The organism is Halalkalicoccus subterraneus (genome assembly GCF_003697815.1).
GTDB lineage: Archaea > Halobacteriota > Halobacteria > Halobacteriales > Halalkalicoccaceae > Halalkalicoccus > Halalkalicoccus subterraneus.
On sequence record NZ_RDQG01000078.1, the window covers coordinates 145,002 to 202,672 of the forward strand.

The 57,671-nt window shown below is 53.6% G+C and carries 47 protein-coding genes and 3 pseudogenes (1 of these 50 only partly in view); 21 read left to right on the forward strand and 29 right to left on the reverse strand.

Features of this window, described 5'->3' with window-relative positions; translation table 11 throughout:
- Both EAO80_RS16600 and EAO80_RS16605 read right to left on the reverse strand, forming a co-directional pair.
- A protein-coding gene (locus tag EAO80_RS16600) for a pyrroloquinoline quinone-dependent dehydrogenase (RefSeq protein WP_122090939.1) crosses the window boundary here: on the reverse strand, positions 1-1,136 show its 5' portion. Its footprint begins 583 nt before the window's first position; 1,136 of the gene's 1,719 nt are visible here — the first part of the coding sequence; it begins with the start codon at positions 1,134-1,136; its stop codon lies beyond the left edge, outside the window.
- Entirely contained in the window at positions 1,127-2,071 is a 945-nt protein-coding gene (locus EAO80_RS16605; RefSeq protein ID WP_122091004.1) for a hypothetical protein, read from the reverse strand. The genes EAO80_RS16600 and EAO80_RS16605 overlap by 10 nt, the downstream gene beginning before the upstream one ends.
- A gap of 102 nt (positions 2,072-2,173) precedes the next feature.
- Between EAO80_RS16605 and EAO80_RS16610 the strand changes: the two genes are divergently transcribed.
- Positions 2,174-2,371 carry a hypothetical protein gene (locus EAO80_RS16610; RefSeq protein WP_122090940.1) on the forward strand — a complete coding sequence of 66 codons (198 nt, stop codon included), beginning with the start codon at positions 2,174-2,176 and terminating at the stop codon, positions 2,369-2,371.
- A 149-nt stretch (positions 2,372-2,520) separates the two neighbouring features.
- On the opposite strand, the gene EAO80_RS16615 is transcribed toward EAO80_RS16610, so the two are convergent.
- Entirely contained in the window at positions 2,521-3,411 is an 891-nt protein-coding gene (locus tag EAO80_RS16615) for an endonuclease/exonuclease/phosphatase family protein (RefSeq protein ID WP_122090941.1), read from the reverse strand.
- 341 nt (positions 3,412-3,752) lie between these two features.
- Here EAO80_RS16615 and EAO80_RS16620 point away from each other — a divergent pair, with 341 nt between their 5' ends.
- Both EAO80_RS16620 and EAO80_RS20465 read left to right on the forward strand, forming a co-directional pair.
- Positions 3,753-6,383: an alkaline phosphatase PhoX gene (locus tag EAO80_RS16620; protein WP_122090942.1), complete on the forward strand. Its 2,631-nt coding sequence runs from the start codon at positions 3,753-3,755 to the stop codon at positions 6,381-6,383.
- A 56-nt stretch (positions 6,384-6,439) separates the two neighbouring features.
- On the forward strand, positions 6,440-6,886 hold the full coding sequence (locus EAO80_RS20465) for a hypothetical protein (protein ID WP_394343438.1): 447 nt from the start codon (positions 6,440-6,442) through the stop codon (positions 6,884-6,886).
- 395 nt (positions 6,887-7,281) lie between these two features.
- Here the strand turns inward: EAO80_RS20465 and EAO80_RS16630 are convergent, their stop codons facing one another.
- The 5 genes from EAO80_RS16630 to EAO80_RS20875 all read right to left on the reverse strand — a co-directional run bounded on the left by EAO80_RS16630 (position 7,282) and on the right by EAO80_RS20875 (position 11,977).
- The gene (locus EAO80_RS16630) at positions 7,282-8,868 is read right to left on the reverse strand and encodes an ArnT family glycosyltransferase (protein WP_162994053.1); all 1,587 of its coding nucleotides are present in this window, start codon (positions 8,866-8,868) and stop codon (positions 7,282-7,284) included.
- Between the two features lie 152 nt (positions 8,869-9,020).
- Positions 9,021-9,482, reverse strand: coding sequence for a GtrA family protein (locus tag EAO80_RS16635; protein ID WP_122090944.1), 462 nt, complete (start codon positions 9,480-9,482; stop codon positions 9,021-9,023).
- A complete protein-coding gene (locus tag EAO80_RS16640) occupies positions 9,472-10,257 on the reverse strand; it encodes a glycosyltransferase (RefSeq protein ID WP_122090945.1) in 786 nt (261 codons plus the stop codon). The genes EAO80_RS16635 and EAO80_RS16640 overlap by 11 nt, the downstream gene beginning before the upstream one ends.
- Before the next feature lie 758 nt (positions 10,258-11,015).
- Entirely contained in the window at positions 11,016-11,729 is a 714-nt protein-coding gene (locus EAO80_RS16650) for a ferredoxin--NADP reductase (RefSeq protein ID WP_122090947.1), read from the reverse strand.
- On the reverse strand, positions 11,690-11,977 hold the full coding sequence (locus tag EAO80_RS20875) for an iron chaperone (protein ID WP_122090948.1): 288 nt from the start codon (positions 11,975-11,977) through the stop codon (positions 11,690-11,692). The genes EAO80_RS16650 and EAO80_RS20875 overlap by 40 nt, the downstream gene beginning before the upstream one ends.
- Before the next feature lie 930 nt (positions 11,978-12,907).
- Between EAO80_RS20875 and EAO80_RS16665 the strand changes: the two genes are divergently transcribed.
- The 4 genes and pseudogenes from EAO80_RS16665 (at position 12,908) to EAO80_RS16680 (ending at position 14,936) form a co-directional block, all read left to right on the forward strand.
- Positions 12,908-14,098 (forward strand): mechanosensitive ion channel family protein, encoded by a 1,191-nt coding sequence (locus EAO80_RS16665; protein WP_245998682.1) that lies wholly within the window; start codon positions 12,908-12,910, stop codon positions 14,096-14,098.
- A gap of 97 nt (positions 14,099-14,195) precedes the next feature.
- Positions 14,196-14,363: pseudogene (locus tag EAO80_RS16670) on the forward strand (FAD-dependent oxidoreductase); the annotation flags it as partial.
- Between the two features lie 98 nt (positions 14,364-14,461).
- Positions 14,462-14,635 (forward strand): annotated as a pseudogene (locus EAO80_RS16675) (DsrE/DsrF/DrsH-like family protein); the annotation flags it as partial.
- Between the two features lie 10 nt (positions 14,636-14,645).
- The gene (locus EAO80_RS16680) at positions 14,646-14,936 is read left to right on the forward strand and encodes a hypothetical protein (RefSeq protein WP_122090951.1); all 291 of its coding nucleotides are present in this window, start codon (positions 14,646-14,648) and stop codon (positions 14,934-14,936) included.
- Between the two features lie 390 nt (positions 14,937-15,326).
- Here the strand turns inward: EAO80_RS16680 and EAO80_RS16685 are convergent, their stop codons facing one another.
- The 3 genes from EAO80_RS16685 to EAO80_RS16695 all read right to left on the reverse strand — a co-directional run bounded on the left by EAO80_RS16685 (position 15,327) and on the right by EAO80_RS16695 (position 17,701).
- Positions 15,327-15,641, reverse strand: coding sequence for a 2Fe-2S iron-sulfur cluster-binding protein (locus EAO80_RS16685; RefSeq protein WP_122090952.1), 315 nt, complete (start codon positions 15,639-15,641; stop codon positions 15,327-15,329).
- Positions 15,642-15,647: 6 nt separating this feature from the next.
- Positions 15,648-17,051 (reverse strand): selenium-binding protein SBP56-related protein, encoded by a 1,404-nt coding sequence (locus tag EAO80_RS16690; protein ID WP_122091006.1) that lies wholly within the window; start codon positions 17,049-17,051, stop codon positions 15,648-15,650.
- Positions 17,052-17,377: 326 nt separating this feature from the next.
- Positions 17,378-17,701 (reverse strand): DMT family transporter, encoded by a 324-nt coding sequence (locus tag EAO80_RS16695; protein ID WP_122090953.1) that lies wholly within the window; start codon positions 17,699-17,701, stop codon positions 17,378-17,380.
- A 735-nt stretch (positions 17,702-18,436) separates the two neighbouring features.
- Between EAO80_RS16695 and EAO80_RS16700 the strand changes: the two genes are divergently transcribed.
- The gene (locus tag EAO80_RS16700; RefSeq protein WP_162994054.1) at positions 18,437-19,528 is read left to right on the forward strand and encodes a carboxypeptidase regulatory-like domain-containing protein; all 1,092 of its coding nucleotides are present in this window, start codon (positions 18,437-18,439) and stop codon (positions 19,526-19,528) included.
- A gap of 198 nt (positions 19,529-19,726) precedes the next feature.
- Here the strand turns inward: EAO80_RS16700 and EAO80_RS16705 are convergent, their stop codons facing one another.
- Positions 19,727-20,440 (reverse strand): haloacid dehalogenase type II, encoded by a 714-nt coding sequence (locus EAO80_RS16705; RefSeq protein WP_122090955.1) that lies wholly within the window; start codon positions 20,438-20,440, stop codon positions 19,727-19,729.
- A 433-nt stretch (positions 20,441-20,873) separates the two neighbouring features.
- On the opposite strand from EAO80_RS16705, the gene EAO80_RS16710 reads away from it, so the two are divergent.
- Entirely contained in the window at positions 20,874-21,575 is a 702-nt protein-coding gene (locus EAO80_RS16710; protein ID WP_122091007.1) for a DUF4013 domain-containing protein, read from the forward strand.
- A 230-nt stretch (positions 21,576-21,805) separates the two neighbouring features.
- Here the strand turns inward: EAO80_RS16710 and EAO80_RS16715 are convergent, their stop codons facing one another.
- The 3 genes from EAO80_RS16715 to EAO80_RS16725 all read right to left on the reverse strand — a co-directional run bounded on the left by EAO80_RS16715 (position 21,806) and on the right by EAO80_RS16725 (position 25,689).
- Positions 21,806-22,822 (reverse strand): MBL fold metallo-hydrolase RNA specificity domain-containing protein, encoded by a 1,017-nt coding sequence (locus tag EAO80_RS16715; protein WP_122090956.1) that lies wholly within the window; start codon positions 22,820-22,822, stop codon positions 21,806-21,808.
- 64 nt (positions 22,823-22,886) lie between these two features.
- Positions 22,887-24,563: an ATP-dependent DNA ligase gene (locus EAO80_RS16720; RefSeq protein WP_122090957.1), complete on the reverse strand. Its 1,677-nt coding sequence runs from the start codon at positions 24,561-24,563 to the stop codon at positions 22,887-22,889.
- A gap of 337 nt (positions 24,564-24,900) precedes the next feature.
- Positions 24,901-25,689 carry a YihY/virulence factor BrkB family protein gene (locus tag EAO80_RS16725; protein ID WP_245998683.1) on the reverse strand — a complete coding sequence of 263 codons (789 nt, stop codon included), beginning with the start codon at positions 25,687-25,689 and terminating at the stop codon, positions 24,901-24,903.
- 95 nt (positions 25,690-25,784) lie between these two features.
- Between EAO80_RS16725 and EAO80_RS20880 the strand changes: the two are divergent.
- Positions 25,785-25,907 (forward strand): annotated as a pseudogene (locus EAO80_RS20880) (tryptophan--tRNA ligase); the annotation flags it as partial.
- Positions 25,908-26,074: 167 nt separating this feature from the next.
- Here the strand turns inward: EAO80_RS20880 and EAO80_RS16735 are convergent.
- Complete coding sequence (locus EAO80_RS16735) at positions 26,075-27,304, reverse strand: RNA-guided endonuclease InsQ/TnpB family protein (RefSeq protein ID WP_122090959.1); 1,230 nt, start codon at positions 27,302-27,304, stop codon at positions 26,075-26,077.
- Positions 27,305-27,307: 3 nt separating this feature from the next.
- On the reverse strand, positions 27,308-27,454 hold the full coding sequence (locus EAO80_RS16740) for a DUF2080 family transposase-associated protein (RefSeq protein WP_122090960.1): 147 nt from the start codon (positions 27,452-27,454) through the stop codon (positions 27,308-27,310).
- A gap of 337 nt (positions 27,455-27,791) precedes the next feature.
- Between EAO80_RS16740 and EAO80_RS16745 the strand changes: the two genes are divergently transcribed.
- Entirely contained in the window at positions 27,792-29,297 is a 1,506-nt protein-coding gene (locus EAO80_RS16745; protein WP_122090961.1) for an FGGY-family carbohydrate kinase, read from the forward strand.
- 41 nt (positions 29,298-29,338) lie between these two features.
- Here the strand turns inward: EAO80_RS16745 and EAO80_RS16750 are convergent, their stop codons facing one another.
- Positions 29,339-30,334, reverse strand: coding sequence for an LLM class flavin-dependent oxidoreductase (locus EAO80_RS16750; RefSeq protein WP_245998686.1), 996 nt, complete (start codon positions 30,332-30,334; stop codon positions 29,339-29,341).
- Positions 30,335-30,610: 276 nt separating this feature from the next.
- Between EAO80_RS16750 and EAO80_RS16755 the strand changes: the two genes are divergently transcribed.
- Together EAO80_RS16755 and EAO80_RS20885 are read left to right on the forward strand one after the other, a co-directional pair.
- Positions 30,611-31,870 carry an RNA-guided endonuclease InsQ/TnpB family protein gene (locus EAO80_RS16755; RefSeq protein WP_122090963.1) on the forward strand — a complete coding sequence of 420 codons (1,260 nt, stop codon included), beginning with the start codon at positions 30,611-30,613 and terminating at the stop codon, positions 31,868-31,870.
- A gap of 76 nt (positions 31,871-31,946) precedes the next feature.
- Complete coding sequence (locus tag EAO80_RS20885) at positions 31,947-32,438, forward strand: MOSC domain-containing protein (RefSeq protein WP_122090964.1); 492 nt, start codon at positions 31,947-31,949, stop codon at positions 32,436-32,438.
- A gap of 106 nt (positions 32,439-32,544) precedes the next feature.
- Here the strand turns inward: EAO80_RS20885 and EAO80_RS20095 are convergent, their stop codons facing one another.
- Positions 32,545-33,204, reverse strand: a complete 660-nt coding sequence (locus tag EAO80_RS20095) for an ICP22 family protein (protein WP_211330737.1) — start codon at positions 33,202-33,204, stop codon at positions 32,545-32,547.
- A 790-nt stretch (positions 33,205-33,994) separates the two neighbouring features.
- Between EAO80_RS20095 and EAO80_RS16770 the strand changes: the two genes are divergently transcribed.
- Positions 33,995-38,092, forward strand: a complete 4,098-nt coding sequence (locus EAO80_RS16770) for a beta-galactosidase small subunit-related protein (RefSeq protein WP_245998687.1) — start codon at positions 33,995-33,997, stop codon at positions 38,090-38,092.
- Between the two features lie 216 nt (positions 38,093-38,308).
- Here the strand turns inward: EAO80_RS16770 and EAO80_RS16775 are convergent, their stop codons facing one another.
- The 3 genes from EAO80_RS16775 to EAO80_RS16785 all read right to left on the reverse strand — a co-directional run bounded on the left by EAO80_RS16775 (position 38,309) and on the right by EAO80_RS16785 (position 40,534).
- Complete coding sequence (locus EAO80_RS16775) at positions 38,309-38,755, reverse strand: hypothetical protein (RefSeq protein ID WP_122090966.1); 447 nt, start codon at positions 38,753-38,755, stop codon at positions 38,309-38,311.
- Complete coding sequence (locus EAO80_RS16780) at positions 38,752-39,327, reverse strand: DUF7342 family protein (protein WP_122090967.1); 576 nt, start codon at positions 39,325-39,327, stop codon at positions 38,752-38,754. Before EAO80_RS16780 ends, EAO80_RS16775 begins: the two co-directional genes overlap by 4 nt.
- Before the next feature lie 346 nt (positions 39,328-39,673).
- On the reverse strand, positions 39,674-40,534 hold the full coding sequence (locus tag EAO80_RS16785; RefSeq protein WP_122090968.1) for a ZIP family metal transporter: 861 nt from the start codon (positions 40,532-40,534) through the stop codon (positions 39,674-39,676).
- Positions 40,535-40,887: 353 nt separating this feature from the next.
- Between EAO80_RS16785 and EAO80_RS16790 the strand changes: the two genes are divergently transcribed.
- The 3 genes from EAO80_RS16790 to EAO80_RS16800 all read left to right on the forward strand — a co-directional run bounded on the left by EAO80_RS16790 (position 40,888) and on the right by EAO80_RS16800 (position 43,059).
- Positions 40,888-41,655, forward strand: a complete 768-nt coding sequence (locus EAO80_RS16790) for a helix-turn-helix domain-containing protein (protein WP_122090969.1) — start codon at positions 40,888-40,890, stop codon at positions 41,653-41,655.
- A gap of 76 nt (positions 41,656-41,731) precedes the next feature.
- Positions 41,732-42,466: an MBL fold metallo-hydrolase gene (locus EAO80_RS16795; protein WP_122090970.1), complete on the forward strand. Its 735-nt coding sequence runs from the start codon at positions 41,732-41,734 to the stop codon at positions 42,464-42,466.
- 167 nt (positions 42,467-42,633) lie between these two features.
- On the forward strand, positions 42,634-43,059 hold the full coding sequence (locus tag EAO80_RS16800; RefSeq protein ID WP_122091008.1) for an EamA family transporter: 426 nt from the start codon (positions 42,634-42,636) through the stop codon (positions 43,057-43,059).
- Between the two features lie 289 nt (positions 43,060-43,348).
- Here the strand turns inward: EAO80_RS16800 and EAO80_RS16805 are convergent, their stop codons facing one another.
- Together EAO80_RS16805 and EAO80_RS16810 are read right to left on the reverse strand one after the other, a co-directional pair.
- Positions 43,349-43,654, reverse strand: coding sequence for a hypothetical protein (locus tag EAO80_RS16805; RefSeq protein ID WP_122090971.1), 306 nt, complete (start codon positions 43,652-43,654; stop codon positions 43,349-43,351).
- 197 nt (positions 43,655-43,851) lie between these two features.
- A complete protein-coding gene (locus EAO80_RS16810) occupies positions 43,852-45,084 on the reverse strand; it encodes an iron-containing alcohol dehydrogenase (RefSeq protein ID WP_122090972.1) in 1,233 nt (410 codons plus the stop codon).
- Positions 45,085-45,288: 204 nt separating this feature from the next.
- Between EAO80_RS16810 and EAO80_RS16815 the strand changes: the two genes are divergently transcribed.
- A complete protein-coding gene (locus tag EAO80_RS16815) occupies positions 45,289-46,764 on the forward strand; it encodes a CoA-acylating methylmalonate-semialdehyde dehydrogenase (RefSeq protein WP_122090973.1) in 1,476 nt (491 codons plus the stop codon).
- 466 nt (positions 46,765-47,230) lie between these two features.
- Here EAO80_RS16815 and EAO80_RS16820 read toward each other — a convergent pair whose 3' ends face one another.
- A complete protein-coding gene (locus EAO80_RS16820) occupies positions 47,231-49,096 on the reverse strand; it encodes an aldehyde ferredoxin oxidoreductase family protein (protein WP_122090974.1) in 1,866 nt (621 codons plus the stop codon).
- A 243-nt stretch (positions 49,097-49,339) separates the two neighbouring features.
- Here EAO80_RS16820 and EAO80_RS16825 point away from each other — a divergent pair, with 243 nt between their 5' ends.
- Complete coding sequence (locus tag EAO80_RS16825) at positions 49,340-50,677, forward strand: aminotransferase family protein (protein WP_122090975.1); 1,338 nt, start codon at positions 49,340-49,342, stop codon at positions 50,675-50,677.
- A 125-nt stretch (positions 50,678-50,802) separates the two neighbouring features.
- Here the strand turns inward: EAO80_RS16825 and EAO80_RS16830 are convergent, their stop codons facing one another.
- The gene (locus EAO80_RS16830; protein ID WP_122090976.1) at positions 50,803-51,321 is read right to left on the reverse strand and encodes an Lrp/AsnC family transcriptional regulator; all 519 of its coding nucleotides are present in this window, start codon (positions 51,319-51,321) and stop codon (positions 50,803-50,805) included.
- A 705-nt stretch (positions 51,322-52,026) separates the two neighbouring features.
- Between EAO80_RS16830 and EAO80_RS16835 the strand changes: the two genes are divergently transcribed.
- Together EAO80_RS16835 and EAO80_RS16840 are read left to right on the forward strand one after the other, a co-directional pair.
- Positions 52,027-53,595 carry a sodium/proline symporter gene (locus tag EAO80_RS16835; protein ID WP_122090977.1) on the forward strand — a complete coding sequence of 523 codons (1,569 nt, stop codon included), beginning with the start codon at positions 52,027-52,029 and terminating at the stop codon, positions 53,593-53,595.
- Positions 53,596-53,613: 18 nt separating this feature from the next.
- Entirely contained in the window at positions 53,614-54,138 is a 525-nt protein-coding gene (locus tag EAO80_RS16840) for a hypothetical protein (protein ID WP_162994055.1), read from the forward strand.
- A 438-nt stretch (positions 54,139-54,576) separates the two neighbouring features.
- Here EAO80_RS16840 and EAO80_RS16845 read toward each other — a convergent pair whose 3' ends face one another.
- From EAO80_RS16845 to EAO80_RS16855, 3 genes are all read right to left on the reverse strand, one after another.
- Positions 54,577-56,016, reverse strand: a complete 1,440-nt coding sequence (locus EAO80_RS16845; protein ID WP_122090979.1) for a sodium:solute symporter family protein — start codon at positions 56,014-56,016, stop codon at positions 54,577-54,579.
- Positions 56,016-56,267 carry a hypothetical protein gene (locus tag EAO80_RS20100; protein ID WP_211330738.1) on the reverse strand — a complete coding sequence of 84 codons (252 nt, stop codon included), beginning with the start codon at positions 56,265-56,267 and terminating at the stop codon, positions 56,016-56,018. Before EAO80_RS20100 ends, EAO80_RS16845 begins: the two co-directional genes overlap by 1 nt.
- Before the next feature lie 97 nt (positions 56,268-56,364).
- The gene (locus EAO80_RS16855; protein WP_122091009.1) at positions 56,365-57,537 is read right to left on the reverse strand and encodes a M20 family metallopeptidase; all 1,173 of its coding nucleotides are present in this window, start codon (positions 57,535-57,537) and stop codon (positions 56,365-56,367) included.
- Positions 57,538-57,671 lie beyond the last annotated feature (134 nt).

Genomic DNA, 57,671 nt, shown 5'->3' on the forward strand with positions numbered 1-57,671 from the left:
ATGTTGATTTGCTGGGTCATCGGTTGGCCCCGAACGAGTAGTTTCCCGGTTTCAGGGTGCATCGTGTAGGTCCACGACGTTTTACCGCCGTTATAGACGACGTCGCCACTGTAATCGAGATGGTCGATATCGAGGTCGCGGATGATCATCCGTTGGTGGGCCGAGTCGTAGTCCCAGATGTCGTGGGCTGACTCCTGGTGTGCCCATTGGATCTCGCCACTATGAGGATCGACACACAACGTTGAACACGTGTTCTTGTTCGGACCCGGACGAACGGTACCGTTGAAGTCCGGACTCGGGTTGCCGACGTTGTAGTACAGTAGTTCACGTTCGGGATCGAACGTCGCGGTCATCCAGTTGGTGCCGCCAGACTGCTCGATACTATCACCGACGTATTCCTCCTCGGGGCAGTTCTTGAGCCGCCAAAGCTCCTCACCAGTCTCGGCATTGTACGCACAGTGGAATCCACGGACACCAAACTCGCCGCCGGCGCTCCCAGTAAAGAGCATCCCCTTCCAAATGATCGGGGCCCACGTCGCCGAGTAGCCCTCCTTGTGGTCGGCGGTGCTCGCGTACCATTCCTCCTCGCCGGTGTAGCGGTTCAGTGCTTGGACCCCTGAATCGAGGGTCGTCAGGTAGATCTTGTCCTTCCAGACAGCGACCCCACGATTGTTATCGTCACAGCAGAGAACAGCATCGTCGGGCGCAGCGAACGTATAGCTCCAGAGGACCTCACCTTCACGTGGGTCGATTGCTTTCACGTGGCTCGGGCCGTTGGTCTGGTACATCACGGGCGGATCGCCCGGGACGATTACGGGCGACCCTTCCATGCTGGAGTTCGCGCCGACCTCCATGGTGTACTCGAGTTCGAGCTCGCCGACGTTCTCTTTCGTGATAGTATCACAGGGGGTATAGCGATGAGCCTCGTAATTCTTCGAGAACATTAGCCAGCTCTCGGGATCCTCGCCCGATTTGTCGAGCATCTCCTGTGTAACGTCGTACTGGGGGATACGCTCAATGTCCGTTTGATGTAATACGGACTCGTCAGGTGCATTGAACACCTGATAGCCTAGTTCCGTTTCTTCGACGACCGTGTCGCTCGCTGCTCGAATTGCCTTATCGTCTTCTATTGCCATGGTAGTTCCTCCTCTCGGCCGCTTGCTTTGCTCGGTTTGCGTTTCTCCTCGGTGATCCAGAAGGCATCCTGCATGAGCTCTTCTTGGTTAACGATCATTACTGCCGTACTTGCAGTTAGGGTCGCCGTCAACTGGGCGTCGGTGAGCGACTTCCCCGTTTCTGTTGCGATATCGTGGGCAGCGATCGCCATTAGATAGAGCCCACCTAACATGGCTTTCGTATCCCAGCGGACATCGTCGAGAATCGTCTCGGTGATCAGAATCTCTTTTCGCCACAGGTGGTCGTCAAGCGCTTGAATCCACAGGAGTGCCCCGCCCATTGCTCGCTGGTGAAGCGGTGGAACGTAATCAACATTGAATTCGACACCCTGTGGAATTTTCCGTGTTGGGGTCCACCGCGATAGACGGGTGTCATTGTTCGCGACGTTCATCATGAGGACCATCTGCTCGCGATCATCAAATCCACAGTCTGCCAATGCACCGATCAAGGGTTCGGCACTAATTAGTTCACGAGCCGTTGTTTCGATATGGCCGGGCGTAAACCCTGGCAGATTGGCCTCCACGCTCTCGAAAAACCCGATGGCTTCGAGGTGATGATACACCTGCCAGGCTGGTTCGACAAGCTCTCGATACACGTTTTCTGGACCCGATGACCCGTCTGGAATTCCAGTTTCGCGCACTTCAGAGAGCCGAGAAAGCTGTCTCACTATCTTTGGGAGGCTCTCTTCTAATAGCGTTGTATCGAGTTGACTTGAGAGATCGCTCCTGATCGCGTCGCCCATCGAAACGAACTCCTCATCGGTGGAACCATTGATCTGCTGTTGCAGTCGACCAATTGTTAACTCTTGATCGTTTGCTGGCCGACTCACTCCGAGAGTGGTCGCCAACTCCTGTTGTTGATCAATGGGTATCTGTGTAACGTCACCATTTACCATTGCTTCTGTCTCATAGGATTGGTTCCTGATAAGTATACCGAATAGTGCATATTTTATCATTCAGTATTGGTTCGAACAAGTACTAAATATAACTGGACAATCATGAGCAACAGAACGAGCGAGATGAACGCGGTGATCTCCTTTCCGCTTCCGACTCCCGCCGTCGAACCAATTCTCACGCAGCTCAGAGACGTTAAGACCGACGTGGACTCCTACACCGTCGTCACGCAGGCTGAAACCGTCCTTTCCCGGCAATTCTCTTGCCGAGTACGTGTGGCTTGCGACGACGAGCTCTGTTAGAACATTGTGCAACACCAGCAATTGGAATCGGGTTAGTGTTGCACAAGGACTTAGCCATCTTATGCTTCGAGCAATTTGCGAGCGTGACTCAGATTATATCAGATGGTAGTTATACCTGAATAGGGACATCTCGACTGGCGTATATTGAATCACGGATCAAGCACTGTCACGATTGGAAGGTGATCCGACCGGAACTCGCCGACCCGTATCGGAAGCGTTCGGAAGCTCCGGACGTCGGCGTCTCGTGAGACCAAAATGTAATCGATTCGTCTCCTAAGTTCGTCACTGAATTCATGGTAGGTTTCTCGCGGACCGTCGACCGAGTCGGCATAGTGGATCGTGTCGACCAGCGGACTCGATATACCGTTGAGGACGTTCTTGAGTAATAGACAGTACGGTTCCGAGTACGGATTGGCGTTCAGGTCACCCGTGACGACCACGGTTGCGCCAGCATTCTCCTCGGCGGCAGCGCGCTCACGGAGCATCCCTGCAGACTCAAGGCGCGCTCGCTCACCGATGTGGTCAAAGTGAACGTTAATGTGCCAGAACAGACGGTCGGTCTCGCGGTCGCGCAGTCTCGCCCAGACCGCCACTCGAGGTAAATCGGCATCCCACCCGACGCTGCCAGGTTCGTTGGGCGTCTCGGAGAACCAGAACTCCCCAGTTTCGAGCATTTCGAAACGGTCTGGACGCCAGGCGAGTGGCGCGAACTCGCCTTCTCGCTCACCGTCGTCACGACCAACGCCGTGCCACTCAAACTCGTCAAGTTCCTCTCGAAGATCATCCCACTGATTGGGCTGGGCTTCCTGTAGACCCAATAGATCCGGATTAAGGTCCCGAATCGTTCCGGTAACGCGGTCTATTCGTTCCTCCCAAGGGTATTCATCCTCCGGATTTGAATAGCGGATGTTAAACGTAACTGTCCGCACAGATCTATCGCGTGAGGAGGCAGCACCAAGTCCTGGTGTAACGAGACTACCAAGAGCTGCTGTACTGCCGAGTATGAAGCGACGTCGCGAGATCGATGGAACTGGATTCATAGAAATACCGTATATCCCTAATTATAAAGCAATTTGTATACCGAGAACATATTTAGAATGGTTCATATATAGTACGTCTGCCTATCCAAATATAGTACGAAGCCATGCAGCCTGGTGAGCTGGCCGTCAATAGTCTTTGTCTACACTACTCTTCTCTTCAAGAAGTTCTGGCTTACTCAGCTGCTTTTCTATAATAGTAACCGTCTCTCGACACCTTCTTATATATAATTTTACAAAATATTATTTACATATAGAATATTACTATAATATACTTCAATTAAATTTATATTAAACAATGTAGATGTCTATATTACATTATGGAATTTACTAGGCGAAATTTGATGAAAACATCGATCGCAGCCACACTCGGTGCCAGCGTAACCGGTGTAGCAAGCGCAAAACATTTGGAGGAAGTTGAGGAGTCAGACACTACCGGCGCGCCGAGTGTCAAGGGGAACCTCAAGCGATTCTCGACAACGGCGTATGGAGCTGAGGTGACCGGCCCATTCGTCTTCGAAGACGGAGGACTACTCTACAGTCTCCAGCATCCAAGCGAGGAGAATCCTGAGCCGTTCAACCGTGCCGGCGTAGGCTACTTCAGTGGTTTTCAGTTTGACCTAAGCGGTGACAATAACGACTTCACCGAAGTATCGACACCGCAGACGAGGGACGAACAGGGTATCGTTCGCTCGGGCAATGGCGAATACATACTGCTCGCGCAGGCAAGAGAGTCGATAAACGGTGGGACAGAGCGCCTCGGTGTCACCCAGACACCTGACGGGACCGCCATCACGATGGACGAGTTTTCGGGTACCCAATATGGTGCCGCCGCGACCAATCCCGACTGTAATCAGTTTGTCGCAACGAACGATGAGGGCACCGAAGGATACCTCTTTACGAACTGGGAGAACAGTCCCGGCAATGTTTCGCGGGTCCCGATCAGTCAATCCGATGACGGCGAGTGGGAAGCCGACTTAGAAAACGCGATCAACCTCGCGAACACCGAGCCGCTTCGCGACCTCGGCGGCACGCGAATCAACTGCTACGGCAACCTCACGCCGTGGAACACGATGGTTTCCTCGGAAGAGAATTATGCGCATCCACGCGTTTCGCTGACACACACGGTGAGCGACATCATCGACACCGGTTCCGGCAAGGGGATTATTGGTGCCGGTCAATTCTGGAATCGGCCGAATCCGAGCGAGATCGTCGACGCGATCGAAGAATACTATGATGAGTCGTTTATCCCCCAGGGAGACTGGGCACTGACGGGTGTCGAGTTCCTCGCGTACTACCTCGGCGCCGAGCCAGTCGATCAAGCAGACAACGAGACGAATGACACGACTCCGATTGGCGATGTCTATCCGAACCCGTATCGCTATGGCTACCACGTCGACTACCGCAAGCCGACAGCGGCTGTGCCTGAACCGATCAAGTACTACGTGATGGGCCGCGCATCCTGGGAAGCACCGGATTTCTTGGGCGATGAGCGGACCGTCTATGGCTGTTCGGACGGCGACAGCAAGGGCATCTACAAATTCGTCGCCGACGAGCCGATCCCGAGCTATGAGGACCCAATGGATCTCGAGGGAACCCTCTATGCCCCCAAGATTACTAATGACAAGGCGTCTGTCGCCGACTCGGATGAGCGAAACTCCCCTGCGGATGTGAACCTCGAGATCAAGTGGATGGAACTCGGTCACGCGAGAAACGCCGAGATCGAGCAATGGATCGCTACCTACGACGACGTCACTCAGCTACACTACCTCGAAACCCACGCCGAGACCGACTGGCGAGATGATCTCGACACGGCGCTCGAAGAGGCCGACTGCGAGGTTATCGAAAACGGCAACCAGAACTATATTACCAACGAGGAGATCGTCGAGTGGGCCGATCAGTGGAACGAAAATGGGCCACGGGGTGTCGACGAGGGCCTCCGCAAAGTGCCGTTCCTTGAGACCCGTGCAGCCGCGAAAGAGATCGGCGCGTCGATTGAGTTCAACAAGGCCGAGGGCGTCGACAGTATCGACGGTTCCGGCCCGGGCGACTTCGTCTATTTCGGTATCTCTGAGTTCAATGACGACATGGCCGATGACACGGGTGACCTCCAGATGGATCGTGTCGATGGGGGTGTCGTCTACCGCGGAGAAATCGAACTCGACTACAATGTCTCGACGCTCGAACCGGTTATCGTCGGCCCTGATTTCACTGATCCACCCGCTGATGCCGACGATGCGCTTCGCAACGTCGACAACGTCTACGTGATGGATGACGGCCGCGTCCTCTGCTGTGAGGACGGCTTTGGCGGTCCTGCCCGATCTTACCCCAACGATGGGCTGTACGTCTACCAGCCGAACGTCTTGGTCGACGTAGAGTCAATAAACGTGAATCTCGACGACACCGCGAGAGCGGATCTGACAGCATCGTTCCTACCGGCTGGCGTTTCTGGCGGTCGAGTTACCGTTTCCGTCTCTGACCCGGCAGTAGTGTCGATCGCAGATGTTTCGTTCCCAGATGAACTAACGGATACGGCGAGTTCGATCTCCAAGGATATGTCGACGGTAACGGTCCGGTTTGCCGATGTAGGACAGAACTTCCAACCTGGCGCAATGAACGTCGTTCTCGCGTCGCTTGACCTAGAGGCCGAGAGTACGGGAACGACCGAACTTACAGTTGAGGTCAACCGACTAGACGACGATGACGGCGACGTAATCGACGCTGAGGCCCGGTCGGGAACGATTCTGACTGGTCCGTTGGCGGTCGAGGGAGATGACGCGCCTACCGATCCTGACGACGACGGTCGCTACGAGGATGTCAACGGTGACGGTGAAGTGGACGATGAAGACGTCGACACGCTGTTTGATAACTTCTGTACAGAGAGCGTCCGCGAGAATGAGGAAGCGTACGACTTCAACGAGAACGGGCGCCTTGACTACGACGATGTCGTGAGTCTCTCGGAGGAGCTCGACTGAGGCGAGCGTCTAGCCTGTATCGCCGTAATCACCATTCCCCGATCTACACTCAAGACATGTCACAATCTAACGATCCACCCATACACCACGACGACTCAACCAGATCCCGGCGAGATGAATCGACGTTCCGTGAGTACATTCTCGACGTTCGAATTGTCGAGTGCACGTCATCGTCCGGTAACACTGACTACCGGTTCGAAGCACCGCAACATAGCGGGCTCACATTCGACGACGCCGATCACGCGGAGTTGTACGCTGATGTCTTCTTCGATGTCAACGGATTCCAAGAGACTGGAACGGGCGATCGGGGTGTTCCCCCAACAATCATTCAGGCAGGGCGGGACACCCTCGTCGCGTACTTCCTGACACAGCCAAACACGGACATCCATTGGGTTGCTTCGTTCTACGGAGAGAAACCCGAGAAGATCCAGCGGTACGTCTCGCGGGTTCAAAAACGTGCTAAAGGTATTCGACAGGGGGCAAAAGAGCGCGGGATTGAATAAAAGCAAGAATCACTACATTCACGATCGATTCATGGGTGTTTTCGGCGGACACGAGGTCCTGATGGCGAAAGGCAAGCGAGAGTGTCTTGCCGATCTCGAGTCTTTTGAGTCAATAGGCCTCTATCCCTGCTTCACCCTGTCCCGCTTAACTCACTTGGATCGAAATTTTGATCTCCGTAAGAAGAAACCGTCTCGATGCCGTCTTTTGTTTCCGGTCAAACGCGATTGGGAAGCGAGGAATCCACTTCACGTGCTCCTGAAGCCAGTTAGGTCAATTCGCCACGCCATATTATTTTGCGAAATGTAGGCTGGCGAAACTGGTTTCGATAGCTGTCATGGCATAGAGAAACCACCTGCCTGACTCCAGACTGCTAAGTCGGGAATAAGAGTGTCGGTTATCCGTCCGATTCCTCCGATACAGTTGTTCGAGACTCAGAAAACCTTATCAATCTAACATTCTGCCATTCAGCAAGGATCCTATGATCTCGATCGAGTTCCGATAGAGTGTCGTTGGATACGATTGCATAGGTAAGACTCAAGTCACTTTGCAGGTCCGCAGGAGGGGCACTCGTTAGCGGTCGTTGAGCATAGAACGAAGCCCGCCATAGGTTCGCCCCAAGAGGTTCGACTCCGACGACAGAACCTTCCGGAACTTCGTTTGCGACAGCCTGTCCGAACTGTTCTTCGTGATTATATTGTGGTGCCTCATGCTCCAGTGGGACACCTCCAACAAGCGCACCGACCAGCAAGGCGATCGCCATAACTGGAAGAATATACCCTACGATAGGATTAGAATTCGTCAATCTTGCATTGATAGACGACCCACTGAAACCACCAAGAACAACCAAAACTATTCCAAGAACGACTGCAACGGTCTCGAGAGTCACACCAGTGCTCCAGAGCATCAGTAACCCTCCGCCGACAAGCGCAAAAATCGCCGGCTTGTATTGACGATCTGCGGCGCTAACCGCATACCCGATTATCAATGCGCAAGGGACTAGCATCGGCATGATATACCAACCGTGGTTCCCGGTGATGACAAAGAAGACGAACGTCGTGGTAGCCCACCATACTAGAAACAGCGGTTTCTCGAGTTCGTCCTGGGACCACGCGTATAAGAGGCCAGCAGCAAGTGCCGGGAAGAGCAGGTAGACCCATGGATCAAAAAACGTGGGAAATTCTCGGAAATACGGATATCGCATGAACGAAAAGAGCGTCCCTGATTGGGTGACGAATGCATTTCCCGTAGCTCGACCCACGACCTGCGTCAGAAAGATCTGCTGGATGAATTCGTTCCCATATCTGAACCATGCATACAGTGGCCATGGCAGTGCAATGGCCGCGGTCACCCCGATCAGTGTCACTCCTTCTCGGGTAACGAAATCCCGAATATAATAGAGTGCCACTGGAGCCACTGCGATCACGAATATACCTGCATTAAATCCCTTCGAAAGGAGCGCTAATCCTGCTGCAATTCCGATGAGAGGCAATCGCTCGGAACGTCGGTTCGTGAGTGTCGTCCAAGTCAGGTATACGAACAGAGTACCGAAGAACAGTAAGGGGACATCAGTACTACCAGTCCGTCCACCGTGTGATCCGATAACGATCAGTGGTGATGTAAAAATGATGGTTGTTGCGACCAATCCTGACTTTCTATCCGATAGCTGTTTTCCGAACCAGTAAGTAAGCATTCCTGAGAGAATTGCCAACGTCGCAACCGGTAATCGGATCGCAAATCGCGTATCATTGAACAGTTTGATAGATATCGCTTGCAGCCAGAACACTAAGGGCGGCTTTTCAAGGAATGGCTGGAGTTCAATCCCTGGTTGTTGAGGATGGAAATATAGCTGGGGGATGAGCCAATTACCTGTCTCGACCATCTGCCACGCAACGTTCGCGTAGATCGCTTCGTCCCATCTGATAAGCGGATGGTAGCCCACTGTATAGACGAATACATACGCGCCGATCACGGCGATACTCAATAGATACCAGATATCAGTTCCATTGGAGACAATCGCGTTCTTCGTCGACCGTCCCAATCGATCCGGACGGGGGAGACGGAACTGTAGTGAAGACGTACCACTTTCCCCAGAGCGTGTAGAGCGTTGTTCGTCTTCGATTTGTTCAACCCGGCTCATATATTTTCAGCCATAACTCGCCAGGTATACAGACTCTCTGCGACATAGTTGACGACCATTCCAGCGCCGATCCCAATCATGTTTGCAACCGTCGGCCACAAGTCAATCCCCCGGAGTTCGAGTGAGACTTCTATGACGTTTGTCAAACAATAGAGTACCAAAAACGCGATCATGAGTCCGACCGCGCGGACCATATGCGACTTTATCCACCGCCGGCCGGATGCGATCGCACCGATCCGACCTTCGTTGGCGAACGTCCACCGGTCGTTGACAACAAACATAGTCGAGATAGACATCTCTGCGCCGACCGCTTTCGCGGCGAGTGGCCCGAAACCGATGGTCGTCGTCAGTATTGCAACGATAATCGTTTCGATCGTCGCTCCGACGATGCCGACGGAGACAAATTGGCTGATTCGTGCTCGATGAAGGAGCGCATCAATTTTTGATTCAGTCGTCATCTTCGCTATCAAATCCGGCTTTCGTTAGTGTCGAATGGTTGGTTTTCGTGATGTTCCGGAACCGTGGACTTGTTGCGATCGCGTCGGTCCGTCGCTTGACATCGAAGAGCGCTGTCGCCAGCTCGAGTGCTGTCGAGACTGGATTAACTGTTGAGTCAGGGTGGTCTTTCCAGTCGACGGGAACCTCAGCTATATCATACCCAAGTGATCCGGCGACGCTTACAAACTCCAAATCCCAGGCGAACCCGGCCTCATAGCAATGATGCCCGATAGAGTTCCACGCTTCCGCGCGGACGGCCTTCGCTCCACACTGATAGTCCCGACACTGTGTTGGAAGCAGTTTTCGAGCGGCGAATGCGAACACATCGCCGAGAAATCGGCGGATAGTGGTCTGGTGGGCAATGATGTGTGAGGCGGGATGGCGACGAGACCCAATGCTCACATCGGTTCGGGAATCGCTGACATGTCGAACAACATTATTTAGTGATGCTGCTGGAATAGATCCGTCCGCATCAGCAAAGGCGAGTACATCCGTTTCTACTGCGTCGAATCCTTCCATGATCGCGCCGCCCTTTCCGCGCCGGTTGGTCGAAACGTTGACGACATCGGCCACGTCTTTAAGCCGGTCGACGTGCGCCTGTTTGGGGGCGTCTATTTCAACGCGAATGATCTCTGGAGTGAGTATGTGGCGAATTCGTTCGATATAGTGTTCGAGGGTTAGAATATCTGGATCGTATGCAGGGATGATAATACCGATCGATGGGTCAGTTGTCATCGTCGAACCCCAATTCTCGCAGTGAAGTCTTCACCTCATGCCCTCCGTGTGTCCGTGTGAGATGATCCCACGCGTCCCATCTCGCTATATTGGTTTGGAATGTTTTTCATATGGCCGATATAACACAGATCACAATGACACTGACGGTCCTTGCTGGATGCATATGAGGTAGTCCTAACTGCAACTATCTTTAAAAATAGTTCAGATGTTGGTAGCAGGGATCTATTGAGAACTGACGCGCCGTTACCAGTACGAACTCGAAGAACGCGGGTCTATCGGATTCAACCTCAATCATGCAGTGACCGGTGTCGGTGGGACACCGACTACCCCGCTACCTGAGTACCAGGTTCAGCCTGAACCGATGGACTTTGCAGTCTCGCTTCGACCGTTCGCTAATGAGGATCCAATGGAACTATCAAAGCGGCGACTTCCATCAACGGAGAGTAGTCGATAGGTGCAGATCGACATCGTCGTTCACCCATAAGTCGGTCCAGACGGGACCAGCAATTATCATACGCAACCTTAGAAAATCTATTAGCAGTATGGATCGGCATTTTGCATCAATCACCGCGTGAAATCGTGTTCTTCGTGCGGCCAGACGCTCTGCATCACCGAGTAGGCCTCCAATCAGATATCGATCATCGTCTGTATTAGCCATTGAAACGTTGATCACGGCGTAGCCACCGCATGTCACAGTATTCGTTGCGAGTCATCAACCTTCCTACTGGCCGTTATTCTCTGGGTCGAGAGATTGATGTTCAGTTCTCGACCTCGCCATCTTCCCATCCTTCGGAGAATATGCGCTCGTCGGGAACTCCCAACTCATCGAGATGCTCCTTGGTGTCGACGACCATCTGCGGGACGCCACAGACGTAGAAATCCCTGTCAAGCCCGTCGAGACGGTCGTTGAGGTGTTCTTGTACGTGTCCGGTTGGGCCATCCCAGTCCTCGTCGGAAAGCGAGTAGACTACCGAGAGTTGACTGTACTCAGTAGAGAGCTGATCGAGGGTTTCACGGTACATGATGTTCTCTTGGTTTTTCTCGCCGTAGAAGAAATGAACCTCACCACCCCCGACCTCGAGATACTGTTTGAGCATCGCGATCATTGGCGTGATCCCCGTCCCTGTCGAGACGAACACGACGTCTCTATCCATATCCTGCAGGGTGAGATTTCCTCCGAGGTCGCCAAGAGTTATCGTGTCGCCGGTTTTGCGCTCATGCATATACACTGAGGCGGTTCCGTCGTCATAGCGTTTAATGGCGAGCGTGATTTTGTTGCTGCCCGGCGTATTGGTGGCGGTGTATGGCCGGACGACCTCCTGGTCCTCGTCCTCATCAGGGTCGTCCTGTTCAAACTGGACTGTCGTATGCTGTCCGGGTTCGAATTCAAAGGGCTCGTCGGCTTCAACGACGAACTGTTTTACCTGTGGGGTCATCTGGTGGATCGATGTGATCGTCGCTTCGAACGACATATGGGGATAACCGATGGCAAGTCTCCTAAGTGGCAGGTTTGCGGAAAATCGAGACAGAGCAACGCTGGAGAACTATTCCATCTATCAACGTGAGTGCCGTGGAAGGTATAGAACGGCACGTTATAGCGGATGCCTTCTTCTGCTTCTGGAACGGCCGACTTGATTAGCTCACGAAGTTGTTCGAGCGTCGGACGGGCTTCGGTGCCCGCATTGGCAATGTATGAATCGACGTTTTTTGGCGTTGACATTCCATCGTCACCGTAGTCTACACACGGATTGCTCCGTCATAATGAAACCGACGAGTCTCAGTGTTGACCGTTATATTCCATACTACCAGACACCAATCCGCCGTCACGCTGAAGAGTTCCTTTGTATGTTCTCTCCGTCGCCGTTTCATCGGCGTCATCGATCCTCCCGGCTCCATGTCTGTTACCGCTGGCGGCTCCAGCAAAGACACTACTGGCGATTACCGCTCCAATTCCTCCCAACACGTATCGTCTATTGAACGTCGCTCGTCTCATGATTGATCACCCTTCGAGGGTCTACTATCTTACGTTCAGCCCGAGCATAGACCTTCTGTAGAACGGTACGAACGGTCGCTGCCTACGTGCACTACTGATCTTGCTATAACGCTCATTCGAGAAATAGACTGCCACTCATAGGATTATCGTATAGCCCTCCACTCTATTTGAGCATAAAATCCCTACAGGCGATCTGTAAGCGTTAGGTCCATTTATCTACAATTTCTCTGCTGGTTCCAATGGGTGTGATTCGAGGGGTGGCATTGGTTCGATCGGTGGACGAAGATCCCAGGTGTGGGTCTCGATCGAGAGATCCTGAGCTTCAAGGGTGACCTCATACAAGATATCACACCCGCACATACACCGTTCGGGGCCATTGTCGAGGATGATCGCGTGTTCGCCGTGCAGGTTAAAGTCTGGATCGAGCTAGTCCTGCCGGTCAGCAGTGATAGTCGGGGCGTTGAGTCCGTTCATATTTAGACCAGAGGTTGGGATCCTGCCATAGATATCAAGTAGTGTTACTAGAATCGGATCGTGTTTCGATATTAGAGATGTCTAATCACAGGTGGTTTTACATAACTGTTTCTCAGCAGTACGAGACTATAGACTTTGCTTCTCCAATTACTAAGGAAAATATGGCTGTTTTATGTATTCTAAATGGTTGTTCAGGACCTTTATTTTGTTATGCTACCTACAAGAGTTACATTCAGCGATCGATCGTTTCCGCTGGATGTAACAGAGGAAACACTAACAATGTCACTACAAGCATTAGTTGTAAGCAATAATATAATTCAAGTACAGGCTCCAGGTTTCCTTCAGGAAACCATCGCAAACATCATCGCGTTTATCCCCGCGATCATTGGTGCCGTCATCATCCTCCTGATCGGCTGGATTCTCGGCCGAATTTTCGGGAGTATTACTACTCGAGTCCTTGAGAGTATCGGCCTCTCAGATCACACTCAGCGCACGCCACTTGGAAGTGAGACGGATCCCGATGGTGGTATTGCCAGCGCAATCGGTACGCTCGTCTCGTATATCGTATACTTCTATGCTGCACTCGCTGCAGCTGATGTGCTCGGTATCGCTATCCTTTCCGAATCCCTTTCAGAGATTGGTGCATTCCTTCCGGTCATCTTCTCAGCCGCGGTTATCCTTGTTATCGGCTTTATCGTCGGCGGAAAGCTCGGTGAGATCGTCACCAATATCGTCAGAGGCTTCGGGCTTAACACCTATATTCGAGATACTCCCTTAGAAGGCGTTACTACCTCCGCTGGAGGTATTGGGAACGCTACTGGAAAGCTCGTTGAGTACGCTGTGTACTTCTTCACGTTGTTGACAGCAGCAGACACGCTCGGTATCACCGCTCTCTCACAGTTGCTGAACGACTTTGCGGCCTTCGTTCCTGCGTTGATCGGAGGTCTACTCGTGTTAGTTGTCGGTGTCTTCGTCGCGGATGCCCTCGAAGACATCGTTGCGAGTGTTGACGCGAGCCGGCTGACGACATTAGCCGGACTCGGTGTGAAACTGTTCGTCTACTACATCACGATCACGATCGCGCTGGATACGATCGGCTTCAGCACGGCTGTGTTGACGACATTCTTCACGGCAGCAGTAACGGCACTGTTTGGTGCACTTGGTGTGGCCCTAGCACTTGCCGTTGCCATCGGTGTTGGTTGGGGGAGTAAAGACTACGTCGCAGAGAACATTGACGACTGGATGGCCAGTGCACGCCGGAGTGTCTCGGGACTCGACGAAGAGTCACCCACCCGATCAAACTCGGGACATGGTGAGGATCCACACACACGGTCACGCGATGATTTCGATTCATCAGACCCAACTGACGATTAGGGAACTCCTTCTGTAAGTAGGAGATCCTGGCAATCCATTTTTCCTGATTTAGGGTACTACCGGGGAGTCTGAGTACACTCCATCCGTAGACAGGGCTATAGCGGAAGCCGCCGGGATTAGGCTCGGAGAGACCGGCGCCATTGCAACCGACTCGTATCGGGAGACGAATCTGGCGGATGTGTACGCAGCAGGAGATTGCGTGGAAGCCGAACACGTCGTTACCGGCGAACCGGTCTACGTTCCGCTGGCATTGACCGCAAATCGATCCTAATTGTGGATGAGGAGGGTGAGGTGTAGATGTCGATGAGAATGATGCATTAGCCTCAGATCGAGAGGCCATCGAAGAACTCCATCGTTCGGTCGAAGACTTCGCTCGATATGGGCGTCGAATTTCAGATCTGTCAAATGACCATCGATCTGATGGACTACGATGAAGACGACTTCTACGACGGTGTTACTACCGGCGTCGGTGCCGCGACGGCGCTCCAGGATGCTGGTCGTCCTCCCTCAAAGACTATTGACGGGGAGGGAGAATGAGTTACTTAGTATGAGTTCACGAACATCAGAAGAGTGTGTAACACTGGCTGCTGATACAGCAGCGGACCAAGATGCGCGATCACATGCGATTCACGAACTCAAGCTAGCAAACGAGTGCGATGAGCTTGCCAAACTCGTCTTGAACGAGAATATCGAGACCCAATTTCGTCAGCAAGCGCTACAATCTCTCGAGACACCGCAGTGTGATTCAATGCTTCAGCGGCTTGTTGAGGATGACTCTCTCCCTCAGTCTCTACAACAGGAGGCCGAGAAACTCCTGGAGGAGACCGAGAACTCGTAAGAGGCACCTTCGGGTAATCTCGAGGGCTGAGTCTCATATTGATTATTGAATAACTGTGGGTCGTGGGATTCTGATCCCGGCACCAGATATCCTGAACGCAGACCGACGAACAATATCGGCAACGATGGGCTCTGGATTTCAAACGTGGGTGAAGTCAACCTAGTCGTTGAGACAGAGAAGAGTACTGCATACACTATCGATCCTGGCCAGGCGGGTAGGTATATGGATCAACTGGCAGGTTCGCCTTCAGTGCAGTAGTTAGGCCAGTTCGTGATCGTCGAGGTTTCCCAGTAGTGGGTGATGTATCCAAGCAAGGCATCGAATGATACGTGTTCGCTCTCTTAGAGACCAAGGCCGACTTCGCCCACCGAGAAGATCGGACGGTCGCTCTCATTTCCACGGGTTCGGCACGAGGTCAGCCTGCACCCGAGCGCCGACCTCGATCCGACAGTCCGAGCGCGGTTCAGCCACACAGAGCAGGACGTACCCGTCTTGCCGGTGTCGGGGTTTGAGCCCCCGTGGCCGTTCAACGTGGACAAGGTCCCCCTCCAGCAGACGCCCTGTACAGGTGCCGCAGGCGCCGTACAGACAGCCATAGGGGACGCCGAGCTCTTCACGCTCGGTGGCGTTAATGACCGTCTCCGACTCGGCGACACCGACGGTCGCTTCCTGGCCGTTGCGCCACTCCAAGGTGACCCGATACATCGGCGGCTACTGCCAGACGTCGCTGGTACAGTCGCCACCGGGCCATCGAATTTCGTGGGCACGGGCCGGGCCACCGGGCGCGTCACCAAAGTCGACAACGAACTCCTCGTCGAGTTCCATCTGCCCCTCCTCAGGGTAGACGTCCGCCTTCAGCATCAGCGATCCCTCCTCGCCGATTTCGGGGTAGAACTGGTTGTCCCATGAGGAGAACAAGGAGGTAGTCCAGTAGAGCCGCCGCCCGTCACGGGACAGTTGGAGCATTTGAGGGGCACCCCGGATGTCATGACCCGCAACTTCTTGTCGGTCGCCGAAGTTGCCCCCGGCCCACACCTGATCCACCAATCGGGGATTGCCTGTGTCACTGATATCGTACATCCGCACGTCACCGTGCAGCCAGTTCGAGAAGAACATGTATTGGTCATCAAGCGACAGGAGGAGATCGGTCACGAGACCGGGAACAGGCATATCCCAGTCTGGATGCTCGCGGTCCTTGATGTCGATCACTTTCTCCCACCCCCAGTTTCCGTCGTCCTCCTCCCAAAATCGGACGACATTCGAGGAAAGTGCAGCGCCCACGTATCCCTCTGTTTCCTCTGGGTTGTGGGGCATCCGGATCTCCAGCGGGATCAGCCCTTCCTCACCAAAGGTGAGCGTCTGGCGGTGTTCTTTGGTCTCCCAGTCCCAGATATGGATGCTGTCGCCGTACTTGCCGGCCTCCACATCCTCCATATCGAAGCCAGGGTAGTAGGTCTGTGGCGCCGCCCACTCCGTCGAGAGCATGACGCCGTGTCGGGGCTGGTACCAGTAGTCGTAGTTCATCTCCATACCACCGCGGTCGCTCTCCCAGTGGCCGTCGATGGAAAAGTCGTCCTGATTGAGCTGGAGGAAGCCACCAGGGAGTTCGCCGTCAGCGTTGCCAAGCATACTGATGACGATTTTCCCTCCGGGAACGCAGTGAACGGTGTGGGGTGCCGAGAGGTCGTACTCGAACACGTCCTCGGGTTTGATTACCTTCTCGATCGCCGGCTGTCGGGGATCGGAAGCGTCGATGATGTGAATTCGCGAGGAGCGCTGACCAGGGACGATCAGGTGATCGCGGGTCAGTCCCTCGGCATGGCACGACGACGAACAACTGTTCCAGCCGAAGTGGTGAAGTTCGTCACCCTTGTTCGGCATCTCAACGGTGTCGATCAATTCGGCATAGGTGTCGGAATCGGGGTCCACATCCACAACGCCAATGAAGTCCGGGCTATCGACGTCCATCCCAACCCGGGGTGCCATGACAAAGGCGGTCTTCTCGCGTTCGGATTCCGTACGCATTGCCGCGGGTGTTGGATAGCCTGGCCCCTCCACCTCGTGGTGTTCATGCCCGTGTGTCTCGGTCGAGTGACTGGGCTCATCAGTACTCATGGTAGTATATAGCACAGTCAACTTGACCATAGATAGTAATTTCGCTCGTTTGGGTACAGGGATGATACTAACGGTTGCTTGGAGCGCGTGTTTAAGCGTGTCTCGTACGGATTTTCGTATCTCTTCTCAGTTTGCACCCCTATCTAACGGGTGTTTCAGTTGGGACGGTAGTATACTACTAGAATTTCATCAAGATTGGATCCCCACTCTCTACCGCGCCGACGATAGGTTCCCGATTCGTCGTCCTTCTCAGTAATTGGGGTATCGTTCTGATCACATGGAGGACTGTCTCTGTTCCAGACAAGATACCCAACACCAGTAGATATCTAGTGGCCACCAGAAACGGAATGGAGACCGACGATACCAACGAGAATCACGCTGATGAATCCGATCCGAGCAAGGGTTGCAGGTTCATCAAACAGGACGATTCCAAGCGAAGCCGTCCCAACAGCACCGATACCAGTCCAGACAGCGTACGCCGTGCCTATAGGGAGGTCTTTGATTGCCTGTGACAATAGAACCATGCTAATGATGAGGGCAATAGCAGTACCAAACGTCGGGACTGGTTTTGAAAAGCCGTCTGAATATTCGAGTCCAATCGCCCATCCGATCTCAAACAAGCCAGCCAGTATCAAGAGAGGCCACGACATCTCATCGTTTAGCTACTCATTCAGTCGAACTATATCTTCTGCTAACCTACCGACTTGATGATTGGTTTTGCCGAGATTAAGCACATTCTCTGTTTGATTGACCTCTATATGCACCACCTCATTCCTATCGCAGTCTAAGGATTTCAGTAGAGTTACCTATATCTCATCTGTGGCTGTGGACACGGATTCCCATCTCTTTACGTAATTAACCTTGTGCAACAAAACGATCATGAATGTGAGGTATTGTACAAGGTGGCTCTTATTGAGGAGCGACTACCCTCAGTTGGATCTAATCAACGGATACGCCCCTCCACTACCGGCTGACATTATAAATATTAATCTGTTGACTTCAATCAGATCCTCAGAAGAGGGGCGAATTCGTAAAGATCGGTTTATCAATGGTGAGTACGTCAATACTATCTTCTTTGCGTGATCTACATTGTGACGAATAACATTCGGCACGCTGCCAGTGTAGTGTTTCAGAGATAATATAGTGATATTAAATTTCCTCCCGAGAATCGCTGGGTCAGTCGTTAGAAGTTTGATCGTAATATATCCACTCATCCAATAGCTATAATATCATTCGACATATAATAACAAGCAATATTTAAGTTCCATGTGTCATTTTGTCTAATTACTCTGAGAGTAGATCTCAGAATGAGACTTACAATGGATAGAAAACACATACTCATTCTCCTCATGTGTACTGTGGTTCTAGGAGCAGGCTGCACCAACATGGGAGGCGATGACGGAGGAAATGGTACTGGAGGCGATCAAACACCTTCTGAAAGCGAAGACCTTGAGAACGAACAGAACGAGAGCCGTAACAGCTCGGGCTCACCATTTGGTGAATCTAACGAGTCAGAGGCAGACAATGAGGCTGATTCCAACTCGTCAGCAGCGAATTCACAATCCGACGAAGGGAATAGCGGCGAATCGACCCGTGACTCAGACACCGGAACCTCGGCTGAAAGCAACTCTAACACTGAAACGTCGGACGAAAGCACCGAAAATACCAACACAGAACCGGACTACTACTCACTCACCGTAACGATCGTCGATGCGAATGATGAGCCGATAGAAGGCGTCGATGTCACAGCCACGCACGATGACTCAGGTGGGGAGCGAACACTCACGACCGATGCGGATGGGACGGTTGTCTTTAGTGTCACCAATGGTCAGTTCACGCTCACCTCAACACCTGATGATGGAAGCCAAATCACCGAGACGGTGACAGTCGATGGCGATACATCGTCCACAGTTGAGAGTGATGCCTCTGGCGACAGTGGTGGGCAGGAACAAGAACAAGAGAACGAGGAACAGACCAACGACGAGAGTGGGGATAGTGGCGACGGAGATAGTGATCCAGAGCCCGAAGACGAGAGTAGTGACTCTGGCTCCGATTCATCCATAGATTCGGATTCGGACACAAACAACGACGCTGATCCGGACACTGATTCAAATTCGGATTCATCCACGAGTTCGAACTCCGATGACGAGTCGGAATCGAACGCTGATTCGAACTCTGAATCTGACTCAGATACTGAGACCCTGTCCAGATCGAACAATTCAGGTGACGACTCCGGCAATGACTCCGACCTAGATTCAGACGGCGACGATGAAGAATCACCGGAAGAACCACCAGAGGAGCCACCGGAAGAACCGCCCGAAGAGCCGCCTGAAGTAGATTTGAATTGCGATGACTTCGATACGTGGGAAGAGGCTCAGGCTGCCTACGACGAATATCCTGACGATCCCTACGGGCTTGACCCCGACAGCGATGGAATTGCCTGCGAGACGTTACCCGGCGCTCCGAATAACGCGTAGGACGATCAGAATGGGGATTATTGCTTTACTGGGCCGAACTTTGTCATACTAATCTGGTTCGACAAGCCCTAATATAGTCTCCTTCTCATTCCTCGATATAGATTATTTATTCTAGCCAATCAATGATTATAGAGTGATAACTGGCTATTTAGTCTGTGGACAAAGAAAGAGAAAAGCAAAGTGAGTCAGATGATTGTTCTATGACAATAATATATCTGCTAACTCTTCAGTGTCAGCAACGGTAATATCTGGTTGATGAATCCAGCTCCCATACGGGTTCTCATGCCTGTTAAGAAACGCTCCGCGCATTCCGATTGCCTTCGCCCCCACGAGATCGAATGTGTGAGAAGTTACGAATACGACTTCATGCGGTGCGACACCGAATCTTTCACAGCACAGATCATACGACGCTCGGTGTGGTTTGTACGCGCCAGCATCAGCGACTGACACAACCCCATCAAGCTCTGTCTCGAAGTTTGGACGTACTGCATTGAGCATGTCCGGGTCGCCGTTCGAAAGTCCGACTAATTTGTACTCCTCGCCTAAGCGATCCAGAGCTGAGTCTACGTCCGGATAGGGTTGAAGGGTCTTCCACTGCCGGATGATTCGACGGATTTCCTCGTCAGGGACGTCGAGCCCGAGTTGCTCTATTCGGTAACTGAGCGCCCGACGACTAATCTCCTTGAAAGGTGTATGGGGTCCGGGAATCAACGAATCAATCATCGAGTCTCGGAAGTGCATCGCTAGATATCGTCGTAGTAAGATTTCCGGGTCATAATCGCATCCATGATCGGTCAGCAATTCATCTAATGCAGGGATTAGTGTCGATTCACGATCGAGCAACGTATCCCACAGGTCGAAGGCAAGAACGCTCGCCTCTTCTTGGATCGTTTCCGCAGCAATCTTGGACATTTGGCGAGTGAATATACGGCCATCTATACAATAACATTATGTATTATGGAGATTATCGAAATAAATTTATCAATGAAGAGATAATTGAGTACATGATTGAATCGAGTGCTACAGATAAGACAGACTAGGTGCTCTGAGACTTAACTGCGAGTTGCCCACAGGTGAGCCGATCACGAGGCCATCTGAAGATGAAACTCGAAATAGATAGTTCCATGAGAATTTAGACCACCTGTCGATGTGCCATCAAACGCAAAGTAGATAGTCTGAAATGTCTGATTACGTCGGTTTCCCATAGGAAACATTAAGCCATCAGCACACCTTGAGGTAGTACTGAACATTCACTCCGGTGAGATGTATCAGGAGTAATTATGAAAACGTCAAACGGGATTGACAGTGTGCGAAATAGCGAGAAGAGTACCAGGGAGGGATGGCGATGATTAGTGAATCCCTTAGCTATCTCAGAGGAAGCGAGGACCTCTGGAGAACAGTGATTATTGGTGGAATCCTCTCACTGTTTGGATTCCTGATTGTACCCTTGTTCGCAATCACAGGCTATCTCGTTCGTGTTCTTGACCGGACTGCGAGTGGTAACGATGAAGCGCCCGGTTTTGAGGACTGGAGCGAGCTGATCGTTGAGGGTGCGAAGGCAAGCGTAATCATGTTTATCTACGCGTTCGTCCCTGTGATCGTTCTGATCGCGTTCGCCCTGAGCGCCGGTCTGCTCGGGTCGACCGGTAGCGACATCCTCGGAACGATCGGCGGACTTGGTATCTTCGTGGGCATGTTGCTCTGGCTTGGATTGAGCCTACTTGCGGCATATGCCATTCCCGCAGCACTGGCGAACTTCGCGGAGAAGCGGACCTTAGTGTCTGGATTCGAGGTCAAGACCATGCGTCGCGTGCTGATGGACAAGACTTACGCTACCGGTTGGCTGATGGCATTCCTTGTCATCATCGGTGGGGCCGTTGTCTCCGGCCTACTCAACGTGATTCCGATCCTCGGCTTCATCGCTGGTGCGTTCGTAGGGTTCTACGCCATCGTAGCAGCCTACTATATCATCGGCCACACTTGGGCTGACATCGAACAGATTCCCATTCGGGACCGTCCCGAACCACAGGAACAAGCTCAGATCTAACTCGCTCTTTTTTTAGTACTCACATTCCTGATGACTATTTAAAGACGGCCATTTTCGAACATTCCTGGCTTGAGAACTCCTAAGAGTTCTCGGCCCGTATTACCGAACGAAATGGCGACGAATCGAACGCTCGGCGGTGGTCTCCCGAGCGGGGTTGGTGATCACCGAGGGTGACTATTGAGTGCCCGAGCGGGAATGATATTGCCTACAATGATTCGGACCGGCGAGATTTAGCTAAACTGACCAAGCGAGGTCTGGTTTTCCTTAAGCGACCGAGCATCAATGCCGAGCGTCGTTTCGATATGAGTGGCGAATGCGTCAGCGAATCCGTGTTGCGTGAACACTTGCTTTGGATTTAACGTTTCGACAGTCGCAGTGAGTTCACTAAAATCGCTGTGATCGGAGAGTACGAACGTCTCATCGTAATCACCACGATATTTGAACGAGTCTTCGATGGCCCAGCCGGAAAAACCAGCCTTCAGTGCACCGGTGTTTTCGACGATGTGATCGACGAACGAGAGCTTGTTCGTCTGTGCTGGAAGAACCAATACATCTCCAGCTCCGATCGTCACATCACGGCCGTAGCGCTCGGCGGCAAACTCAACATTGTGGATAGATTCAATAACGTCGTTCAGTTGCTCGATAGCTTCAGTCACAAATAATCGGTCACGCTCGGATCGAGCAACGAGCAACTCGAGTTCCTGTGCACGTCCAAGCGTGTAGCCAAACAGGATAACGGGTGTATCATTGCTATCGTTCAACCAGTCGATGATACGGCTTTCGAGTGTCCCCTGATCCTCGAAGACGTACTCCGGTTTCCCATAGGTGGATTCAGTAACGAGTACGTCGACATCGTGCTCAGCGGCAACTGCTCCAGCGTCGAACCCGTCGAGAGCGAACCGATTCCGTGTCGAGAAGTCGCCAGTATAGAGGTAGGTCGTTCCATCGCTGTCCTCGATAATAGTAGCGCACGACCCCGGAACGTGACCTGCTGATACCTGCTCGATCGCTGGATGTGACGTACGCGACAGCGATCCCTCATCCTCTCGTCGGGCAGCGGCAAGTCGGGCAGTAAGATCCGAACAGATCACGTCGGTTGGGGCTCGCGTGTACAGGTGGTCACCATGGGCGTGACTGAGAACGACGACATCGCCATTAGGTTCGGTCGCATCTGCGACGACGGTTTCCCCAGTTGTGAGGTCGATTCGTACTCCGTCACGGAGACTGACCGCTTCTGTTGCCGTCATCGGTGGTTGCCCTCAAGTTGCGTTTTCCACACCAGTACCTCGTTCCTGTGATCGATCATCACTGTTATTGTTCCTCGTAAAGGCGTTCGACGCGCTCGAATTGATCAGCGTCCTCAGGACCGAGATCGTCGCGGAATCCACCAAATCGAGGGAACCGGAGTGCGTACCCCGAATCGTATGTCGTCGATTCTTGGATCTCTTCGTATTCGACCTCGATGACGACTTCTGGGCGAAGTTTCGCTGTTCGGCCATCAACTGATTGAATCAGTGGCTCGAGTTTTGCTGTAATTTCGCGGAGTTCAGCATCGGTCAGCCCCGAGAACATTCGCCCGACCTCGCGGAGTTCTTCGTGCTCGGTGTCCCAGCAAGCGAGTCGCAGACGACCTAACCAGTCGCTCTTGCGACCCTCGCTCCATTTCGCCTGTACAACGACGAGATCGAGCGGTTCCATCATCGGTTTCACTTTCAACATATAGCCGACACGCGATCCCGGCTGATAGGGAGCGTTCATGTTTTTCACGATCAGGCCTTCCTGACCGGCCTCCAGTGCGTCGGCGTAGAACGCTTCGGCTTCCTCAACCGACGTTGGTCGGAGATTCTCCGCCCGCTGGATCGTCGCTTCATTTCTATCGTGGTCGATGAGTCCTTCGAGACGTTCGATTCGTTCGGATAGTGGCCTATTGACGAGGGGTTCGCCGTCATGATAGAGGAGGTCGAAGACGTGAACGGTCGCAGGATACTCTGCCGCCATCTCTTCGATATCGTTCTTTCGCTTGATGCGCTTGGAAAACTCCTGGAAGGGGATCGGACTGTCCGTTTCAGGGTCATACGCCACTACTTCAGCCTCGATAATGGCATTCTTGGCGATGATTTCCTCACGGACGGCAGCGACGATATCCGGAAACTGAGTCGTGACGTCCTCCAGTCGCCGGGTGAACACGCGAACGTTATCGCCATCGATATGAATTTTCGTCCGCATCCCGTCGTATTTGTATTCGATGAGTGGCTGCTCGGTCGCGTCGAGTGCGTCGGCGACATCCTCGGCCTTCTGGGCGAGCATGGCCTTCACTGGTCGGAGTAGTTCAACGTCGAGGTCCTCGAGTCCGTCACGACCCTGCTCGCGGGCGGTCTCACCAACAGTCCGAAAATCGTTCGTGACTTCGTAGGCTCGTTCGACAGTTTGGATCGCTTCGTCGGAGCCATCGAGAAACGCTGTGGCGAGGGCATCACGAATCGTCCCTTCCCCGACTCCCAATCGCATTGCGCCGACGATGGTTCGGACGATATACCGGGCCTCGTTCGGTTCGGCGTCTGCAAGCAAATTCGCAATATCATTGATGCGTCGGTCTTGACTCCCGGTTCCTTCGTATTCGGTGAGGCCACGAAGGGTCTCATAGACGGTCTGGATATCGAGCGTGTCAGAGACGAGGGTGGTCTGAGCGCGGTTTTCGATAGCGTTTGCGGCGGCGTCTCCAAGATCGCCGGTTTCGCGCCACCACGACTCTATCTGGTCATTGTTGACCCCGGTCGCGTTCGTGATCGCCTGAGCGGTGAGCGACGAGGAGACGCCGAGTTCATCGTGTTCCCAGGAGGCAAAGAGACGACCACGTGCGAGTTGGGTAAACTCTGGCAGCAAGTCACCTGCCTCACCGAACGCATCGGCTACAATATCGGTTTTTTCGAGCGTCGATGATGTTGCATCGAGGTGGTCATACATCTCGACCAGCCGGCGATACTCCATTATAGAAATCAACGGGAAGAACCCGCAAAAGGGTACGCATTGCAGTTTCCGGCCATCAGAGAGGGGAGCTGCTTCTGGTGGTGCAATCGGTGCAATCGTAGTTCTCGTAGGACAGCTCCAAAGGTGGTAGAATAGTGGACTCCAGTCGGATTACGCTACACCACTCCGATTTGGGTTGTCAAGCTCCTGTTAATCATTGGTACTCGTTGTACCAGGCAAGAATGTCGCCGATCTAGAACCCTTCGGTGGGTATCTGGAAATACGCTCTGCGTGCGACTCGCGCTAAATGTGACTATTCTGGGATGGCTTCAACATTTTCCCACGTTCGCTCTCTGTTCTACGTCGCGGGATCGGCCTCTGTTTCGACTATCTCGCTCGCGCGACCAGTGAGGACTGCATTGACCACTGCGCCCAACAGCAGAATAACGGCGCTGAAGTATAGCCAGGTGACTAACAGGAGGATGCTCGCGATGAGATTGCTGTCGCTTCCACCCAGAGAGGCGTATACCTGAAACAGTACCTGCAGGATCGCCCATCCGATCGCTCCAAAGAGGGCCCCTGGAAGTACCTCACGTGGCTCGACGTCGATCTCCGGAAAGAGGTAGTACATCGGAAAGAACGCAATGAGGAGACCTCCGATAAGCAAGAGCGGTACTACGAGCCCGATGAACGGAATGAACGAAAAGAACGCGACGATATTAGTGGCGGCGACCATCGCAACGATCCCCACTGTGAGTGTTACGAGCATCACCAGTCCATTTTTGATTTGGCCGACAAACGACTCTTGGGCGGTCGTTTCGTAAATCTCCGAGAACGCGGTATCTAACCCACGAAACACTTTGAGCGCGCCCCAAACGAGGGTGAGGATCCCGATTATCGATGCGGTAATCGTTGAGCCGGCACCGGCGCCTGACTGCTGTTCGATCATCACCTGGATGACGCCACCGACTGACGGAGAGACGTTAGTAGTCGCAACTTCGATGACCTGTTGTTGCAGTTGGGGATCAACGTACGAGACAGCAAGGAGAACGAACATGAGCAGTGGAACTAGCGAGACGAACGCGCTGTAGGCGATACTTCCGGCCAAGAAGGTGACGTTCTTGTCGCTGAAGACATCTTTGACCAATTTCGCTTGTGAGACGACCGACTGAGTATCCATGCATCTGTATTTCAGCCCACACAGTTAATCTGTGGGCTTGATACGACTTATCTCCGTAGTCCGCATATTCCGGTGGCCAGTCGAGTATTGAAGCCCATCGAGAGCATGGTGGGGATCCTGAGGTTGATGTCCCCTATCAGTTCCTGTACTACTTCTTTGAGGAAAGCGACGAGCGAGTCAAGCGTGACCTCTCATGCTGGATCAAACTCCGATGTTCTAGAGTGGAGCAAGAACAGGTCTGTCACCCCGGACTGCTGCTGTTAACTGCCGGTAGAACGGACAAGGATACGGCTTTCCAGTAGGAGGTGCGAGACTTAGCAGCCATAGAGATACCCCAAATTGCCGCTGTGAACTACCCCGCCCTGCTCGGTCTGATGGCCTCGCTAGAGACGGGACTTCCTGTTTCAATGACGCGCTTTGCAGGAACCGAATCGGTTCCCGTAGGGAGCGCAGTCTCCGCAGGCGTTAATTCGGAGTGAACCACTCCTACTTCGCTGAGTCCGCGAGAAAGAATGTTGTAGGCGGCATTAAGGTCGCGATCTGCTTCGAACCCACACGAGGGACACGAATGTTTCCGATCCCACAGCGGCTTTTCGGTCGAAACGCCACAATTCGAACACTCTTTGGTCGTTCCACGCGGGTCGACGACAACGAAGTGCGTTCCTCCGCGTTCACACTTGTATTCAAGCATTTGGAGGAACGTTCCCCACGCTGCTCTGGCGCGATTGTGGCTGTTCGACGGGAGTTCGATCAATCCTTTCGCGTCGAGGTCTTCGACCGCTACAAGATCGTACTCCCGAGCGTAGTAGTTTGAGAGTTTGTGAAGAAAATCGCGACGCTTCCTTTTCAGGTCGGCATAGCGTCGTGCAACGGTCTGCTGTTGCTTTCGGTAGTTCGCTGACCCGTGTTGCTTCCGAGAGAGCTTACGTTGCTCGCGTTCCAACCGCTCGCGTTCCTTGGAGAGGTTGGGACCCTTGACAGAAGTTCCATCGCTATCGTGGGCGTACTTCAGGATACCCACGTCGATGCCGACGCACTTCTCGGGAGTCTCCGGTTTTGGCAATGCGTCGTTCTCGGTTTCGATCCCGAGGATGGCAAACCATTCGCCCGTGGGCTCCTGCTTGACAACGACCTCCTTGATCGTTGCGTCATCGGGAATCTCGCGGTGGTGAATTATTGGAATATCGCCAATCTTGGAAAGAGAGAGTACAGGCCGACCGCTCGTGTTGTTGAGCTTGAAGCCGGTTTGACTGTACGTGATCGAACGATATTCCTGCGGGGCCTTCCACTTGAGTTCGCCGACGTGGTAGCCGCTGTCCTTCCGCCCCTTCAGCGTCGAGAGGTTGTCGTACAACCGCTGAACGACTTTCTGAAGGACCTTCGAGTGAACATCCTTCAGTTCGCCCCACTCGCGTTTGAGGCCGGGAAGGAGAGACTGTTCGGAGTAAGCAGAGGTTCCGTCGACCCGGTTGAGTCTGTGAAGAAAGTGGTTGTAGACCTGCCGGCAGGTATCGACGGTCCACGCTAACCGCTCGTGGAGTTCGTCGGTGGGTTTGAGTCGATACCGGTAGTTGTAGCGCATAGTCTACTCGTCGTCAGATGGATCAGTGACACGGACGACTTTAACCGTCGCACCGGCCCATGTTTCAGGGACGTAGACATGCGCGCCGTTACCAGACCGTTTGGCTTCTGCTTCAAGAACTCCGTGTCCTTCGATCTCGTACCGATCCACTGAATGTATCTAGGAATATACACTCGTAAAGCTACCGATAGCACAAGTCCACAGGCCGCCAGTATCGAACGAAAGAAAGACGATGGTGGCGTTATCAAAACGCGGAGCGTTCTGATTGGCTAACGAGATGCGAAGCGTCTCGTGAACGCTGTATCTCCTTCTACTCGCTTTCCTCACTCACTTGGAGGAAGGGCCCTTAGCGACTGCGGTTAGGTACAGATATATTCCTAGATGGATTCGCTGACCCAATACGTTAGAGGAATAAAGACTGTCTCTCTGTCATTTTGATCGCTACTGTCCATAATCCCTAACTCGACTGGCAGTAGCGTACTGAGTAATGGATATCCTCATGGGTGTCGACGCCGGTACCTCAGTGATCAAAGCGATCGCCATTACGCCAGCTGGAAGCGAGAAGGCACTAGCTACGCGATCTCTTTCGACCGATCACCCAGAGCCCCGATGGGCTCAACAGGATATGAACACCGTCTGGGAGCAGACTGCTGGCTGTCTCGGGGATCTCCTCAAGCAGCTTCCACGTGATGTGACCATTCTTGGTGTGAGTATTGCAGGCCAAGGCGATGGCTGTTGGTTAATCAATCGCGATGGCGATCCCGTTCGCGATGCTATCCTCTGGTCGGACAGTCGGGCAAGCGAGTACATCGAGCAGTGGCGTACCGACGGTACTCTCGAAGAGATCGAACGTATCTGTGGGTCAGAGCTCTTTCCGGGGACTGTACTTCCGCTTCTTGCGTGGCTGTCCGATGAAGAGCCACAACGCCTCGAGACGGCAGCGACGCTTTTGTTCTGCAAGGATTGGCTCACCTATAAGCTGACTGGAGAGTGCACGACGGATCTGAGCGACGCTTCACTCCCACTACTGGACATTCACGACCAATCCTATTCGGATGCCGTCTGGGAGACTATAGGCTTAGCCGAGTACATGCATCTTCGACCGGAGTTACAGCCGGCGGGGTCCGTTGTCGGATCGATAACGGAACCTGCGGCAGCGAGGACTGGCATTCCAGTTGGAACGCCGGTTGTAATGGGACTGTTCGATGTCGCTGCATCCGCCATCGGGTGTGGTGCCGTCTCCGAAGGTGATTCGGTTTCCTCGATCGGGACTTCAGTAGTCAACCAATCGCTAGCATCGACACCACGCGTCGATTCGACGACGATCCAGGTCGCTCTGTGGGACGATCTCTACACGGAGGCGATCGGCTCAAACGCAGGCACTCGGAGTATCGAGTGGGTACGCAGCGAAATCGTAAATGAAGGCAAAGTCAGTTATTCGGATCTGGAGACGGCTGCACAATCGGTGCCGGTAGGAGCGGACGGTCTTCTGTATCTCCCGTATCTTAGTCCAACTGGCGAACGAGGTCCGTTCGTCGATCCGAATGCACGAGCCCAGTTGCTTGGCCTAGAGCCATCGCATACGACCGCTCATATCGTTCGAGCCGTGTACGAAGGGCTTGCATTGGCACTTCGGGATTGTTACGAGGCGATCCCGAAGACGGTCTCACAGCTGTACGTAACCGGTGGGCCCACTCGGTCGCCGTTTTGGAATCAACTCGTTGCGGACTGCATGGGCGTCGAGATCCTCGTTCCGAATAGTGCCGAACCGACTGCAGTTGGCGCAGCGGTGCTTGCAGGAGTGGGTACTGACTGTTATTCGGATCCCACAGTCGGTACGAGTCAGGTTCTGTCGACTCCGGATCGGTATCAGCCGACTACTGCTGTGACCGAAACGTATGATCTACTCTATGAGCAGTACGTACAGATCCGCTCACATATGACCGAGATCTGGGCGCTTCACGCTGAGACTACATCGCAGCTGTCCGGATGACGATTGTGCGGTCTGATACTGCGAATCGACGAGACCGCTTACTACATCGTGCTTGTGATCGACGAGAATGCCCGCAGTTGGCGACGTTGATCGGTAGTGGGGAACCTGACGACGAACTGTTCGACGCCCGCTTCAATGTACTCAGCCAGCAGTGATTTGACTGCCGCGGCTGTTCCGAACGCACCACGTTTCCGGATCTCTGCGTCCGAAAGTGAGCGATCGGACTGATAGGTGACCTGATCCCCGTAGTAGTTGTAGTAGAACTCGCGTGCGTCGTCAAGGGCCTCTGATTCGGAGTCAGCGATAACCACGTCGAGATAATAGCCCGGCGTGAACGTCTCGACGGGTCGGTCGGCTTCTCTGAGCAGCTCTCGAATGTGATCGAAGCCTGCAGCATACGTCTCGGGTGCCATCGCGATTGGGAGCCACCCATCGCCATGTTCCGTCAGGCGATGCTGTATCGTCCGTGGAAATCCCCGACTTGGGTCGAAGGCAGCCGATGCAACGTAGATTGATGGCGAATGGGCCGGTTTGAATCCGATTGTGGCGTTCTCCAAGTGGTACTGATCGCCGTCGTGATCGACCGCGGTTCCGTCCCAGAGTTCGGAGATGATGGCTAGTGCTTCGTTGAGTGTCGCCCCACGCTGCTCGTCGTCGATACCGAGTTGTCGCATCTCTTCGCGCTCGGGCGGTCTGACGCCTACTCCGACACCCAAGGACAGACGACCACCGCTTAGCTGGTCAAGCGTTGCCGTCATGTGAGCGACGTGCACTGGATGCCGAAGCACCGGCAGATACACTGCCGTTCCGATCCCGATCGAATCGGTCGCTGCCGCGACGGCACTAAGCGTGACGAGTGGCTCGAAGCGTGGTTTTGCGAGAACGCTGTCACCCACCCACGCCGAATCGTATCCGAGCGATTCGGCACGCTGGGCGAGAGCAACGATATCAGCGCTGGCGCGGGCGGTGAGTTCCGTTGTCGACGTGCTCGAAAAGACGATTCCCCGTGTCGGGAGTAAGTATCCATACGTGGTCACGATGCTCTTACCGAGACGGAGAACGCAGATCATAATAACTGTGCACATATCACACTACCCGGCTGCTGCCACCGTTCGTTTAGATGGTAGATCAGAGTGATCTACTCCCTTCTCGTGTTATACGCTGAACAGGCGCAATACCACGTCCTTTAGGGCGTGGATACGCGCCGTTAATTGATTCAACTATCCACCGCCTGTTGCATGGCCGGATATTCTATGCTGAATCAGTACTATTAACCTATCGGGCTTCATAACTGGTTATGAGGCCAGAATACGATGCGCACCCACCGAACATTCGAGGCGTCGATCACCAACCCACGGCAGGTGAGTGACGACCTCGATCAACTCGGACGGGCCGCGTCGAAACTCTGGAACGTCGGTCGCTACCACGCACAAGAACAGTGGGACGAAACGGGCGAGATCCCCGATGACGGGGAACTCAAATCCGAACTCAAAGGCCACGAACGCTATACGGATCTCCATTCTCAATCCAGTCAGCGCGTTCTCGAAGAACTCGCTGAAGCGTTCAACGGCTGGTTCGCAAAGCGTCGGAACGGTGATACCCGTGCCCGACCGCCTGGCTACCGCAAAAACGGAGACTCCCATCCCCGTTCCACGGTGTCGTTCAAAGCGGCTGGCTTCAAGCATGATGCACAGTTCACCCGCGTTCGCCTCTCGAAAGGCCGCAACCTGAAGGAACACCGCTCGGACTTCGTGTTGTGCGAATACGAGCTACGGCCCGATGTAGACCTCTCCCAGTGGGACATTCAACAGGTCCGGGCCGTCCACAAGTACGACGAGTGGCGGCTTCACTTCGTCTGTCGGAAGGTGATCGATCCCGAACCGCCGGGCGACGAGACTGCCGGGATCGACCTCGGTATCTCGAACATCGCCGCGCTTTCGTTCGGCGGTGAATCGATCCTCTTTCCCGGCAATGCACTGAAAGAGGACGAATACTACTTCGGACGAAAGAAGGCGAAGTGCGACGATAGCCGATCCAACGAGCGGCTTCGGTTGGACCGGAAGCGCACGGAACGCCGAACCCACTTCTTGCACACACTCTCGAAACACATCGTTTCTGAGTGCGTCAAGAGAGGTGTCGGAACCATCGTCATAGGCGACCTCGGCGGTATCCGCGACGACGAGAACGGTGAATCCCGGAACTGGGGCAATCACGGAAACCTCGACCTCCACGGATGGGCGTTCGACCGCTTCACGTCGATACTCGATTACAAGGCGGAAGCCGAAGGGATCGACGTAACGGTGGAGTCCGAACGCGATACCTCAAAGACGTGCTCCGCCTGCGGGACGAAAGACGGCAACCAGCGTGTCGAACGCGGGTTGTACGTTTGCGAGGAGTGCGATACGGTGGCGAATGCGGACGTGAACGGTGCGGAGAATATCCGACGAAAAGTAACTCCGAGTCCTTCGCAGGATAGGAGTAACGGCTGGTTGGCACAGCCTTCAGTCCATCTGTTCGATTGTAGCGAGGGCCGTTTCGCCCCGCGAGAACAGGTCGTGGACTGTAAACCCTAATATCCCAACGGCGGTCGGGATTCCACGTCGTTTACGGCGTGGAGGATGTCAAATCCTGTTACACGGCATACCATACATGACCGGAAGTGGCACCATTGGACGGGTTTTTGTTGCACCTGATGCTGAAGTCGAAATGGACGAACAAACTGAGGTTGAAGCAATCGCTGGACAAGGGCTCCGAGGTGATCGCTACTTCAGCGAGATCGAGACGGGAACCTTCGTCGAGTGGGAGCCAGATGAGGAACGTCGGGACGGATACGACCTTACGTTGATCGAGCAAGAAGCTGTGACCGCGATCGAGCGTGAAGCGGGAATCGAACTCGCACCGGGAGAACATCGACGGAACGTCGAAACTCGTGATGTCGCACTCAATCATCTCGTTGGCCAGCGATTCCGGGTCGGTGACGCCGTTTGTCGAGGTAATCGACTGTGTGAGCCGTGTAACCACCTGCAGCGTCTCACTCAGGACGGTGTACTGCAGGCGCTTGTTCATCGAGGCGGGCTCCGAGCGGACATTCTCGAAGATGGACTAATTCGCTCTGGAGACATCATCGAACCGCTCGAATAACTCTACGCCTACCGTTCTCTTAAGGGCTCCAGGGATTCTCCGGCCCGTTCAGTCATCTATTATTAATCGGAGCCGTCCCAACAGGAGTACCAACTTGACCGATGACTTAGATCGTGACGGTCGTACTTAGTTCCAGTTCAGTTTCGTTGGTTCCGTTTCCAGTTCCATTGCCTGGTACGGTTTCGTTAGTCTCGTTTCCGGTTTCGTTACCTGGTTCAGTTTCGTTGGTCCCGTTTCCAGTTTCGTTGGTCTCGTTGCCCGGCTCAGTCCCGTTCTGTGATTCTGTCTCGTTCGGTTCGGTTTCGTTAGTCTCGTTTCCGGTTTCGTTACCTGATTCAGTTTCATTGGTCTCGTTTTGCGGCCCCGTTTCATTCGGTTCGGTCTCGTTGTTCGGTTCACCCGGATCTCCACCACTCTCCGCGCCGTCCGTGTCGTTCTCAGGCGACGCTGGCTCCGTATCGTTCTCGCTCTCTTGGACGTCCTCAAGGTCTTCCGAGGCGTTCGTCGTGTTGGTCGCGGGTTCAGCCCCGCCCCCATCACCACCGCCGTCACCAGCTCCGAAGCCGCCGAGGCCAGCGAACAACAAGCCAGCAATGAGCAGGATGCCGCCAGCGAGAGCCAGCGCGATCCCGATCTCGCTGGTCCAGTCCTCGTCTTCGTCGTCGAGGTCGTCGGGGGTGGCGTCCCGTGAGGGGTCCGAGTGCTCGGATTCGTCTGGCCGCGCGCCGAAGGGTTCTGGATCGCGGTCAGTAGAGTCGTCGTTCATCGTCAGTTGCTCGCTCCCGTCTGCGGGATTGGTCTACGCTCTTCAGCACACTCCCCATAGCGACGGCGCCCACAGGTAACCGGTCGATCGTAGATCTCACCCAAGCATTTCATCGGTTATCCCCTCCGACCCCGTTTTCTTGCTCCGCGGCCCCATTGTCGTGCTCGATCTTGAACCGTCTGTAGCCTTCAATGAGACGCTCAGATGCGAATCCAGGTGCAACATGGATTCCTGGCGTTCCCAATAGTGCGAGCATACTGTTTAAGAGTACTCGCAGTGGATTATAATATTGCTTATGTTGGTCGACATTTTCTCGTCGGGCAGTGAACTCGGTGAGTACTCGCTAGACGCCATTGTCCCGGACATATCTGAATCCGTTGACTACCTGGCGACCGTTATATTCGAGGATATTCTAGACATTTTCAATGCTTGGTGCAGTGTCCTAGTTAGCTACGAGTAGCGAAATTGGTCTGTCAAAAAAGGCATCTACTGTTGTGACGACAGCTTCAAGAGTATCTCAAAACACGGGCTGTGAACGTCAGTACTGGATTTCAATAATCCACTTAACCTCTTATCCGCTCAGCCTTGAAGCAGAGAGTTGTACCTTGAGGGGTTAGCAGTCCCGAATATGATTTCGGCTTAATCCAATTCATAATAATAATATTATTTCATAATTTTTATACTCACACTTCGATGTTCTATGTATAGGAGGACGAGCAGACTCTATCGGTATATTCGGTTCGTCCTCGATCATACAATGAACTCGAAGGAAACTCACACGGAAGATCAGATGGAGGACAACTCAGGGATTCGGACGTCTCGACGGACGTTCCTCGAACTTAGCGGCGCGGCTGCACTCGCCACAGCGGGGAGCGCCGCGAGCGTCACTACAGCAAAACCAACCACCAAAATTGGATCCGGACCGGGACGGATCCATGACCTCTCTACGTATCTAGCGGATCCTACCCGATTCGAAGAGAACCGCGAGCCGACCCATGCACCGACGACCATCCCATATGAATCGGTTACGCAGGCGATCGAATCCGACGAACCGTTTACCGAACTCGAGGAGCGTTTCGATGGCTCACCGTACTTCGAACTCCTGAATGGGACGTGGAACTTCCAATTTTTCCAACGTCCTTCCGACCTTCCAGAGTCACTCGATGGGGCCAACGACTGGGACGAGATCACGGTTCCCCGACCTTGGCAGACCGAAGGGTACGACGAGCGCGTCTACACGAATTGGCAGCCAACGTGGGTGGGATACGATTCCGATCTCGAATGGGAGCTCTATCCAGACGAAGATGGAATGGTTGACGTTCCGGGTGTCGGTGACGACGGTCCTAATCCGGTCGGCGTATACAATCGTACGATCGATGTCCCAGCCGACTGGGAGGGCCGTGAGACGTTCCTTCATTTCGAGGGTGTCAAGCAGGCGTATTTTGTCTGGATCGACGGAGAGTACGTCGGCTTCCAACAGGGATCGATGACTCCCGGCGAGTTTCACATCTCCGAGCACGTTGAGGCTGGGGCCAGTCACGACCTGACAGTCCAGATCTATCGTTGGAGCGACGGTGAGGCGCTGGAATGTGTTGATATGCATAAGTACGCGGGTATCTACCGGAGTGCATATCTGTTTTCGACCCCGGCGGTCCACATTCGCGACTTCGCTGTCCGGACCGACCTCGACGACGAGTACGAGGATGCGACGTTGCGAGTCGACGTCGAACTCACCGAGTACTCGGTACCCGATGAGGCTGAGTATCGAGTGCGAGCAACGTTGTGTGATCCCGACAGTTACTCGGAAGTCGTGAGCTGCGAGGAATCAGTCACCGTTGAGGAAGGCGCCGTCACAACGCTTGAAACCGACGTCAGTGACCCCGCAAAGTGGTCCGCCGAGGATCCAACGCTATATCCGCTGATCGTGGAACTGCTCCCGACCGGCCGGAATACTGAGGGTCAATCGGAACCCGAACCCAGCGAGGTCCTGTTCGAGAAGGTCGGCTTCCGCGAGTATGAGGCTGAACGTGGACCAGGTGGTCACATCACGGTCAACGGCGAGCCCATCAACGTTCGAGGTATCAATCGGCACGAAACCGATCCGGATACCGGTCGGACGGTACCGCTTGAGACCATGCGCGAGGACTTCGAGTTGCTCAAGCAGTTCAACCTCAACGCCGTGCGGACCTCCCACTACCCGAACGATCCAACCTTCTACCGACTCGCCGACGAGTACGGGATCTACGTGCAAGACGAGGTCAACTGTGAAACCCACTGGTGGGAGGGCGTATTAGCCGAAACCACCGCATACCACGATCAGAGTGTCGAGCGGTTCCGGCGAATGGTGCTTCGCGATCGAAATCACGCATCGATATTCTCGTGGTCGACGGGCAACGAGGCCGGCACCGGGGCCGAACATCTCAATATGGCCGCACTGGCAATCGGTGGTGACGATCCGACACTACCCGCCGACACAAGCGAGACGACGCGCCTGTCGGGTGAAGCAATCGAATCGTTCGACGCCGACGGAATCGATGCCCTCTCGCCCGATCGGATCATGTACCACCAGCCCAACCACGGCGGCTGGGACGTCGACTACAGTGATATGCTCGGTCCGCGGTATATCGATGCCGAAACACTAGCAACATTCGGAGCGGGTGGTGATGTCAGCGATAGTCCTCGATTCGGTGATCGTTCGAGTGGAGACGGCTCGCCCGGTGACGGCGAGCGGTCGGTTGTCATGGGCGAGTACAACCACGCGATGGGTAATAGCCTTGGATTGATCGACGAGATGTGGAACGATTATATCCAGCCACCAGTCCGTCGGGTCCGTGATCGGGTCGGCGACGCAGATGGTGTCCTACTTGGATCGCCGGCGGTCGTTGCGGGGACAGATGGTGGCGCACTCGAGTTAGATGGTCAGTCCGACTATATCGAAGTAGTCCTATCCGACCAACCGGTTTCTGAGTCCGAGTTCTCCGTCGAACTAACGGTAAGTGAACTCACCGCCAACGGGGATACACCACTGGTCGTGGCTGGCGATCACTGTCGACTTGCTATTACGGCCGAGGGAGACCTCGAATTCACCGTTGGAGGAACGTCGGTGACCGAAGAGCTTCCTGGGATCGAGACGGAGACACAAACGCTGACAGCCGTCTGTTCGGCTGAAGAACTTGCACTCTACGTAGACGGGGAGCAAATCGGTGTTACTGAACACGACCGCCGTGATTTCGACGGGACCGGCGAGACACTGCTTATCGGCCATGACGATCATAGCGATCGGTTCCTACAGGCGACGATTGAGTCGATTGCTGTCTACCAGTCAGCTCTTTCGGCTACCGACATCGGGCAGGAGAGTCCAACTGACGAGACCGTCCTCTGGTACGACTTTGATGACCTGCTGGGAGACAAGAGCCTTCAAGGTGGCTTCATCTGGGACTGGGTCAACCAGGACCTGAACGACGAGACCGAGGACGGCGAACCGTTCCAGTTCTACGATCTCGATGGCCCAGCGGGAGCCTTCTGTCTGAACGGGACGATCTGGTCGGATCGACGCCCTCAACCCGAAATGTGGCAGCTAAAACAGTGCCACCAGCCAGTGAAAATGGTCCCGCGAGATCTGGCACAAGGGGAGGTCTACATCACAAATCACCACCAGTTTACGGACTTAGACGGATTCGATCTCACGTGGACGCTCTCGGCGGCCGGACAGACGGTGCGCGAAGGAACACTCGATCTCAAGACGCCGCCGAACGCGACTGAGATCGTCTCGATTGACGGTCTCGTGCATGCACCGAACCCTGAGCCCGGAGCAGAGTACTGGGTCGATATTTCCGTCTCGATTCCTGAGGACACCAGTTGGAGTGACGAAGGCCATGAAATTGCCTTCGCGCAGTTCCCGGTTCCCATTGAGACTCCTGATCCCACACGTCGAGGGAGAAGCGGTGTACCACCGGTCACGACTGAGGAAACGGACACGGAACTCGTGATAACGGGTAAAAAGTTCGAGTATACGCTCGATAAAGCGCTGGGAACGTTCTCCTCGATGCAATATGAGGGGACCGAACTCGTCGAGCGCGGTCCGGTCCTCAATTTCTGGCGGGCGCCGATCATGAACGAACTCCAGGATTGGGGCCCCCATCCGGCACCGAACTGGCACGATCTGGGGCTCGACGACATTCAACACGAGGTCGATAGTATCGAGATCTCGGAACACAAACACAGTGTGGATATCGAGGTCGATAGTTTAGCATTCGGAGCAACCGACGACGGGGCGCCAGCCGGCTACGAGACGACCTACTGCTATCACGTCGCCGGAGACGGCGAGGTGCAGATCGACGTCCAAGCCGATCCGACCGACCGACTTGTTGCAAACGTTGGCGAGTGGCTTCCAAAAATCGGCCTGCAACTAGAAGTCTTAGAGGAGTTCGATCAGTTCGAGTGGTACGGTCGCGGACCTCTTGAGACGTATCCTGATCGGAAGACTGGCGTGCGAGTCGGCCACTACGCGGGATCAGTCGACCAGCAGTACGTCCCGTATCTCCCACCACAGGACAACGGAAACAAGACCGATACGCGTTGGGCTTCACTCAGCAACGGTTCGGTTGGAGTGGCTGCGTTCGGCGGTTCGCTATTAGATGTTAGTCTCGAACAGTATGGAAATCTCGCGGACGCCGACTATCAGTATCAACTCGAAGAGCGTGGTTCGGTCGGGTTTAATCTCGACCACGCGGTAACCGGCGTCGGTGGAACACCCGTTCCAACGGCCGATGAGTACCAAGTTCAACCCGAATCGACTGAATTCACCATCACTCTCTGTCCGTTTCGGGCTACCGAGGGTCCAATGAGCGTCTTGGGTGGAACTCTCCCGTCTACGCAAGATAGGTGATGACAGCCTGAACGGGGCGCTATTCGGTCCGCTCGCTTCCTCCGACCGGACCGAGGTGTGGTTCTACTGGTGGTCGACGGTTCCACGAGTGCTATCTCGTTTAGGAAGAGTTCGTAGTAGACGTCGTACTCACAGAACTGGGAGCCTTCGATAGCGATGCCGAGCCGATACCCGTCAATTTCCCATATTTAGAGAAAGAGAATACGAGCACCGTCGTCAGTCGCTCCAAAATCCACGCTGGCGGATTTCGATTTCGGCGAGGACCGTTGAGAGGACGTCCCGCCAGTCCTGCGGATGGGTTGTATCGTCGCCAAGTGTCGGTGCGTTCGGGCCTGGATGAATGTGATCCCGCCTGTTGTGATTCGACGGATGGCGGTCCCAGCGATGATCGAACGCGCCGTTTTCATGGGTTTCGTGATAGTGCAGCGAGAAATCGCCGTTTTCGAACCAGACGATTTCGAGGCGGGCTGTCTGTACGCTGCTTGGATACCAGCGGGAATCGTAGACACAGACGAGTCGATCCGGAGCAAAATCGGGCTCTGTCTCGATGTGGCTGAATCGAGCGTCGGTACCTAGTCGCGTTTCGAGAACAGAGAGACGGTTGAAATCGACAGGGGCACCGCTTTCGGTTTCTGACTCAGTACGACCGCGCTCGTCCGTCATGCTACAGCGTGTCGGTCGGTTGCCCCGTCAGAATCACTGGCTAAGGCCCGCTCGAGAAGTGTGATCCGTCGACGTGTTGTCTTCCACGCCGAGAGTGTTTCCCATACCGATTCGATCGACCGGTCAATATTGGCTGCATGCGCCGAGATCGATACTGTTTCCGGCGATTCGGCATCGAATTTGTCTCTATAGGTCCGGTCGTGTTCCGTTTCGGTCTGTAGAAAGTCGAGTAGATCGTCGGTAGTGTACTGCTCGCGGAGGTGGTGTACCTGCCGCCAGGTCAGATACTCTTGATTGCGTTCGTAGGTCACCGGCGAGTCAGTAACGCGGGTAACGATACCCATTCGTTCGAACCAGTCCAGGTACTCCTTGGCAGCATCGCGTCCGTGATCGGCACGGTTAGCGACCTCATCGATGGTTGCTGGACCCTCTAATCCGAGAACGGTATCGAGGAAGTCGTCGCGTGTTCGGTTGCCATGTACGAGTTTCTCAGCGCTCACCAAGGCGTCGAAATCAGGAACTGTGGCACGCTCGTCGTCGGTGGCTTTCAGGTCTTGGCGTGGCTCCTTCATAGATGGCTCTAAGAGGGCGGTCGGAATAAGCCTTCGTCTATACGGTATATTCCGAATAGCAGGGTATAGGGTAGGAAAAGTTCTGTGTAAAGAAGACGGACTGGTGTTGCAGTCAGGATCAGGAATAGTATGCTATGATGAAAACTTAACTCAAAAGCATCGTCCCGATGTTCGGTGGTGGGACACTCTACGTTACGACTCTGAATTTCCTCCTCAATTTTATCAACAGCCACCAGCCAACAACTGATGAGCTCATCGAATGGCATCGATGCACGGACTTTGTAGTTGGCGTTGAAGGTCACCAATCGGCTCGGGAAAGCTCCTAATAGAGTCACTAGTACTCTCGTCAGGCAATGATGAGCCACGCAAAGAACACTACTAGTCCACCAATAGCGGTACTGGCGACAGCATGTATACGCATTCGATCGAGTATTGCATGCGCATCACCTTCGTAGGCGAGTGACTCATGGACTTCACTGCCGAGTTCACATTCCGGTAAGAAGTCCATCGCGACATGGAGAAAGACGCCAGTAGCGAAGCCAAAGACAACGCCACGAATCGAAGCGGAAGTAGGAAGCGCAAGAAACGAGGTGACCATTGCAGTGACCCCAACCCCCGCTGCCGGGAGGAGGATTGCCCACCAGTCGCCGTCCTGTTGGCTATAGCGATGTACTGCCGCATATCCCGCCGGTCCCTTATGCGAAACAATAGCGAGCCCCAGCAACGGCCCTAGTTCTGGCATGTTGCCATAGATGATGCCGATAATGGCACCGGCTGCAAGAGCGTGGGCCGTCAATTCTGCGAGCGTGCGGTCCAGCGGGAGGTCTATGTGTGCGAGTCGATGGCCAAGTGTGTGAGCGCCGAACCCAGCGAACAGGCCGAGGGCAACACCGAATCCTCCATAGGTCGCATGCTGGTTCATTGCCTGCGGGAGCAAAAAGACGGCAGCGCTTGTTATCATTGCTCCACTTGCGAGGCCATATCCCCATACGAGCACACTCGCGTTCCCATGGGGGGCACGCTCACCGAGCCAGCCGGCGACTGCCATGCCGAAAAAGGCGATCCAGGCGATCCCCAATAGCTTCTGGTGTCCCCCACCCCACGCGAGTCCGGAGGTAGCGATGAGCACAATGGTGCTCACTCCGCCGACTAGGGTAACTCCTCTCTGGTTCCCGAGCAGTGAGGAACTACCAGTTTCGCTCAGCATATTATTAATACAGAGATGGAGATTGATAAGAGCGCTGGTCTATGGGCCACCTTACTGGATATGAGCTATGGCTCGGACTCGAGGGCGGCTTCAAGTGCGGATTTTTCACATTCGATTCGGGTTCTATCGGCATCGTCCTAGGGACTCTCCTTCTGATAGTTGATCTTCCGGAACTGGACGCTCCTAACGACCATCTTCCCTCGGTGTAACAGTGGGGCCCAAGACGTAGCGTACAATAACCAATTCTGAAATAGCCTATTTCTAAATAGCCTATTCAGAAGTACTATTTCGCTCTACCGCAGAGGGAGATCCCCCTCCCAGGCTTTATCCCTCGATCGAGAACGGACGATATCTTGCGCGAGTTCGTCTTCACGATCGAATACGAGACGGGAGCTGACGAAGTGATGGATCTCTTCATCGACCATGGAGATTTGTACGCCCGGTCGATGGAGATCAATGCGACCAGCGAGGCAGTATGGGGAATTGACAAAGTCGTCGGCCCGACCACTGTCCTCGACGACCTTGATGATCGGCTCGAACGTGTCGCCAGTGATCCGACTACGACCGGGATGTGTGGTGCGCCCGTGACCGAATACGAGTATACGATCCTCTCGTCGAACGCCGAATCACGGAAGATCTACTCGCTTCGCCGGGAAGGAGCGGGTCCACGGTCGATCCCGCTTGTCGCCGCGAACCACGTTGGCGAGGGACTGATAATGCGATCGGAGCGTCGTGGCGACCAATTCCGATGGCGCTTACTTCTCGACGAGCCTGCAACAGCGATCTACGAGGATATCCGTACGAACCTTCGGGAGGGGCTGTCGCTGACCGTCGAACGGCTCGGAACGCCACCGTGCTTGCTCGAAGACGGTCGTGTCCAGCAAACCCTCACGCCCGAACAAAAGGCGGCACTTGAGGCTGCGATCGAACACGGATACTACGAGGCGCCACGTCAGCAGTCGGTCACTGAGATTGCCGCCGCCGTCGGCGTGTCGCGTTCGACGTTCCAGTACCGACTCAACCGGGCTGAAGCGTGGTTGGCACAGCAGTTCGCCGCCGATTCACTCGACGTAGATCTCGACGTGGATCTCGATTCCGAGGATATCGAGTTCATTCAGTGAGCGTGCGGCGAATACCGCCTACATTGGCATATGTCGAAGCAAATCCCATCCCGATGGCTCCCGTAGATGGTTTCATATGTCAACGACGACTGATGCCAGCATGCAGTTGATTCGGAATGCCACTATCCTCGTCGACGTTGGTGATACGACGTTCCTCGTCGATCCGATATTTGCAGCACCCGGTGAGAATCCGCCCGTGCCGAATTCGCCAAACGACCGCCGAAACCCGCTCGTCCCGATGCCAGCTGTCGACCTGTCTTACGACGCTGTGGTCGTCACCCACCGCCACCCCGATCACTGGGATGAGGCGGCCATCGAGGAACTCGAGGCCAGCCTGCCACTGTTCTGTCAGCCCGAAGAGGCGGATGCTTTCGCCGACGAGGGCTTTACCGACGTCCGCCCCGTCGATGACAACACCTCATTCGAGGGGGTCACTCTTCACCGAACGCCCGGACGTCATGGGCACGGGCAGTTGGCAGCGGAGATGGGTCCCGTTTCGGGATTCGTGTTCGAAGGCGAGGAGACAGTGTACGTTGCGGGCGATACGATTTGGTACGAGCCGACCGCGGAAACGCTTGCTCAGTTCGATCCGGATATGATCGTCCTCAATGGCGGCGAAGCACAGTTCGAGCAGGGCAAGCCCATCACGATGGGCATCGAGGACATCTCTGCCGTCCGCGACGCTACCGATGGTACGATTGTGGTCGTTCATATGGAAGCAATCAACCACTGCTTGCTCACCCGTGACGAACTGCGGTCGGCGACAGCGGATGTCCACGTTCCTGACGATGGAGAGCAGATCAGCTTGTAGAGTAAGAGGATTCGGAGAACCATGTAGCTGAAGGGATCATCAGTATCTCCGTGGTCAATACGCACTCTAGAATACAGAGCGCAAGTCGATCACTGGTGTTGTTCCCCCTGGCCTGATCAGAATCGCTACAACAGAATCTTACCGTTATGGAGGGAACGTACGCATCGATGGGAATTCCTGAGGTGAATTCGGCTGTGGCATTCGGATCGCTGACGATGGTTTCGTGGGGAATCTGGATCGTCGTGGGGAACGCTGCCTCAGAATCCATGGATCCGAGGACGGCTGCCGCGATATCGTATCTCGTCGCAACCCTCCTTGCAGTCGGATACGTTCTCGTCTCAAGTTCCTCGCTGGCCATTACGCCACGAGGTGGAACGCTGGCTGGCGTAGCTGGATTGTTCGCCGGAATTGGCTTCGTCTCGATGTACATCGGTCTCTCACGTGGCTCAACGACGGTCGTTTCGACGCTCGGTGCTATGTATTTCGTCGTCGCAGCGTTCATCGGAATGGCCGTGCTCGGAGACGAGATTACCACGACGAGAGTCGCAGGACTCCTGCTCGCGGGTGTCGCTGTCATCCTTGTCTCTCAATAAATGGTTCACCGTCCCACGGCTGAACAATACGCCCCGCCGTACTGCAGATATCTTCTCTAGTCAGCACTCCTTCCTATCACATTCTGATACTCTCAACGGAGCTCCTGACTGTACTATCTGCGACTGAGCACACGGACCCCCATCTCTTGACGTGGCCTGCCTTGTGCAACAAATTACTTCTTAGATACAGAATGTTGTACAAGGTAAACTCTCCTGAAGAGTGACCCCTGTTGATTCTAGTCAACGGATACGCTCCTCACCAGCGGCCGGCATTGTCTGTATCCCGATACTAGTGGTAGTACGCTTTCTCAACCATCCGGAGATCGAACCCATCTGGATTCCGGTCACGGAGTTCAGTAAGGATTCGCGGGTAGTCAGAGAACCGTAGTGCTCGATCCTCACCGAGAAGGGCTGCAATCATGTATCGATCACCGACTGCGTAGTTCATTGGATCGTGAAACGCAAGAACGACTGTGGCGGTCGCAGGCCCGATCCCAGGAATTGACGTGAGGGTTTTCAGCTGGAGCTTCGGATCGTCGACGAGGAAGGCTGCTTCGCTTATGCGTTGGACGAACGCTGCAGGAACCTCGGACATCCAGTTGATGTATCGATCTCTCCGTCCGCGTTGGGCGTTTAGCTTCCACTGTATTACCTTCTCTATCTTTTTTGATCCTATGAGGAGTAGACATCCATAGACCGATTCATTTGAATATCGAGAGTATTGCTAGGGTGGCGACGATTTCGCAGACCACGCCGCAGCTGTGGGCACCTGGGTCGATAACAGAGTGTCGACTAGGATCGCCGAGGGCTATCCGGGGCGAGTGCGTCATCGTATAGTTCGATATATAGTTCCCTGATCTCCTCCTCAGTCGGCTTACGGGGGTTGTTTGCCGGTGAGCCGGAGTTGATGGCGTCCTCGGCCATCTCATCGACAATCTCTACGTACTCGTCTCGAGCCGGAACGTCGCCGTGATCATCAAGGTAACCGGTCAGATCGGCATCCTCACAGAGCGCAAGAACGGCGTCGCTCGCCCGCTCGGCCGCTTCTCGATCCGGGGTATCCTCGTCAGCGTTCCCCATCATACGACTGATCTCCGCGTACTTCTCGGGTGCACCGATTACCGAGAATTCCATGACATACGGGAGTAGGAGGGCGTTAGCCAGCCCGTGAGGGATATGCAACTGTGCACCGAGGGGTCGCGCCATCCCATGGACGAGTGCCACCGAGGAGTTCGTGAACGCCTGGCCGGCCTGTAGTTGGCCGATCATCATCTCCGTTCGGGCGTCAATATTCTCTCCGTTCGCCCAGGCTTTGGTAAACGAGTTCGAGATTCGCCGTATGGCGTTCCGGGCGAAATCGTCGGGAACGCTATAGGATTTGATGGAGACAAATGCCTCGATGGCATGGGTCAGAGCATCGATACCGGTAAATGAGGTATGATTCCGCGGGAGAGAGACGGTCAGCTCGGGGTCCTCAATCGCGACCTCCGGAACGACGTTCTGTGAAAGGATGAGGAACTTGGTCGACGTCGATTCGTCCGTTATAACAACTGAGCGGGTCGCCTCGCTTCCGGTTCCTGCTGTCGTATTCACCGCGATAAGCGGCGGGATCGGATTGGGGACGCTCTCTTCTCCTGCCTTGTCGGTCCCGAAGTCCCGGATGTCACCCTCGTTGTTCGCTAGGATACCGACTCCCTTCCCCGTATCGATCGATGACCCGCCGCCCAACGTGACGATGACGTCACATCCTTCGGTCTTCCAGAGATCGTAGGCCTCCTCAATGTTTTCGACTGTCGGATCCGGCCGCACACCCGTATAGAGGACCGATTCTATGTCGTCTTCCTCCAAAGCCTTCTCCACTTTGTCACCCTGTATGTCGTAGATCTCCTTTGAGGCGAGAATTAAGGGTTTGTCCCCGTACTGGTCCACGTACTCGCCGAGTTCTTCTACAGCTCCGGTACCGAGAACGACTTTACTAGGAGATACCACTACCCTAATTCCATGGGACGGAGTTGGATACTCCATGCGTGTAATCTTCTCTCTATAATCAATTATATGCTTTTTTTGATGATAGCGCTATATATTGAACTTCAATCGATAATCGATCGTCGATATGCGATACGTTTCATCTATTCACTATTCGGGGTGGGAAGATCGTATATAAAATACGGCGAATATATTCTGGTATTAGCTACAAGTTCTTAGTAACTGCAGAATCAATAGAACACTATGTCACAAACCGACGTCGATACTGAAATTGATAATGTCAATAATTATATCGGGGGAGAATGGCAAGAAGCCAGAGGCTCACAAACGGAGGAAATTGTTGACTCAGCAGTAGGCGAGACGATCGCTGAGACAACATTCAGTTCGGAAGGGGACGTTAACCAAGCAGTCGATATAGCAACAGAAGCGTTCGAAGACTGGAGACAGCAGCCGGTCGAAGAGCGTATTCAGCCCCTCTTTCGGTTAAAGACTCTCCTCGAAGAGCACCAAGAGGATCTGGCGGAAGTCTTGGTCAAGGAACACGGGAAAACGAAAAAAGAAGCGATGGGGGAGATCCGACGAGGAATCGAGAACGTTGAGGTCGCCTGTGGGATCCCGTCGATGATGCAGGCTGGGCACCTCCCGAACGCTGCACCCGATATCGACGAAACTGCAGTCAGGAAACCATTGGGCGTGTTCACGGCAATTACTCCGTTCAACTTCCCCGCGATGATCCCACTATGGTTCCTCCCGTACGCCGTTGCCACCGGGAATTCGTTCATCCTCAAACCAAGCGAAAGTACCCCGTTGACGGCTCAGTACATTTTCGAACTCATTGAGGAGGCTGGATTCCCCAATGGGGTCGTCCAGCTGGTAAACGGGGGGAAAGACACCGTCAACACGCTTCTCGAACACGAAGACATCGAGGGAGCATCGTTCGTCGGATCGACCCCCGTTGCCAAACATGTCTACGAAACGGCTGCGGCCAACGGAAAGCGGGTCCAGGCTCAGGGTGGAGCGAAGAACCACATCATCGTCTCTGAATCAAGTGATATCGAGTTTGCCGTCGATCAAACGATCAGCTCGGCGTATGCGAACTCCGGCCAGCGATGTCTCGCGAACCCTTCTGCCGTCGTTCACGATGATATCTACGACGAGTTCGCTGACCGACTCGCTGAAGCACTTGAGGACTACACCGTCGCGGGAGGTCTCGATGATGATGCCGATATGGGCCCGCTCATCAGCGAGGAACACCGAGAACGGGTCTTGGACTATATCGAGACAGGTGTTGAAGAGGGAGCGACCCTCTTATATGACGGACGTGACGTTGATGTCCCAGACGACGGGTATTTCCTCGCACCGACGCTCTTCGGCGATGTTGATCCCGAAATGACTATCGGAAAAGAGGAAATTTTTGGCCCAGTCCTGAGTCTGATTCGTGTAAACGATTTCGAAGAGGCAATCGAGACCGTCAATCAGTCTCAGTTCGGAAACGCTGCTTCACTGTTCACAGAACGTGGCGCCGAGGCAAAGCAGTTCCGCCATGACGTCGAAGCTGGGAACTTAGGCGTCAATACAGGGACCGCAGCCCCCATGGCGTTCTTCCACTTTGGCGGATGGAAAGATTCGTTCTTTGGCGATCTCCATGCACAGGGTGAAGACATGATTCACTTCTATACTGACGAAGCAGTGTATATCGAGCGATGGCCTGATGCGTAACCATAGATTAGTTTAGCCCACTCTACTTTTCTATTGGAAGTACTCAAAATAATAGAATTTATCTTGTATACAACCTACTCACTACCGTTAGGATCTCAGTAGTGAGCAACGTTGTAGAGATAGGTATCGATGTGTCATACTCGTAACACCGTCAATTCTCGTATGTTGCTGCGTTAAGTACGCTGGCGATTAGTTGTCAGTCTTCGACCAGCCATTTGTCAAAGGTTCAGCGGATATGCTTCTGGGTGACCCCGTCTTCTGATATGAATTCTTGCCTGGGTCAGAATATCGTTTTGTTCATCTCGTCGGTGGCGCAGGTCTACTGTCGACACATGTTTTTAAAAATTGAAATCAGCCGAAGGATTAGTTGTGATCTCAACTGGTAGCAGGTACTCTGCCGGTCTATATGTTATGCCACTAGATCGGTCCTCCGTTGACTGGTAAACTATATTGAAAACAGTCGCAGTTAGCTACGGTTCTCAACAATCTCCGATGTCATATCTAATCGTGAGAGCGTTGAGGCGGTCGGTGCCCCGTCCTCGTTCCACCCGCGGAACTCATAGTACTCCTCAAGCATCGAGTCGAGTTCCTCCGGCGGACAGTGCATCCCTGCGCTCGGGCCATTGGGAATCGGCTCGTGCATCACTCGATATGGCAGGGTATCCGACTCGCGATTCGCGACACCGCGTTCGACGTTGATCAGCCGTTCGAGGTTGTAAATCCGCTCGCCGATTTCTTCGACTTCCTCTAGCGAGAGCTCCCATCCAAGCGCGAGATTGATCGCATCTCGGTACTTCTCGTTGAGCTGATCACCCCAGCCCGCCTCGCTTACGAATCGACACTGCGTCAGCGAGTCTCCGAGTGCAGTATAATGTTGTGAACGGGCGGCGAATTCCGCAGTTCCGTCGGTCGTCTCATCGTGAATTCCCTGGTACTGGCGCGTCGGACGAGTATCATGATGCGAGCCACCACGAGTAGAGGTCGCGTAGCCAATGCTCATGCCCTTTAGCCCACGTGGTGAGTGAGCGGCAAACTCGAGGCCCATTCGTCCATGCAGATACTTCTGAGCCTCGTCATCGAGCTGCTCTGCAACCCGGAACGACCCCTCCGCCAGTACGTCGCCGAACCCATTGCGGTGGGCAGTCTGCTTTGCGAGTTCGACGAGGCCCTCGGCGTCGCCGAACTCGAGATGCGGCGAGTCCTCATCGGTGAGCAATCCTTTTTCATAACATTCGCGGGCGAACGCGACTGTGACACCCCAACTGATTGTGTCCATTCCTAGTCGGTCACAGAGGTCGTTTGCCTTGATGACGCGCTGGATGTCATAGACATCTTGCATCGTCGTCGTCCCGAACAGACTCTCGAACTCAGGGATCTTTGCCTCGGTCTGCCCCTCGCTCTCGACACTGACATGTTTCCCACAGCGAACCGCACAGTTCGCACAGGTAGTGTCCTCAGTGATATACTCTGCTTTGAGCGTCTCGCCGCTCACCGCTTCCGCGTTTTCGTCCGTCGTTTGTTCGGTTTGATTGTTTCGCCGGCCGAGTTTCCCCATCTCGTTGATCGGGTTGACGAGCCCCGATGTTCCGTAGGTCTGGAGCATCTCGGTTTCTTCCATGATCCGTCCCATCTGTCCAGTCGTAAGGTCACGGAATTCGGACTCGGCAGCGACTTCAGGTTTGAACGATCCCTCCCGGATCGCGACGGCCTTGACGTTCTTTGAACCAAGTACTGCCCCGCCACCACCGCGACCAGCAACCCCCTCACGGTCATGACCTTGGTGAACGAGACAGGCATAGCGCGCTTGGTTCTCTCCCGCCGGCCCGGCGGCAATGACATGTGTTGAGTAACCTTCGCCTTCGCGTTCACGGACTGCTTCGCATGTCTCGTAGGTGTCCTTACCTTGCAGGTCGGTTGCATCCTTGCACTCGGCGCCGTTCTCGTCAACGTGGACGTACGAGAGGTCGTCAGCTTTCCCGTGTAGTGCGATGAGGTCGAAACCGGTCGTTTTCTGCGCTTGCGGGAAGGTTCCGCCGAACGTGCTGTCGAAAAAGCCGTTGGTCATAGGGCTGATGAACCCTGCGACACCACGGCTGGTCGACTGGAATGGCGTGGCAGTCATCGGACCGACGGCAAAGACGAGGACATTGTTGGCATCGAACGGATCTGCATCGGTTGGAACATGGTCGTGAACGAGTTTTGCAGCGAGTCCGTTCCCGCCCAAGAAGCGTTCAGCATCGACCGGATCGATTTGTTCACGCTCCGCCTCACCGGTATCGAGGTTGACGTGGAGAATTTCGCCGCCGTAGCAGGTTGGTAAATCCTGACTCATACTGCGGTCACCGGAATGGAGTGTGAGATAGTTCCCTGTGATCTGCTTCTTACTGTTATGTGCATATGATACTGGCTACCACAAGCGGTAGAATAAAAGTTCGGGATAGTATGTCCTCTATTCTACTGTAAACTCTTTCCAATGAAACAGATTCAATATCTATATCAACTTTCGCGTTCTATTCCGTAGCTACGACATTAATGTGAAGATTAATGAACCAACAGTCCGTTCATGCGATTGGTAATGGCTAGCAAGAAGTCGGAACACGACGCTTCACTCGACATCGAACAGATCGACAAACAGCACGTCTTCGGGACATGGTCGTACCAATCCGAAGTATCCCCAACGCAGGTCGTCAGTGGGGACGGAGTCCGGTTCACTGACGCAGACGGGAACGAATTCTTGGACTTTTCGGGACAGTTGATGTGCTCGAATCTTGGTCACTCAGCGGACAAGGTAGCTGACGCCGTTACGGAGCAAGTCAACGAGGGTGCGTACTTTGCTCCAGGATATACGACGGAGCCACGCGCTCGACTCGGTCAGAAACTCGCGGAGGTCACACCAGGGAACCTCTCGAAGACGTTCTTCTCGACGAGCGGTACGGAGGCTGTTGAAGCTGCGATCAAAATCGCTCGGATGTACACTGGTAAGCAAAAAATTATTTCGCGCTATCGGTCGTACCACGGCGCGACATACGGCTCCATCAGCGTCACTGGAGATCCGCGACGTCTGATGGCTGAACCCGGTATTCCCGGTGTAATCAAAGCCCCGGACCCGTACGCCTACGGCTCTACTCTTGACCCAATGGAGAGCCTCGAGTATATCGACGAGATGCTAATGCTCGAAGGCGATACAGTCGCTGCAGTGCTCGTCGAGCCAATCGTCGGATCGAACGGAATCCTCGTTCCTCCGGAAGAGTACCTCCCTCGACTCAAGGAGATCACTCACGAGCATGATGCACTACTGATCTGTGACGAGGTCATGGCCGGGTTCGGACGAACCGGCGAGTGGTTCGGGTCGGACGTCTTCGGCGTCACGCCGGACATCATGACGATGGCAAAGGGACTGAGCGGGGCGTACGTCCCACTCGGCGCGACCATTGTGACCGAGGAGATCGCGGAGCATTTCGAGGACAATATGTTCTGTCATGGCCACACGTATGCAGGCCATCCCGTCGCGTGTGCGGCAGGCTTGGCAGCGGTCGAGACCTACGAGGAGGAGAACCTCATCGAGCACGCCAGTGAAGTCGGTGAGTATCTTGGGACACAGCTTGCGGAACTCGGCGACGACCATCCGAGCGTGGGCGAGACACGGGGTGTCGGATTGTTCCGAGGGATTGAGCTCACCAAGGACGCCAATGGTCGCGCTCCGTTCGGCCAGCGGAAGGATAAGATCTCGAAAGGGAGCACCGTCGTGGATGAGGTGAGTAGCACAGCCGCCGATAACGGGGTGTATGTCGCGAACATGATTAACACGCTCATTATCGCCCCGCCACTGCCGATCACGAAAGACGAAATAGACGAAGCCGTTGCCGTACTCGACGAGGCGCTCGAGGTTTCAGACGAAGCGATGGACAACTAAGTCGGAGACGGTATTCACGGATACTGACACGCACGGGTCAACAACTGTATTGTTCCGTCGGAGGTGGTTGTCGATGGCTGGGAGTGTCGAGCAGTGTTTCTCTACTTGCACGGGTTTCTTCCGATTCAGTCGTCCTCTAACGCGATGTTTCGCATCTGCTTAGACATGTTGGCCACCGTCCGATCCCCGGTTTTGATCTCACGCATCACGAACGTTGAGGATGTTTCGTTGACGCCGTCGATGCCAACAATGTTATCAATCAGGTCGTTCATCTGCGATCGGTTCTGGACGCGTGAGTGAACAATGAAGTCAGTATCACCCATTGTGTAGAATACCTGGCAGACCCCGTCGATGTCACTGAGCGCCTCGCCGATATCCTCAGCATAGCCGGATTCGTGAACAACGGAGATTTCCGTGATGATCAGGAGGTTCAATCCGAGGGCGAGCGGATCGACATCAGCAGAGGTTGATGTAATGACGCCGGAGTCTTTGAGCTTCTTCAGGCGATAATGAATTGCGGATTTGGAGAGATCAAGCGTGTCGGAGAGCTCTTCGAGATTGATATCGCTATCTCGTTCGACATGCTCGAGGATCGCTAGATCAGTTTCGTCCAATTTGACTGTCTTCTGATCATCGTCCTGCATAGCAGTCATATAGGGAGACAATGTTGAATGTCTACCGGTTACGTAATCACTGGTAATAGTATGTATCTATTGTATAATGTGGAATTATAGTAATAATGCCCATCAGAGTATTTCTATAGAACGCTATGGTCGAATTGTATCGTGACACTATTCGAATATCGTAGCATTCTCTGTCACTATACTTGCGTTTTCAATAGTATTCTGACTCTATCTTAAAAACATATAGTCAACCGTATTAACCGGAGATCTCAACCCCAATGAGAAGATCTCTTTTATCGTGGATACTCGGGGTATGAATGTGTGAGAGTGGTGATAGCATTGTTTATGATGCTGAACACTCATAGTGGTATGACTGATTGATGTATAATACAAGGTAACTAGTGGTTTTAGTGTTGATTATACCACCTTTTTCCATCATATACACAACTATTATATTGGCCGATATTCAACAGGGTATCGCATGTCATGGGAAAAAATAGCATACGAGCGCAAAATAGTGGAACAATATTCTGGCAGGGTCGCTTTAATGAAAAATAGGTGATATATTATGTCAATATTGGGTATTCCAACTGTCGACTTTCTCGCTATTTTCATTTGGATTCCAGTCTGGTGGTTGGTTGCTCTCTTTAGTCTGTACATGATGCGTCGCCACGATACACAGAAAGCTCAGCGTCGAGCTGACACAAAGGAGGTAGAGAGATAACAATGGTTCAATGGGGAATCGCTGGCCCATTCGTAATCTATCTTCTCGGCCTTCTTGGATTCGGTATTGTCGCGAGCCGATATATGGATGACTTAGGGGACTACTTACTCGGTGGTCGATCAATTGGCGGTGCAGTTACTGCATTGACTCTTCAATCCACGTCAATGAGTGGGTTCATGTTTATGGGTGGACCAGCCATGGCATTCAATCAAGGGCTGTACGCACTCTGGTACGCTGTTGGTGACTTTGGTGGTGGTCTCGTAAATCTCGGCGTTCTTGGGCGTGGTCTTCGACAAGTAACTGAGGTTTTGGGATCACTCACTCCGATAGAGTGGCTTGAACATCGTTACCCCCACCCGAGCGTACGGATAGTCGGTAGTCTCATCGCGATTGTCTTCCTCTCGGCCTACGTTTTCTCTCAGTTTATCGCGGCTGGGCAGGCCATTGAGGCCGTCAGCGGTCTTCCATATGTGTATGGTGTTCTTATCGGCGCAGGGATCATCGTCCTCTACACGTTCGTCGGTGGTTATCTCGCTGTTGCTTGGACGGACGCGTTCCAAGCTATTGTCATGGCTATTGGAATGAACATTATTCTAGTAGCAGCAATTCTCGAAGTCGGGGGAGTAACGTCAATGTTCAACCAAATCGCTGCCCAAGATTCCACGTATCTCTCGATATGGGGAAGAAATGAGGAGTATCTTGGTGAATGGGGTGTAATTGCAGGTGCAGTCCTCATCTACGCTGTTGGATATATGGGTCTTCCCCATGCTGTGGTTCGGCATCTAAGCATGGACAATGCTGAAACAGCCAAATTAGCAACAGTGTATAACGTCTTTTATAATACGTTCTTCGTATACCAGCCCTATATTCTTGGCATGGCTGCAATCGTTCTTCTCCCTAACTTGGCTAATCCAGAAATGGCGATTCCGGAACTCTCTATGATGCTTCTTCCAGGTGTCATTGCTGGGATAGTGCTAGCAGCACTGATGGCGGCAGTGATGAGTACGGCTGATTCAATGCTCATTATGGCCGGCTCAATACTGTCTAGGGACGTCGTTCAGCGATTCTCCAGCCGTGATATTGGAGATCAGGAGATGCTGCTTTGGTCTCGTTTGATGGTGCTTGGAATCGGCGTTGCAGGTGTAATTGTAGCTGTTGTCCAACCGCCAGGGATTGCCGAACTCGTTATCTTCGCTTTCGGTGGACTAGGGACGGCATTCCTCATCCCCAACGTCCTCGGGATTTACTGGGATCGAGGCAATTGGCCGGGGGCTCTTGGAGGAATGATCGGTGGAGCCAGTACGAACATCATTTGGACCGCAATGAATCTTCAAGAAGTAACAGCGATACATCCGTTTTTCGCTGGTCTTATCATCTCAACTGTAGCGTTTGTTGCAATTAGCCTCATGACTTCTCCACCGAAAGAAGAAACGATCGCACCAATTCGATCAGCGCGGGAATCAATTGGTGCGCCATCCGGTGTGCAACAAGCAACGACAAATGAGCTGGCCCCAGAAGCTAACGCTATCTCGGAGCACGTCTCCAAGAATCTGGAGCTAAACTCAAATTGATCCAAGACTCCTCAATAGATGAATTCCGAAATCAGCTCTCCAGATGAGATAACGGCATATGTGCCGGTAGTGACCGGATCTGAGGCTGCCGAAAAACTCAGCAATACTGATGATGAAATTCATCGGTCCACGTTTGTAGAAACGGTGTATTACCCATATCAAATCGTCACTATCGATGTAGAACTTGATGGGTTTCTCAGTCAACATAAAGAAGTAATGGAGGTCGGAATAGACCTCATTAATGGTCGCGAAATACTCATCGATGACGCGCCAGAGATTCAAAACATTCAGCCAGAGCAGACACAGGTACTACAATCGGACGACGAAGCTGTTGAGTCTGTAAGTAAAGCCAAGGAATACATTGTCCAGATCATCCAACAGCACCATCGAATTCTTGAGCTTCCAGATCTGGATGTCAAAGACATAGAAAGGCTATACCGGCCCTTTCATCTAGTTCGTGCTTACGTGGAAGATGGATCCCTCATGTATACCGTGGATTCAATATCTGGTAATTTACACCGTGTTTATCCACACGATAAGTGATGAAATAAACACACTCATAGGCATCTTTCTACGGTATTGGTATGATACATAAACAAACTTAATAAAATCAGAAATATGGAAAATAGTCGTATCGGGTGTCTAAGTAACAGGCCAAGTTCGAGATTGCCAGCCAGTCTGGAAGCTAATGGAGATCGTTGTCGATCTAGATAAGATGACGGCAACTTGGAGTCGCTATTCTGGCGGCGACGACATTGGATTTCTCGGACAGTGCTTAAACTCACCGGTGGCAACGAGTAGCCGCCCCTGGGAGTGTCTTAGGCCCGATAAGGGGGCTATCTTCGACATCGGTGTTGGTGACTTTTTCCGCCGTCCCCAGAGTGAACTTTCGTCACGAAAACGTTCTCGTGGTGAGACGTAGCAGCGTCGGCACAGCAGCAACGGCGGCCTATTTGTGACCCAACTCCCTCTATGGAGGGGTCAGTCGTCGGATGGCGCGCCGCTCATCGGTTCACTGTCCGAGAGGAGGACGTGCCCAATGAGGAGGACGATCACGGCTCCACCAAGTCCGATGAAGGTCGATGGCACGCCGAACAGACCCCCTGTGAACTCGGTTCCGACACCGAGTATTGCGCCGACGATGATTGACGCAATGAGAGCCAGGCCACTTAGACCAGTCCAATAGAGCCCCACATAGACCGGAATGAGGAACGCACAGGTCAGAAGGACCGCTCGGAAGTTATAGAGTTCAATGATGGTTCCTGGCGGGTTAACCGACGCTGCGGTCGCGGTAATGCCGAAGAAGATGGTTGCGATCCGAGAGATCCGAAGCTGAGCATCGTCACTAGAGCTGGGCCGGAAGTAGCTGTAGATATCACGTGCCGTAGTGATACCAGTTGAGTGGAGACGCGTATCTGTGGTAGAGAGAATTGCGCTCATAACTGCGAGGATAATGATGACGCCCACACTCGAAGGGACGTAGTCCGTAATGAGCATTGGGAATGCAGCGTCCTGCGTCTGGACGGTAAGTCCGCTCTGATTGAGCGCAACGGTTGTCGCTCCACCAAGTATCACGAGCGCTGAGTAGAATATTGCCAGAATAACACCGGATGCAGCGAGGTGAAGCTTTGCTGTTCTAACATCTCTAGTCGCTGCAATGCGCACGATGTAATTTTGCTCAGTGAAGATCGTCCCAAAGAAGGCGACGATCGTTGCGACAATGCCAATGATGGTGTATGTGCCTCCGGCTGTCGGATCAACGTACGTGGGATCAAACGATGCGAGTTGCTGGTTAACCGCGGTGAAACTACCAATATCAAATATCATATATACAAGCGCAAGTAGTACTGCACCGACCATTAGCACCCCCTGCAAGAGATCGGTCCATGCAACACTGACGAGCCCACCCAACACGGTATACACAATAAATACGATGCCGATGACCCATACCATATACTCGTAGGGGACACCAGTGATTGTGGTTACAAGTAGACTCGCGCCAACAAGCTGCATAATTAAATAGAGCCACGCGTTACCGAGCAGAATTGTACCTGCAATGGGGCGGGCTACCTCGAAGCCGGTCACGTTGGCAATAATATCAGGGAAGGTAAGCAGATTGAGGTTTCGGATCCGGCCGACAACGAAGTAGAGCGCGCCGATCCCAAGCATTAGTCCAAAGATGGTGTGGGTCATCAGGGAGTACCCCTCACCGTAAACGGCACCAATGAAGCCAATGACGCTGACTGCGCTCACGAAGTTGGCAACAAACGACCAAGTTGCCAACCAAGGACCCATATCTTGACCAAATGCCCAAAAGTCCATGACATCGGAGGTTTTGGTGTATCCCCAAACTCCGATGCCAAGCACGATGAGGAGGTAGATAACGAACGTGCCGAGGTAAAACGGATTGACGTTGGTCATTAATCGCCTCCTCCGTTCTCTTCTATCGAGCTGGTCCCCCCTGTACCTCGATCAATTATATTTTCGTTCACTGGTTTTCCAAGTATCACATGAACTACCACGTAGTGGATTGCTCCCATGCTTCCAACGAGAATCGTTGCCACGAACACCAAGAACATTGATGTGGGCATGCCAAACACAGTCATGGTCTCTACTGGCGGCACTATCGTACTACCTTGTAAATATACCGCTATTAGCAAAATAGTGTTCAATAGAATGTTAATATAGTAGTAAAATATCCATGTTAGTTTGTTGTAGATCTTAATTACACTGTGTTACCTACCCCCAAACCTGTCTTTGATCAGGGACTCAGTCTAAGTCTCCGTTAAGAATTTCATAGGTCGCGTCGCGAAGTATAGTAAGACCATTGGTAGCGGCCGACAAATCGACGCGCTCGTCGTAGGTATGGGCTTGTGAAATATCACCTGGACCCCACGTGATGGCCTCGATATCGGCATTGTTCACGAAGTTCCGGACGTCTGTCGACGCCTCGATGCCCCATGGGTTAGTCGATACGTCCGCGACCTCAGCCGAGTGATGACGAAAGACCTCCGCTAGCGGACTGTTGATGTCGATAGCAGCCGATTCGTACGTCCGAGTACGCTCCCAAGAGACGTCGATATTGGAGTCGGCGGCGACCTCGGTGAGCAGGTCATCTATTTCAGTGTCGATGGCCTCTATGCTTTCGTCTGGGAGAAACCGTCGATCGATCGTAATGGTCGCTCGTTCGGGGACGACGTTTTCTTTGGTTCCCGCATCGAACTTGGTTACTGTGGAGTACGCTCGCCCGACCAGATCATCCTCACGTGTCCGCACATTCTCATCGTATGCAGCGAGTGCATCGAGAACTGGTCGCGCACGCTGGATAGCGTTTTCACCTTGGTCCGGGCGACTCGCGTGAGAGGGGTCGCCCGAAACGGTAATTTCGTACCAGGCGAGACCTTTCTCACTTGTTGCGGTTTGCATCTGCGTCGGTTCAAGCACGACACCATAGTCGCCGTCGTACCCTCGTTCTAGCAGGGTCTTCGTCCCCGGCTCGGCGGTCTCTTCGCCGATAGCAGCATGGAAGACAACCGATCCTTCAAGTTCTCCGGATCTGATCTCTTCTGCGAGATCGGCGGTCACTAACATTGCTATAGCGACTCCCGTTTTCATATCCACGCTACCACGGCCGTATAGAGCCCCATCCTCCACATCAGCACCATACGGATCGTGGGTCCACTGGTCGGTATCTCCCGCTGGAACGACATCGATGTGACCGTTCAAAACGAGCGTCGGGTCACCCTCTCCAACGTGGGCCCCAACTTGTGGGCGGTCCTCGTACGGTTCATGTACGAGCTCGGCGTCAATATCACGGTCGTTGAACCATTCGGCGATATATTCTGCGCATTCTCGTTCGTTACCCGGCGGATTCTCTGTCTCTTTCTGAACTAGACTACCGATGAGTTCCGCCAGCTCTTCAGTGCGTTCCATGCTGGACATACCCATGCGTACTCAATCGCACAATGAAAACTATTGTGATCGTCGATAATAGTATTCAGGGAGAAACAAAATAGATCTGGTGTTGTTCAGGTAAGCGGATGTAATTGATAAAATTATTCACCAGTCTGAGATGT

What these genes read in the sequence shown, in the direction of transcription:
- EAO80_RS16610 (WP_122090940.1), top strand. Translation starts at nt 2,174, where the DNA reads ATGAGCAACAGAACGAGCGAGATGAACGCGGTGATCTCCTTTCCGCTT.
- EAO80_RS16830 (WP_122090976.1), bottom strand. Translation starts at nt 51,321, where the DNA reads ATGCAGGACGATGATCAGAAGACAGTCAAATTGGACGAAACTGATCTA.
- EAO80_RS16815 (WP_122090973.1), top strand. Translation starts at nt 45,289, where the DNA reads ATGTCACAAACCGACGTCGATACTGAAATTGATAATGTCAATAATTAT.
- EAO80_RS16720 (WP_122090957.1), bottom strand. Translation starts at nt 24,563, where the DNA reads ATGGAGTATCGCCGGCTGGTCGAGATGTATGACCACCTCGATGCAACA.
- EAO80_RS20465 (WP_394343438.1), top strand. Translation starts at nt 6,440, where the DNA reads ATGTCACAATCTAACGATCCACCCATACACCACGACGACTCAACCAGA.
- EAO80_RS16735 (WP_122090959.1), bottom strand. Translation starts at nt 27,304, where the DNA reads ATGCGCTACAACTACCGGTATCGACTCAAACCCACCGACGAACTCCAC.
- EAO80_RS16795 (WP_122090970.1), top strand. Translation starts at nt 41,732, where the DNA reads ATGTCAACGACGACTGATGCCAGCATGCAGTTGATTCGGAATGCCACT.
- EAO80_RS16700 (WP_162994054.1), top strand. Translation starts at nt 18,437, where the DNA reads ATGGGAGGCGATGACGGAGGAAATGGTACTGGAGGCGATCAAACACCT.
- EAO80_RS16620 (WP_122090942.1), top strand. Translation starts at nt 3,753, where the DNA reads ATGAAAACATCGATCGCAGCCACACTCGGTGCCAGCGTAACCGGTGTA.
- EAO80_RS16780 (WP_122090967.1), bottom strand. Translation starts at nt 39,327, where the DNA reads ATGAAGGAGCCACGCCAAGACCTGAAAGCCACCGACGACGAGCGTGCC.
- EAO80_RS16745 (WP_122090961.1), top strand. Translation starts at nt 27,792, where the DNA reads ATGGATATCCTCATGGGTGTCGACGCCGGTACCTCAGTGATCAAAGCG.
- EAO80_RS16835 (WP_122090977.1), top strand. Translation starts at nt 52,027, where the DNA reads ATGGTTCAATGGGGAATCGCTGGCCCATTCGTAATCTATCTTCTCGGC.
- EAO80_RS16605 (WP_122091004.1), bottom strand. Translation starts at nt 2,071, where the DNA reads ATGGTAAATGGTGACGTTACACAGATACCCATTGATCAACAACAGGAG.
- EAO80_RS16845 (WP_122090979.1), bottom strand. Translation starts at nt 56,016, where the DNA reads ATGACCAACGTCAATCCGTTTTACCTCGGCACGTTCGTTATCTACCTC.
- EAO80_RS16755 (WP_122090963.1), top strand. Translation starts at nt 30,611, where the DNA reads ATGCGCACCCACCGAACATTCGAGGCGTCGATCACCAACCCACGGCAG.
- EAO80_RS16615 (WP_122090941.1), bottom strand. Translation starts at nt 3,411, where the DNA reads ATGAATCCAGTTCCATCGATCTCGCGACGTCGCTTCATACTCGGCAGT.
- EAO80_RS16710 (WP_122091007.1), top strand. Translation starts at nt 20,874, where the DNA reads ATGATTAGTGAATCCCTTAGCTATCTCAGAGGAAGCGAGGACCTCTGG.
- EAO80_RS16770 (WP_245998687.1), top strand. Translation starts at nt 33,995, where the DNA reads ATGGAGGACAACTCAGGGATTCGGACGTCTCGACGGACGTTCCTCGAA.
- EAO80_RS16635 (WP_122090944.1), bottom strand. Translation starts at nt 9,482, where the DNA reads ATGACGACTGAATCAAAAATTGATGCGCTCCTTCATCGAGCACGAATC.
- EAO80_RS16680 (WP_122090951.1), top strand. Translation starts at nt 14,646, where the DNA reads ATGAGTTCACGAACATCAGAAGAGTGTGTAACACTGGCTGCTGATACA.
- EAO80_RS16805 (WP_122090971.1), bottom strand. Translation starts at nt 43,654, where the DNA reads ATGTCCGAGGTTCCTGCAGCGTTCGTCCAACGCATAAGCGAAGCAGCC.
- EAO80_RS16665 (WP_245998682.1), top strand. Translation starts at nt 12,908, where the DNA reads ATGGTTGTTCAGGACCTTTATTTTGTTATGCTACCTACAAGAGTTACA.
- EAO80_RS16855 (WP_122091009.1), bottom strand. Translation starts at nt 57,537, where the DNA reads ATGTCCAGCATGGAACGCACTGAAGAGCTGGCGGAACTCATCGGTAGT.
- EAO80_RS16800 (WP_122091008.1), top strand. Translation starts at nt 42,634, where the DNA reads ATGGGAATTCCTGAGGTGAATTCGGCTGTGGCATTCGGATCGCTGACG.
- EAO80_RS16690 (WP_122091006.1), bottom strand. Translation starts at nt 17,051, where the DNA reads ATGAGTACTGATGAGCCCAGTCACTCGACCGAGACACACGGGCATGAA.
- EAO80_RS20875 (WP_122090948.1), bottom strand. Translation starts at nt 11,977, where the DNA reads ATGTCAACGCCAAAAAACGTCGATTCATACATTGCCAATGCGGGCACC.
- EAO80_RS16820 (WP_122090974.1), bottom strand. Translation starts at nt 49,096, where the DNA reads ATGAGTCAGGATTTACCAACCTGCTACGGCGGCGAAATTCTCCACGTC.
- EAO80_RS16785 (WP_122090968.1), bottom strand. Translation starts at nt 40,534, where the DNA reads ATGCTGAGCGAAACTGGTAGTTCCTCACTGCTCGGGAACCAGAGAGGA.
- EAO80_RS16715 (WP_122090956.1), bottom strand. Translation starts at nt 22,822, where the DNA reads ATGACGGCAACAGAAGCGGTCAGTCTCCGTGACGGAGTACGAATCGAC.
- EAO80_RS16775 (WP_122090966.1), bottom strand. Translation starts at nt 38,755, where the DNA reads ATGACGGACGAGCGCGGTCGTACTGAGTCAGAAACCGAAAGCGGTGCC.
- EAO80_RS16695 (WP_122090953.1), bottom strand. Translation starts at nt 17,701, where the DNA reads ATGTCGTGGCCTCTCTTGATACTGGCTGGCTTGTTTGAGATCGGATGG.
- EAO80_RS16825 (WP_122090975.1), top strand. Translation starts at nt 49,340, where the DNA reads ATGGCTAGCAAGAAGTCGGAACACGACGCTTCACTCGACATCGAACAG.
- EAO80_RS16840 (WP_162994055.1), top strand. Translation starts at nt 53,614, where the DNA reads ATGAATTCCGAAATCAGCTCTCCAGATGAGATAACGGCATATGTGCCG.
- EAO80_RS16650 (WP_122090947.1), bottom strand. Translation starts at nt 11,729, where the DNA reads ATGTCGTTCGAAGCGACGATCACATCGATCCACCAGATGACCCCACAG.
- EAO80_RS16705 (WP_122090955.1), bottom strand. Translation starts at nt 20,440, where the DNA reads ATGTCCAAGATTGCTGCGGAAACGATCCAAGAAGAGGCGAGCGTTCTT.
- EAO80_RS20885 (WP_122090964.1), top strand. Translation starts at nt 31,947, where the DNA reads ATGACCGGAAGTGGCACCATTGGACGGGTTTTTGTTGCACCTGATGCT.
- EAO80_RS20095 (WP_211330737.1), bottom strand. Translation starts at nt 33,204, where the DNA reads ATGAACGACGACTCTACTGACCGCGATCCAGAACCCTTCGGCGCGCGG.
- EAO80_RS16810 (WP_122090972.1), bottom strand. Translation starts at nt 45,084, where the DNA reads ATGGAGTATCCAACTCCGTCCCATGGAATTAGGGTAGTGGTATCTCCT.
- EAO80_RS16685 (WP_122090952.1), bottom strand. Translation starts at nt 15,641, where the DNA reads ATGTATCGGGTCACCTTGGAGTGGCGCAACGGCCAGGAAGCGACCGTC.
- EAO80_RS16640 (WP_122090945.1), bottom strand. Translation starts at nt 10,257, where the DNA reads ATGACAACTGACCCATCGATCGGTATTATCATCCCTGCATACGATCCA.